We start from the raw sequence: 41,150 nt of genomic DNA, 5'->3' as shown, positions 1-41,150 counted from the left end.
CCACACGCATCAATATCAAAGAATGTAATTAATCCTTTTTCCAATTTCCCTCACCTATCCTTTTTTATCTAAAGTTTCAACCGCAATCTAACATCCGTAAATCTTTCTAATCATCCACCTACAAATGCCTAAACAACTAACAAATCAGCCTTAAGTTAAAGCCATTTGTCGTAGATATTTAAGACTATTAATTCTCAATTTTTATAAAAGTAACCTCAAACGCCTTTAATGTGCGTTGTTTTTGCAAACGAGTAGCGAGACTTAATGCATCGTTTACATCATATTGCTGATAGATATCAAGTCCTCGATCTAAAGATATTTTCCATCCTGTATCAGTAACAATATGCCTCGCGTGCTGAGAGGTCGAGTTTTCAAATGAATACTCAAACTTAATACCGACTGCGAACATTGAACTTTGGATTTTTTCAAGAAATTCACGTTGTTGCTCACTTCTATTCTCATCTTCTACGGTCACCAAGCTAACGATTACCTCATCCTCTTCAGCTTTTTGCTTAATGATAGTTTCTAACAACTCCATCAAGTTTTTGGCTTGATAGAATAAACGAATATAAGGGTCCGTAATCGTTACTTGTTTAGCGCCATCAAGATATGGACCAAAAAGATTGTCATAACTTATCCCACGCTGATTTTCTGCAAACGTTAAGTGTTGTTCTTTCAACTCCGGCTCTCTAGAAGGAGCAGGTTCAGACTTTTTATGCTCAGGCGCTACCGACAATGGGCTTGGCTCAGGTAAGCCAATATCAGTAACTTCACCCACTGTTTGATTGAAATAGTTAGGGTACTGTAACTCTTCAAGTGTATTAACAGGGACGTCTTTACCAGCTTTGTCTTTATAAGCAAAGTTTACTTCTGCATATGTATTATCAATTCTAAATAGTTGGTCCTTGACTCGCTTACGACCTTCCATAGCAAATTTCAGAATCTCTTCTATTTCAGCTTCTGTCGCGCCGCCCTGCGGAAATAAGATTTTCATCAACCCGCTAAACGTTTTATGAATCGCATCGCGGTCACGAGTCGATATTTGAGGGGAAAGCTGAAAATAGTCTTGGTAACGGTCTGAGTAATCTTGGTTTCTTAAATGACGAAGGACTTCAGCTAAATAATCGACCACGAAACCATAGCCCTCTGAAAACATTTCCCCTCTAATAATGTCCACTTCCCAACCGGGTATATAAAAATGAAGACGATCTAAGAAAGCCGAATCATAAAATTTCTCAGGTAAAGCATCGAATAAATCACAATGCTTTAGCATATAAGGCAAACTATGTTCGGTGTTGCCAATAAATGCCATTGATGCATCAGCACCTAATGTCTCAACACCTCTCGAAAATGACTTGTTAGCCATGTAGTTTTTCATTATATCAACGAGTGCTTTATCAACACGTTTTTGCTTACCAGCAAACTCATCGAATGCTACTGTATCCCAATAACCCACCAACCCTAACTTACCGCTAGAATTGTTAACAAATAATTTCGGTACAGTCACCTCACCACCCGAAATTAAAATCCCATGGGGTGAAAATTCAGAATAGATGTGCGATTTACCTGTACCTTTTGGTCCAAGCTCTATCAAGTTAAAATTTCGCTCGCAAAAAGGGATCAGGCGCATTAGCTGCATCAGCTTGCTTCTGCGGCCAAAAAACTCAGGATTGAAACCAATACTTTGTACCAGCACATCAATCCACTCATCAAGGCTAAACTGCTTACGAGCACTAATGTAGCCTTCATAGTCAAAATGAGACATTTGAATAGGTTTAATCGTGCTTAAGATCCAAGGACTGGCATCTTTATCTTCTGTATGATCATATTCGATATCAGCAATTACCCAAACGCCACCAACAAGAAGCTTTGGATGCTGCTTAACTGTGCCTGAATCTATTAGGACTTTTTTAATGCCGAGGTTTGAAAATTCAGTTTCGTATACATCTTTCTTATCGTTGAGTGCAACACTCACTTTATCAATAACTTTATGACGACCTTTTTCACGAATAGTTGAACGGATCAACCCTGCTTCATTTCGATGAACATAATGCTTTGCTAGAATTTCTTTAACCGTTTGGATGCCAGATTCAATACTTGCTTCATCACTCGTTGCGCAGTATTGGCCAAGAAGGTACTCCAGCACGTAAGACGGCACTATCGCGTTGCCTTTGACTGTTTTTACCAAATCTTTTCTAACAACAAGGCCCGCAAATTCTTCACAAATTTTCTGATTAAGTTCACTCATTCTTTTGTCCTAATACTCTGTTTGTTAAAGTCCGTTTTAACTTTTATTGTTCTGCACTTACTATCTGAATCCACGTTATGTTAAAAATCAAAATCAGACGTGAAAGACCGCTTAATGGTATAACGTAGTTGTTTATATTCTTTGAACTGATTAGTCCCGGTAACAGGCTCTTCCAGCTTCAAAATCACTTCTGTATTGTTTGCAGCGTCGGCCTCCTGATTTAACAAGAAACGCAGTTTCATTTCTCGCTCTCGTGGGCTGTCAGAAGTCAGATCCATTTCTACTGTGTGGCTATCTGAAATTAATTTGCCTGATTCAGTGTATATACCTAATCGCAATATTCTACCTTGTGTTTTATCAGTGACCGCTTCAGCTTGATATAAGGTGACTGATATCTGCCCACTAGTAATCACACTAGAGCCACTTCTGAGTAGCTCTACGGTAACTAAGCGAGTATCACTGGCACGTTTTTTATTAATACTGATAATAGGAATAATAACTTCTTGTAGTGACGCGCCACCATGCACAAAACGGCTACCCGACCCACTCAGTCTTAAACGCTGAATTCCCTTTGGAATGACCGCATGGACGTCGCCCGCTAATCCAAGTTCTTCACTACTGAAAAGTTTTAGTGACTTGCCGCAATTTAGTTTTTTTCCTAAGACAAACCTTCTGTCGTTATAAAGGATGTCACCGCTAACATCTTTCTCTAAATAGTCGCTTTCATCAAGCTTACTATTTTGATAAATAAAACCGTGATCTGCTGTTATTAAGACATTGCTTACATTCGCGCTTGCTAGTTTTTTAACCAGTTTAATTAAATCATCAAAGGTGTGCTCGGTAGCTTCAAAAGCCTCGCCCTCAGACTGCATTTTATCGCCAGTATGGTCTATGCGGTTGTGATAAATATAAAGCACATCATTATCTTTAAGTAACTCTCGGCTATTAACCTGCGTCATTTCTAATATATTTTTCGCTTGAACTGCACTCGCTCGCTCACCGTGAATAGTTTTTAAAATTTTATCTCTATTCTCAGTCCCTTGGGTTGATAAATTTCCCATTAATACCGTACCAGTTTTAGCATCAGATAACTGTAAAGGATATTCTGTAGACTGGGGTAACAACGAGGCCATACCTAACTGAGTATAACTAGGCATTGCTGATAGGGCGTGATTGAGTTTTGCATCATAGCGGTCTTCCTGCCGAATACGGCTCACCATATCCTCACCCGCTTCATAACGGAATGCATCAGAAATAATTACGCAGACTTTTTTATTCTTGGACAGATACTTAGCTTCTACATACTTTTTAAAAAAACAATTTTGGGGGTCTACACTCGGCACTTGCCATTTACCCATCGCATCAACATACTGTTGCCAAGCATTCGTTAATGGCTGCACATAATTGTTAATGTATAAGTTTTCTATTTGCTCAGTTAATGCGCTAAGCAATGAGTGTTGTGATGATACCTTAAGTGCATAAACGTACTTACGATAAAGTTGGTCGAGTTTAAACCATTGATTGGTATATCGTTCGACTGCTTGTTGGGCACTAGACATGTCAAATTGTAAAGTATCTAACAGTGCAAAAAATTGACTCGCAACATCCACGGCATCGTAAAGTAACTCAAATTCGCTATACCAATGTCCTTGTCGTCGCTGACGACACCATAGTGCCACCTCTCCTTGGGATAAGGTTCTTTTAGCAACACCATTAACCAGATCATGAATAACTTTGAGGTCTATCACTCTAAAATAATCTAACTCCAACACGTCATTAAGTGATCTATGCTGTAGGTCACTCTCAATATTCAAGACCGAAGCACATTGCTCTGACAACCTTTCAAATATTTTTTGGTGCTTTCTACTGTCTTTCCAACGTTTAAAGAACACTAAAGCGTTGTTATTCATCTTTTCTTTGTTAGCAGCTCCAGAAACATGACTTGTCCCTTGCAAGCTCGTTGGCAACTCAGCTAAATAACTAAACTTAAATAACTCATACACAAAATCCATTAATGACGGACTGTCACATCGATAACCATAATGGTTTGTTACTTGTTGCCACAAAAATTGATTGAGCTTACTGCGTTCAATGAGCTTATACGCTTTACCTTCTGCATTCTCTGCCATCAGCAACTCTAAAATGACATCTAAGCGAGCATCGCCTTTTTGTTTTGTACCAGCAGATACGGCTAACATTTTTAAGCGGATGCGACTGTGGGTATCATCTGGTTCTAGTAAACTTTTTAAAGTTGCTTTTCTGTTGTCGCTATCAGATGTTGCTTGAGATTTTGAACCTTTATTATTGCTATCAACTTCAAAAAAGGCAGTATGTTTCTCAACTATTTCGTTAAATTCACTTGTTAATTCAAGCTCACTTAACCAAATAGCGGCTTGGTCAGTTTTAAATATGGCATTAGAAAGTTCAACATCGTACAACCAATTTTTTACTGGCTCTGGCTGCTTACCTTGTTTGTAAACAAGAAAATTAGTTTTTGGCTCTTCACGCAGCAATTTGTGCTTCAAAGTGAATTCGTTATTGTTAAGTTCAACCTTGGTGACATTATCAAGCTCTAAGCCATCAAAATCTTCACGAAGTTCTTGTTTGTTGTCATACCAAAAAACAACGCGATGTTTCGCAAACAATCGCTCTAAGGCTGTTGAGATTCTTGAAGTCATATTAGCCCTAAGATAATCCTGTTACTTTTTTAAGTGCATTACCAAATAAAGGGTAATTGTGTTTTACACCATCATCTAAATCGATTTCGATTTTTTCACCTGCTAATGGATACAGCACGTCATGTTCGTAGTCGTTAATCTCTTCAAGCACCTTATTGATTTTGGCAATCGCTTTAATCGCTTGGGTCTTATCTTTTTGACTGGCAGATGCGCTAATTTCAACTTGCTCATAACTTTGCTTGCGTGCTTCTAACTTAGTTCTAAACTCACGTAAGTAATCATTAAGGACAATACTTGCTGTGTCGGGCTGGTAACGGTGCATATAAATCAAGGCGTTAAACGATCCTTTAGGGCTAGAGAACATCCAGTAAATAGGTCTTTTTTTATAACGCCGGACATGATCTGTGTAAAAATGTCTAGCAAAATAACTTTTTATTTTTTTACCAATTGCCTTTTCAATAAAATCTAAATTAGTAGCAAGATGTTTCTCACCCAGACTAACTTGCAGAAATTCTATAAAGCGCTCGGTAATATCGTCTTCAAACCAGTATTCATCTTTATCCTTCTCAAGTTCAAAATCGATTATTGGAATGACATTATCTTCGTCTGGCATAAATTCTGGTAACACAACTTCTTTCATACAGTTCTTGATAGTATCGTTTTGATTGGCTAAAACTAACCCTTCCTTATCAAGGGAGTATCTTCCAAAGATACAACCACATGCATAAGAAATAAAATCACGAGCAGTATCTGCTAAAAGCTCTCCCTCAGCTTCATTAGTATTCGAGCTGTTTTTATATCTAAAACTTGGATTACAAAATAGAGAAATTTTACTAATCATTACATCTGGCTTTAAGTCATTTTCTAATCCATATACATTTATGAATATTTGATTTGACCTCTCTTCCAATTCTTTCATGTTTTGCGTTCTGGTGCGCCAGATTTCTCGCAATCTATTATAAGAATCGGATAAAGGAATATGTGAAAAATTGAGTAAGGGTGACGATTTGAAAGACCAAGATGTCTCATGCTCATCCCAATCTTCAGTAGAAAGTACTACTAGTTGTTCGGCTATGGCAATTAGATTAGATTGGCGATCATTTATTATAAATGGAAGCTTTTTGATTTCAGCGATACCAAAGTTGAGTGTAGGACTAAGAAATGACAAGAACAATTTCCCTACCTCAGAATTAATGAATAACAATAACACCTTAGGATCAATTTCTAATTTTGGGAATGCGGTCATGGAGGCACTTGTGAACGCAAACCCTTTTTCATGGTATCTAGCTGAAAACGAAGATGATGAAATTGCACTCCAATTGATACCTTCCTTAAAAAATAACTTTGTACTAATTATATATCTTGACCAATGATCACCAGTTTTTTCTGTAATTGCAGACTTTGGTTCAAACCCGTTTGCGATCCAATTAACCACAAACTCTTTGTTGCTGCTCCACTTGCGAAATGCTCCACCATGAAGGCACGGATACCATTTTTTTATTTTAGTATCTTCTTCGTCTTGAGCATTGAATTCAATATCTTTGTTTTCCACTTCAGACCATAACCTTAAAAATCTATTATTATCACCTATGGCCATGCCTTTTTTGGCTAAAAAATTATCTTCAACCACTTCTGATTCAAATGCAGTTATTACTTTGTCACTTGCCCAATAAACAACTGGACTACCCGGAATCCTATTGAAATCTTTAGTTGAAGCTCGATAATTCGAGCCACAATCTATTTTTCTTATGGCCTCGGAAAATGCACGGTTTTTTTCAGCTTCTGATTTGCCGTCAACTAGTCTAAAGTAATCGCCTTTTCTATCTACCTTAACGGTATTCTGAAGTATGTAGGCTGTTGTTGATACAACCTCACCACCAATACTATCGAACGCCTTTGATCCTAAATGAACCATAGATACAATGGTCGATTGAGCAAACATTTTCACTCGAAGTTTTTCAAATGATGACAAAAACATCCAACTTTGCATATTTATCATTCCGGAGTAACCAGATTCTAAAATGAGGTTCAAATTTCGCTCTATAAACATCGCGAATAAATCTGACTTGCTCTTAGGATAATTATCCTTTGCCCAATTTGAAAGCCTTGAATTCATTCCGTTTCTTCCCATATATGGAGGATTTGCCGAAACTACATGATAAATAGGGCTTAGGTATTTTGTTTGCTGTAAGATTTTAATAACCGATTCGTGCGTATTTTTTAAGAACAGATCCACTTGAGCATTCTTAGCTTCAAATATTTCTAATATTTCTGTTGGGTTTTTTAATGTTGGTTGGATTAATGAGCCAAAGTTATCAGCCTCTTCAAATTCGGATAATGTTTTTCTTAAATCCTGCGTGAATAAATCACGTCCAATAAAGTCCATATATTCATCTAGTGCATCTGCATCAATTTTAACTTTTTCTAAACGGCAGATATTCGGCTTAATTGGATTTCGGAAAAAACGTCTTCGGTTATTGCTATCATCGGCCGAGTTGCCCTTCATCGCTTTCATGCTCAAAGCAAATGCTGCAAGTTCAGCGGCTCGCTCATCAATTTCAATACCGAATAGATTCTTAGTTAAAATTAACTCAGGGATATCAGTTGCATCGTAGTTAGCTTCTAAATAAATAGCATAAAGCAAATCATAGGCATACGTGAGCATGTGGCCAGAGCCAACAGCGGGATCACATAATTTAATTTCTTCAGGATTGCTGATACGGAGGAAGTCCGTTTCTTTCTCTAACGGTTTTATGTAGTACTCCATTTGGTCGATAACTTTTGAATTAGGGTTATTGAGCATCCATAAGCGGCCTAATGAATTTTCTACCAGATACTTCACTATCCAGTGTGGGGTAAACAGTTGAGTCGCAGCAGGAATGTTTTCTGGTGTAATTTTTTTATTTTTCTTTAATTCTTCAAATACCAGATCTTTTTTCTCTGAAACATAAAACTGATAAAGCCAACCGATAGATTCAACCGATTCACAATTCTCAGGTGTCATTGCTTCACGGGTATAGGCAAGTATTGAATTACCAGATAACAAGTCATCAGGCATAAGTAACTCAGTATAATCTTCGATACGCTGGAACAAATATGGCATTAAGCGGTGATAATCATTACAAATAGCAACAATCATCATTCGATAGCCTTCAGCTTGACCATCGCGACTCGGTACTGAGCCACTCAGCAGCCCTTGTATTCTCTCACGGATTTTACCATTAAAAACTACATCATCTAAATGACCAGCTTTAGCTTCTGCTAATAATTCTGGCTGAAACTGACCTGATATTGGCGAGAGCACCATAATTCGGTTGTATCGATTTACATCCATAAACCTAAGGGCACAAAAACGGTTAAACCATGTGTAAGCCACTTGCTCGATAAGTTGCTTTTCATCTTCTTTGTTATTTATATGTTGATTTAGTTTTTGTTCTAACTCTTTGATTGCTTTTGGGTGCTCACGTCTAGCCGCACTATCTGCTGCAAGTACAAGTTTCAATTTGCTTTGAACTTGCTCAATCAAGCTTCTACGAGCAAATTGAGCAAATTTCTTTAATTTTGATGTATCCATTATTCAGTACCTTCACTGATCCTGCGAACAGAAGTTTCGCCAAATCTAGTCTTATATTGTTCTAGGTTTAAAATGACGCAACTTCTTGCTGAAGAATTTGACCAAGAATTATGAATAATTGGGATTTCTCTGTGAAGAATGTCAATTTTATTGAGTAACATAGCAGGATCCAATGATGACATTGATAGAAGCACTATGTAGTCTACTGGTTTATTATTTTTACCCTCAAGCTGTCTAAACAGTAAACTATCTCTATATTTTCCAGCAAAGCTATTAACTAGCTTTCCCGAACTTAAGTTTTGCAAAAAGTTAAATTTGTCTTCAGCTGTAGCATCGGGTATGTCTGGATCTTTTACTTCAATAAAAACATAACAATCGTTATGCTCCGCAATAAAATCGACTCTCTTCATTGAAGAGTTTCCATGGACAGCAGTATCATCAAATAGAGTTGCAGTAATGGCATTACTAAAATCAAACTCTAAATCTTTTTCTATTAAGATCATGATGAATGGTCGCCTAAAGCCCTAGTAATTTCAGCATCGTATAAATCACTGAAGGTTTGAGCGATCGCATTCTTCGATAACATTCTGTAATCACTAGTTGTTTCTTTTGCTACATTGCCATCATCGCATTTAAACAAAGCATTATATTGAATATGATCACCTTTCTTTTCTTTACTAAGTAGGTCAAACCATTTCAATAGTACGTAGTCATGTGTGGCAATAATAATTTGCTGACCGTTTCGTGCTAATTCCAATAAGCACTGCACCAACATTTTCATCAGAATGGGATTCATATTTGATTCAGGCTCATCCCAAAGTAATACATTTGTTTTTCCTTTAACTAAAGCTCCAGTATCAATAAGGCGTTGTATTAAACCTATTTTACGAAAACCTTCTGCTGTCATTGTTACTGATGTTTCAGATAATTTTTCTTTTACAAATATCAGCTCTTTATAGTCGGCATAAGCTTTTGCACTTTGTCCTTTGGATATATCTGAATTGGGCCTTTCTACAAAGGCGCCTTTAACAAAAGCATGCTCAGTACATTCGATTTCGAACTTACCACCAATGGCCTTTACTAACATTGGCATTATTTCACCCAAGCGTGGGTCGCTATTAATAGCCTCAGTCAAATCGCCATCCGAGTCTGATAAAAGAGTGCGACACAAATCTATTATTGAGTCGTCAAATAAAGCACTAAGAGATTCTTCTGATACAGTTACGGATTGAATTGCGGGTAATAAAGACAATACCTCTTTGGTTGGTATTAATACTGGTTGTCCGATATTAACTATTGAAGACGCTTTGGTTGCCTTTTGAGTCCTTGAGCTAAATTCAACTGAGGTGGATTTCCCAGATGAATCCTCAATAGCAAGTTTTGCCTTACCTTCACCACCCCGATGATACAAACCAGATAATTTACCATTATGAGGTTTAAATAAGCCTAATAACTTATCTGTAATGTTTTGTGGTGACGATAGCGCATATATTGATTTCAATATTTGTGTTTTACCACAGCTATTCTCACCAATAATAATGTTGATACCCGACGTGAACTCCAGCTCTATATGTTTAAATGCTGCAAAGTTCTCTAATGATATGCCCTTTATCATAACTGTATATGCTTCCCTTGCTTGATGGCCGACAACAGTGCCTTTTTGTATTCTTCTACATATTCTTCAACATCGTTTTCTGTTGAAAGCCATGGTTTGTTATAGTCCACTCTGATCTGCTTAGCAGATATACTTTGAATTTCTGCTTTAACAGGCTCATTCACTGATGATGAAGGCTGTGATTTCCCGCCAAACAAGCCATCTTCTGGCTGATTGTTAGTTTTATTATCAGTGACTGGTGTAGTAATAGGAGTTGGCGCAGGCTGCGACCATTCCATTAACTTTTGTACCAATTTAGAGTAGGTCACATCTTCAAAACGCCTAGCTTCGTCTCTAAGCATTGCAATTAAAGCTTGTTGCTCTAATTTTTGTTTAACAACGGTAAATTCTGTTATTAGCTGCTGCTGTTTTTCTTTATCTAACGTTTGGAAATCATCAAACGTTTCTAATTTATCTTTTAATAAATTTATTGTTTCAATTGCATGGGCTCGCTCAACTTTCACTTGCTCGGCTATTTTATTTTCTAGCGACTCGGTGTCAGTTTTCAGCTGCTGAATAGCACTACCTTTATAAATAGTTGCATTCACCAAGGCATCTTTGATGTTTTGGTATTCATCGCTAGTAACATATTCAATATTTGCTAATTGTTCGGTTGTTACCCGCCTAGCTTTATCAAAAGTTGATTTTTGTGCTCCCTTCATAAACTTTATAATGGGATCGATTGTTTTTTCTTTGTGATCAAACCAAATTTCTTCTTGCTGGGTTAACTCGGTCATAAACCATGTATACGGCTTAGATTTAAACTCGCCAAGCTTAGTTACAATGTCAGCTAATGCTCTTAAGAACGGGTATTGCTCTGATTGAGCAAGCAATTTATCTAGTAGTGTGGCTTGTTCCAAAAATGATTCTTGTAATTCTTTTGCAATAGCTTTTGCTTCATTAGCATGTGGCATTTTTTCAAAGTAGTCACTGTAGAAGTCTTTGACAGCTCTAATTTGAGAGGGGGTAAATTCCACCTGAGGATCAAGTATTAAATTACCATGTGTGGCAATGTTTCTTAATGCACGAACTAGGTCGGTATCATCCAATAAGTTTGTAGCCTCTCGTACCTCAATTTTACCTCTGGCACATAAATGCGCTAAGTTGCATAAAATTGCTGCAAAAGACCAACCGTTAGGTTTGCTTTCAAATTTGGTTAATAGCGATTTTACGGTTGTTCGGATACCACCACGGCTATTGCTTTGAATAAACGAGAACATCTCTTGCTGAGCTTCTGGTAGTTGTGCATCGTCACCTAATAATCCTTGGCCAGCGTTCTTAATAATGTCATTAATATCATTCTCGCTATAGGTGATATCCCGAAGCATTTTCAAGTTGGGGTATGTGTGCTTAATCAATTCACCAAACGCACGAACCATTTTGTTTTGACCATCATCACCTGATAACTCAATCTCTGCTCCTGCCACAAAATATTTAGCGGAGCCAACAAGTTTAGATGTTAACGTTTTTAGTTGATTGTATCGCTCATGGTTTTGAATGCCTTTCTCAGTCAAAATACGTTTTATAGTATCTTGCTGCGTGGCTTTTGTTTCATGGGCAACATACTTCTCTGTTTGCTTGTAAAGTACTAAATCACTTACTAGCCTTGCGCTTTCAGGTAAAACAATTCTCAATTCATCATTAAATAAAGTATCGGATTTATGTTTTTCAAAAGCATCACGATGATCATGAAAAGAGGTGATAACGTTAATAGCCAATTCATTTTCGCGGCCTGATATTTTGTCATCTAGTTTACGGCTAAATGGATAATCTTGATTATTTTCTTGCCAACGAATTTTGCGATTTTTCAATACTCCATCGTAAATGAGCTTTTCTAATTCTGAAGCGACAACATCTGAGTCGACTTCAGTATTTTTAATTTCTTTTTCAATATCTTGCTCTTCATCCGTTAAGTATTCGAATAGATCACCACTACGCTGAATGTATGTTTCCTTCTCAAGCAGGTTCAACGCTTCTTCTACTTCAAGCTTAAGGGAGGAGATATCTCGTGAAAAACTATCATGCATCAACACACATAAATTTCTTATCGTTGGCTTAAATTCTTTTACATATTTAACTAAGAACAATACCTTCAGTAATCGAACTGCAAATGTATTATCTAGATTTAGCTCGGCCTTCAATATCGACTGTTGATTTGCAGTTTTTAACGCTGTTCGAATACCCTCAAACATAAGGTCAAATGTAGCTAAGTCACCAAGATTATGGTCTTTAATCGCAATCGCTACCTCTTGAAAAACACCCAGCATTGAACGTTCACCCACAGAGCTATGTTTACCTTCAAACGCGCTATGAGTTGACAAGTTTTGAATAGCTGACTGGAACAAGCCAAATTGATATGGGATAAAAGGGTAACTTTGTAAAAAATGCTCTTTGTCTTTGAAGTTTCTATACGATTGGGAGCCATCTGCAAAATCAAATAATGTTTTAAAATTATTCTCTTGCTCATGGTACAAGTCAGACAACGTCGGAAGGAACTCTTCTTTCTTTTCGAGCAATCTACGTTGGATAACTTCTGCGACATCTTGACTGGTGAGCTTCATTCTATTTTTAAAACGAGCTTGAATTTTGGTAAAATCACTTTCACTATTCTGGTCAGATTCACCAATAACTTTCGACATATCTTCTTGTGCAGTAACGATAACCCAAGCTTGCCCTTTAGATTTTGTCGCTAGACTTTCAGCTACTGTTTGAAGGTTAGTCATAAGTTTGGTGTTGCCAGCAATATATTGCCCAACCTCGTCCACAAAGAAGTTTAGTCTAAAGCCGTCTTCTTGCTTTTCAATATAGCTTTGTACCTGCTCGGCAAAATCTTCAATTGATAATCTGTAATCATCACGATACTTATCTAAAATTCCTATGACCGACTGACCAGAAACTTGGTTATAAGCACTATCAACAGCATCTGCCATGCGCTTCGCTCTTGCACGACCTTTTTCCCACTCCATGCCGCTGACTGACTCGAATATTTTGGTAAAGTTTTCTAAAAGCCCGTCATCTTTCAGTTCTCTCTCGAATTGAGCGATATAAGCTTGCTTGCCGTAAAATCCGCAGTGCTCGTCAAATACTTTTACAAATACCGCTATTAATGCATCAAGTTCAGTTTTACTAATAACATCAGCTTTCTGATCGATATTAAATAGAATGCTTTCTGATGGGATGTCAACAGCACGTTTAAGATCATTGGCAAAAATCCCACCTTCATTCAGTGGGCGTTTTTCTAAGAATATATCTAATGGTGTAACATCATCGATGGGCGCATTCTCTAAGAGTAATGCTAGCATTTTTAATAAGTGAGATTTACCTGACCCGAAAAACCCTGATACCCAGACACCGTTTGCACCACAATAATTTAGGTAAGCATCTAAGAATATATCGAGCCTCTTAGCCACCTCATTAGTAATAACGTACTCGTCTAGTTCGAGATATAAAGCAACATCGTCATCAGCTTTGATAACACCTTCAATGGGTCTGTCTACTTTTTTGGCAAATAATTGAGATAACTTCATAATATGCAGCTTAATCCTTATATAGCTCGATCTAAAATGTTGAACGCTCGGTAATATTTATCATCTTCTAAAGTCCCAAATAAAACGAGAGAAGTCCCTTTTTCAGCTGAGTGCTTATATTGTCCGGGGTAAAACATTAATGTAGGTTTTTCTTTGGCTTTGATTTGAAGGTTTTCAAGAAGGTTACTTGATCTAATATATGGATAAACTTCACCAACCCCGGTTATTATTAAAATATCGAATTTGTTTTCTGACATTTTATTAACAATGGCCGGAATCAGGATAGCTTTAGTATCAATAATTCCTTGAATTTCTTCTTTAAACTCTTGTTTACTCATTGTGGCTTCGTTTTCTAACAGCCAATCCCAATCATCTTCTTCTTTACATAATTCTATTACTAAGTCGTATAAATTAATTTCTAATACGCTAACTTGTGCATCAATCAGATAATTTTTTATCTGCTTAACGAGTAAATTAACGTCATTTTGGAGTGATGGCTCAAATGGGCAGATGTGGAAAGGAATATCACCGTTCAACCCTTCCATTTTACGGAAAGGATCACTTGCAAGCACGTCCGTCAAATGTGCATATGCATCGCGAAGATTAGCTTTAGTTAAAACACTATTAAACTTTCCAGCCATGTTAACTAAAAACCCTCGGAAATATTCTCAAATCATCAGCATTGGTCTGCATAATAAGCCCTTGAAGTTTTGGAGAAAGGTGCTGATGTAATATCTCTTTACTTTTAGTTATTAAACCGCACTCGACCAGCGTTTTAAACATGGTTTGTTGTGACTTATATCTAGAGTTTGTAGTGATACTATCTAAATTTTTGTGCCACTCAGCTTTCGCATTCAAAAAAGCATCGTAATCTTCTGAGTAGAGCTGAAATCGACTTTTATCAAAGTATTCAGATAAAATCTCAACAGCAAATTGATAAGTAAATAAATATTGACGACAAATTGCTAGCCAGACCAAATGCTTAACATCTGCGTCAGATTCAGTCATTAAAGCTAATTCATCATCAGTCAAATTTTTGAGTCGTTTAGATACTTCACCGTAAAACGTTTTTAAGGTACTTTCTGTTCTGGCTTGTAAAAGATTGTTACCTAAAACTTCATCACGAACCAAGGTCCAATCTTTAAATTTATTGTATTCTTCCGCAATAATTAGGTTTTCATGAATCATCGCTGGCCTTAGTGTAAGAGACAGTTTTTGTTTGATATCACTCATATGCTACCCCCTTGCGATGAATCGGAAGCACTTCCATTTATCACTCAATCATCTACTTCTTTTGCTTTGAATTTCCAAAGTCGACCGATCCTATGAGCAGGCAGCCCTTTTTTCTCTCTCCACGCATAGATAGTGTCTTTACTCACACCGAGATGAATTGCTATTTCTTCAACGGAAAGCCATCTTTCGCTCATTTAAATGCCATATTTAACGTAGTTTTATTGCTGCAAGTAATATGACATATAGCAATACTTATGTATACTTTCTAGTAGGATTAAGACCGATTAAAGCAGATTAGAATAGGATCCTAGCCGCAAAATGTAACACTACTTGTCTTGGCTCATTATTCTTTATCGCCTTAGAGCTTTTAACAAATATTAGAAGGGCAGTCACCAATAAATAAACTCGTTGTGAGGAACTATCAATTTATAGAGAAAGTAATGTCATATTTCAGTTTGAAACGAAATACACTTGATCGCTCATATTAGAAGCTCCGAGATACCAATAAAAAAGGGCCTTCCGGCCCTTTTCACAAACTTCATTTAATTCACAAACTTTATTTAACGTTCACAAACTTCATTCGAAACTGACAATTACTCAGCAAACTCCCTATAACTATCCAAATCCGGACAACTACAAATCAAGTTCCTATCACCAAACACATCATCAATCCTATTCACAGTAGGCCAAAACTTATCAGCTGCCACCGCAGGCACAGGATACGCACCGACTTGGCGAGAATAGCTTCTATCCCACTTCTCATCAATCATATCAGCAAGCGTATGCGGCGCGTTATGCAGTGGATTGTCAATAGCATCCCACTCGCCACTTTCCACTTTCGCTATTTCTTGACGAATACACACCATCGCCTCTATAAATCTGTCTAGCTCGGCTTTCGCTTCCGACTCGGTCGGCTCTATCATAAGCGTACCCGCCACTGGGAAGCTCATAGTAGGCGCATGAAAACCGTAGTCATTTAAGCGCTTGGCAATATCAACTTCAGTCACACCACTGGCTTCTTTTAACGGGCGCAGGTCAATAATACACTCGTGCGCTATGCGGTCATTTCGGCCGGTATACAATATTGGATAGTGCCCTTCTAGCTTCTTAGCAATGTAGTTGGCACTTAGAATAGCCACTTCGGTTGCTTTTTTAAGGCCGTCGCTGCCCATCATTTTTATGTACATGTAGCTAATAGGCAGTATAGAGGCACTGCCCCACGGCGCGGCTGAAACAGCGCTGTTCGTGCCTAAGTCGTCATTCGTACCGGCAGCTTTTAAGGTGAACAAGCTATGGCTTGGCAAGAATGGGGCAAGGTGTGATTTCACGCCTATTGGACCCATTCCTGGGCCACCGCCGCCGTGCGGAATGCAGAAAGTTTTGTGTAAGTTTAAGTGCGACACATCGCTGCCAATAAGGCCCGGTGAGGTAATGCCCACTTGTGCATTCATATTAGCGCCGTCCATATAAACCTGGCCGCCGTTTTCGTGCACTATGTCGCATATTTCGCGCACGGCTTCTTCATACACACCGTGTGTAGAGGGGTAAGTAATCATGGCACAAGCCAAGTTATCTTTCACTTCTTCGGCTTTTGCGCGCAAATCAGCTAAATCAACGTTGCCTTTTGAATCGCAGTTTACCACTACCACTTTCAAGCTAACCATTTGAGCAGACGCTGGATTAGTGCCGTGTGCCGACTGCGGGATTAAACAAATATTTCTATGACTTTCGCCACGGCTAGCATGGTAGCGCTGAATCGCTAACAAGCCTGCATATTCACCTTGTGCGCCAGAGTTTGGCTGCATAGAAAGTGCATCGTAGCCAGTAATGTCAATTAACCACTCGCTTAATTGGTCAAGCATTTGGGTGTAGCCTTTGGCTTGATCAAGGGGCGCAAAAGGATGTATTTGACCAAATTCTGGCCACGTTACTGGTATCATCTCTGCGGTTGCGTTTAGCTTCATTGTGCATGAGCCTAGTGAAATCATAGAGTGATTAAGAGCTAAATCTTTATTCTCTAAACTTTTTATATAACGCAGCATTTCGGTTTCAGAATGATAGCGGTTAAATACAGGGTGCGTCATAAAGTCGGTGGTACGCGCTAATGTTGCAGGAATGGACTCGCTGCCGTTGGCTATAATGTGTGCATCTAGTTGTGCAACGTTCAAGCCATGGCCTTCACCTAAGAGCACGTCAAACAAATCGGCTATGTCTTTACGCGTGGTGGTTTCATCAACTGAAATGCCTACTTGACCCGCTAAATCAGTGCGCAGGTTCATTTCTTTTTTAAGTGCAGCCGCAACTACCGCGTCTTTGTTTGAAACGTTTACACACAAGGTGTCAAAGTAAGTTGTGTGTGCAAGCTTAAGGCCTTTTTGCGTTAAACCTGCGGCTAAAATATCAGCTAAACGGTGAATACGACCAGCAATGGACTTTAAGCCTTCAGGGCCATGATACACAGCGTAAAAGCTTGCCATATTGGCCAATAACACCTGTGCAGTACAAATATTTGAATTAGCTTTTTCACGGCGAATATGCTGCTCACGTGTTTGCAAGGCCATACGCAAGGCTACTTTACCGCGCGAATCTTTCGACACGCCAATAATACGGCCTGGCAATGAACGCTTATATGCATCGCGCGTGGCGAAAAATGCGGCGTGTGGACCACCATAGCCCATTGGCACACCAAAGCGTTGGGCGCTGCCTAACGCTACATCGGCGCCTAGCTCACCCGGGGGTGTAATTAAAGTTAACGACAGCAGGTCGGTTGCTACTGCCACAATACCTTTATTAGCCTGGACGCCCGCTATCACTTCACGAATATCGACTAGTTCGCCAGTGCTGGTGGGGTATTGTAGCAATGCGCCAAACACGTTTGCTTGGGTGGCTTCGCTAACATCGCCATATATCAGTTCAAAACCAAACATATCGGCGCGGGTTTTAAGCACGTCTTTAGTCTGTGGATGCACGTCGTTGGCAATAAAAAACGCGTTTGCGCCTTTGTTCTTCGACACGCGTTTGGCAAGTGCCATTGCTTCGGCTGCCGCAGTTGCTTCGTCAAGTAACGAGGCCGACGCTAAGGGCAAGCCGGTTAAATCTATCGTCGTTTGCTGAAAATTTAAGATAGCCTGCAAACGGCCTTGTGCAATTTCTGGCTGATAAGGAGTGTATGCGGTATACCAACCTGGATTTTCTAGCACGTTGCGTAATATTACGTTGGGCGTAAAAGTGTTTGAATAACCCATACCAATGTAGCTGCGAAAAATTTTGTTTTGTTTGGCAATGGTTTTAAGTTCAGCTAGGGCAACATCTTCTCGCTGTGCTTCACCCACATTTAGGGCTTTTGAGCGAATACCCGCTGGCACGGTTTGCTGCATTAAATCGTCTAGTGAATCGGCACCTACTGCGTCTAGCATGTCGTCAATTTCTTGCTGGCCGGGGCCTATGTGACGGCGCACAAATTCATTTTGATTTTCAAGTTCCGACAGGGTGGCCGGCGCGACTACTTTAGTACCAATATTCATATATCATTAACCTTTTTTTAAAGAAAACAAATTCGGCTGCTCGCATATCAGTAGGCAGCAGAATCTACTATCGTTAGTGTCGAATAAGGCCTAATGAGGCTTTTATTAGCCTTTTAGACATACCTTATTCAGGTATTATTTACTCGTCTTCAATAATGCCAGCGTAAGCTTCGGCATCAAGCAAGCCTTCAACTTCTTCTGGATCTTCCGCTTTCATCTTAAATAACCAGCCTTCGCCAAAAGGGTCTGAGTTGACCAGTTCAGGCGAGTTCTCTAGTTCTTCATTTACTTCTATAATTTCGCCAGTAAGCGGGGCATAAACATCAGATGCGGCTTTAACCGACTCTGCAACCGCACAGTCTTCGCCAGTAGTAACACCGTCGCCTACGTCGGGTAAATCTAAAAATACCATGTCGCCAAGCAGGTCTTGTGCGTGTTCAGTAATGCCTACAGTGAATACGCCATTGCCGTCGGTACGGACCCATTCATGGGTGCTTGCATAACGTAAATTGTTTGGTACATTGCTCATAATCTTTCCTAAAAGTTGTGGTTATTGTTGACTATGTTTGTAATATTAACTTATCAATAGTTAATAATTAATACGGAATTTTACAGTACGCTTTTTCCATTGCGCACAAAACTGGGTTTGACTATTTCTACATCTACCCATTTTTTACGCATTTCAACTTGCACTATACTGCCAACGGCCGCGCCGTCGCCTGTAGGAATTCTGGCCAATGCAATGCTGTGGCCTAAGGTAGGTGAAAATGTGCCCGAGGTTATTTTGCCTTCACCGTCGGCTGTTTTTACGGTTAGGCCAGCGCGCAGTACACCTTTGTCTCTAAATACTAAACCAACGGCTTTTTGGGTGCCTTCGGCTTTTTGATTTTCTAGCGCCAAACGGCCCATAAAGTCGCGTTCTTTGGGTTCCCATGAAATGGTCCAGCCCATATTGGCAGCCAAGGGGGACACGGTTTCATCCATGTCTTGGCCGTATAAGTTCATGCCGGCTTCTAAACGCAAAGTGTCGCGCGCGCCCAGTCCACAAGGTACAACGCCTGCGGCTAATAAACCATTCCAAAACTCTATTGCGCGTGCTTTTGGCACCATTATTTCATAGCCGGTTTCACCCGTGTAGCCTGTGGTGGCAATGAATAAGTCTTCAGCCTGCACACCAAAGAACGGCTTCATGCCGGCTACCGCTTCTTTTTGCGCTTCGGTGAATAAGGTCGCTGATTTTTCTTTCGCATGTGGGCCCTGTACAGCTATCATTGCAAATGCGGTTTGTTCTTTTACGTTTACGTCGAAAGGAGCGGCTACTTTGTTTAACCAGTTTATGTCTTTTTCTTTGGTGGCTGAATTTACCACTAGACGATAGTTGGTTTCATCAAAATAATACACAATGAGATCGTCTACTACGCCGCCGCTTTCGTTGATCATACCACTGTAAAGGGCTTTGCCTTTTTCGGTAAGTTTGGCAACGTCGTTCGCCAGCAAATAGCGTAAATAATCTTTTGCCTGTGGGCCTGTTACATCTACTATGGTCATGTGCGACACGTCAAACATACCGGCGTCTTTGCGCACGCCATGGTGCTCTTCAATTTGTGAGCCGTAGTTTATTGGCATATCCCAACCAAAAAAGTCGACCATTTTTGCGCCAGCCGCAATGTGTGCGCTATGCAGTACAGTGGTATTCATATTACGTCATCCATGTTATTTGTATGTTAATAGTATAAGTATCTTGGCAAAAGGTAACAAATTAAAAAATTTAATACTTACATTAGCATTTCTTATATATTAACCTTTAGGGATTAGCTTAACTAATACCTATGTAGTGGCGTGTTTACTGGCTGCTGTCGAGATGGCGCAGCTTTCATTATGCACAAAAGCGGGGAAAACGCAGGTCTATTCATGAAACAACTTTCATTAACCGTACTACGCACCTTGGTCACCATTGTTGAAGTTGGCAGCTTCTATAAGGCAGGCGAACTCCTTGGACGCTCGCAACCTGCTATTAGCTTACAAATCAAAAAGCTAGAAGAACAAATAAACCGCAAGCTCTTTACCAAGGTAGGTCAAAGCTATCAACTAAACAAAGATGGTAAATGGTTATATAGCAAAGCAAAGCAGCTTCTTGCCATTAACGACGATGTGTTTCGTGAGCTTAGCCGTGAAACACTGCGCGGGCGAATGCGTTTGGGTATTCCAAGTGAATTTGCCTCAGCTTTATTGCCCAGTATTGTGGGTGAGTTTTCTCAGCGCTATCCCGATGTATCCCTAGATGTAACCTCTGCGTTAAGTAAAACCTTGTTAAGCGCCAACCAGTCAGCGCAGTTTGATCTTATTTTAGCCCTTATGCAGCCAGATGATCCGTCTCTCAGGCGCAGCGGAAATTCCTCAAACAATAGTACCGAAATGCCCAACGAAAACAACAATATTGAAATTGTTCGCGAAGACGATCTAGTGTGGGTAGGCGACCCTAACCGAAGCTTACCAAACGATTCCTTATCACTGGTACTAGCCCCCGACGGCTGCGTATATAGAAGCCGCGTAATAGCAGAGTTAAAGCAGCAAACGCAGCCTTGGAAAATCACCTACACCAACCCCGACTTTTACGGCCTTATGGCTGCCATTAAACAAGGCCTAGGCATTACCGCCCTAGCCCGCTCAATTGTACCTGATGAACTTGAAATTATTCGCGATAAACGCCTGCCTAGTTTAGGCCGCATAAACATTTGCTTAATCAACCAAGACACCCAGCACCCGCAAGTTAGCCAAACCTTGTCGAGTTATATAAAAGCGCGGATTGCGTATGATCGTATTAATGTTTGAAACTTGGTATTAAAGATTGGAACTAAATAAATGGTTGTTAACCTAATGTAGGCTGACGACATAGCCCGCATAGAGTCATATTACCGAGATTTCATACTCGTTTGTGAGGCAGGTTTAAGCTCATTGCTGCCATCAACATTAAAACGCCTTACCAAATTGCTGAATTATCACTATCCTTTCAATAAAAAATAATACCAAAGCGCTAGAAAAAAGCTTTACTATCTGTAAATTAACACTTTGATTTATACAATGAAATTTTTCGTTCCTTAGGTTTATTTAAGAGCTTTCCGCTTTGCAAAGCAATTACCAATTAGCAATCTCTTTAGCGATAGTACTCATGCCTACTGCGGTACGAAGAAATACAGGGAAGTCAATAGGTTTTATGTTCGCTATCTTAGTAGTAAAATTATTTCCAACTAAATTAATTTGTTATTTCCACTGCGTGCGTGGCTACGAATCCCATATCTAATTGGCTATAGTCTTTGCTGTTTTATTGAATATAGCAATATGCTATCCTTTACTAATCAAAGAAAAGTAAAGGCGTGATAAACATGAAAGTGAGTGCCAAAAGACAAATTACTTTACCCATCAAATTGTGTGCCGTGGCGGATATCGATAAAGGTGACGAAGTTGACAGCTTTGTAGATAGACAAGGTATTATCTCTATTGTAAAAAAATCAATGGGTGCAGCTAGTGGTATTTTAAAAAATACTAAAGCCAATCGAAGTATTAGCGAAGATGCATCACTGCAAAGTGCCATTGATTGATGATTGCTATTGATACAAATGTACTTCTTCGTTATTTGCTTGACGATGATGACAAACAAAGCCCAAAAGCGAAGATTTTGATCAACGGCGAGCACAAAGTATTAGTCACTGATGTTGTTTTAACTGAGACTGTTTGGGTACTCAAAGGCAAGCGATATCAAGTTTCTAAAGAAACTATTGTTGATATTATTCATGCATTATTTGCTGAACCCAACATTCAGTTTGAAGATGCGCAAGCTGTTTGGTGCGCATTGAAAGACTATGTAAACGCGGCCCCAATTAAAGTAAAGGGTAAAATAAAACAGGCAGACTTTCCTGATGCCCTTATTATCAATAAAGCGAAGCGGTATGGAGAATTAAACAATATTGACATCACTACGCTCTATATCTTTGATAAGGCTGCACTTGAAATAAACGGTAGTAGCGAACCATAAAACCATGATAGCTGACCGTTCAAGTTTCTGTGAATGTCTTTCATACTGCATAACATAATAACTACCGCCTCCTGTTTATTTAAATATTTTTTGTACGGCAACTAATCTGCCACAAGGGTTTACTTATACTTACGACTCAGTTTCAGTTTCAGACTTTACAATATTCAGAATAGGTTTACGTGTGTAATCTCGTGGGTTTAGAGGCCCTTTGAGTTTTAAACATTAATTCAAACATACAGATTGGGCTTTAATATAAACACAACTTAGGTACAGGTGAAAATATTCACATAACGCACTACTATTTGTCTAGCGAGCTGTTCTACAACTTTATGGAAACTCGCTACGCACTATTGTTAAATACAAAGTGCATAATGGTCAATAACTTAAAATATCAAACACAAGGAAATACAAAGTGAATGCGTTAAACGTAAACGAACTTGCCAACGTGAATGGTGGTCTAGTGCCATTTTTTGTAGCTTTCGCACTTTATGGCGAAATAGCGGTTTTTACCGCAACATTTAGCGGTATTGCAACTTATAACGCGATTAGATAACAACCAGTAAAGGATTACAAAAATGAAAGAATTAACGTTAATTGAAACACATGAAACAAGTGGTGGCTTAATTTGGTTCGCCCCCTTAGCTGTTACCTTATTTGCACCCACTTCTATGTCGGCTAGCGGTATTGCCGCCGCTTTTGGAATAGGAGCAGGTGCAGGTATGTTAATTGGTTCTGGTTTGGCTATATTTATTGACTAACAAAACACCTTAGGAGTATGGGCGAAAATAACGCCCATTTTTTAAACACCATGAAACTTTCAGTTATTGCTAGTTTAGTTTGTTTATCTGTTTGTCTGGTTTTGGGTTCAGCGTATTTACTTGTAAATCAGATTATCGCGCTTAGTGACACTGATAGTAGATTAGCGATGAACCTTATTCTATGCCTAACTGCTTTTGCTTTTTCCACTACGTGTCTATTAGGTATATTTCTCAACAGAAAATGGGGCCTGTACGTTTTTTTATCTTTCATTTTTTTATTTACAGGGATTTATATACAGGCAAGAATAGACATAAATGGTAGCTTAATTTCAGTCGACCTATTTGTTATTTCTGGTGCGCTGATCATCTTCGCGCTAGTATTACCGGTTATATATCAGCTAAAAACAAACTGCATATTTACCCGCAACCAAGATAACAGCTTGCACTAAATAGATTAATAAAAATAAAGTGTAATCGACTGTGGTTCAACTCATAGAAATAAACCGTTGCCAAACCCTGTCGAGTTATTTAAAAGCGCGGATTGGGCGTTAAACAAAGTCATCTACTTCGTTTAACGCACATTTACACGCTCACGACATTATTCATAGCTTGCGCTTTATAACGTTCAAACAAAGCGTTGATGTCTGGGTTAGGCTGAGATAAGTTTTTTTCATTTAAGAAGTCTGGGTTGTAAAGCTTTGAATAAGAACGTTCTCCTGCGTCACAAGCAAAGGTAACTATGGTCTTACCGGGACCTGATGCCGCTGCCGCTCGTAGTGCTCCAGCAACGTTAAGTGCAGAACTGCTGCCAAGCACAATAGCATCGTTTTTTGCCAAATAATGTGCAACAGTAATTAAATCAACATCGGGTAAATTGACCGCATAATCTATTTTGGCCTGACGGAAATTATCGACGGTGCGCATAATACCGATGCCCTCGGTAAATGAACTGCCCTGCGACTTATATTCTTTATTTTTTAAAAAGTTGTATATGCCAGAGCCATCGGGATCAATAAGCCATGCTTTCACCTTAACATTTTGCTGTTTGAGATAGCCTGAATTTCCAGCAATGGTTCCACCCGTGCCGCAAACGGATACGATGGCGTCAATTTTCCCTTCAGTTTGTTCCCAAATCTCTGGTCCTGTATTGATGTAGTGAGCACGATAATTACTTAAGTTTTCAAATTGATTTGCCCACCAGTGATCTGCATTTTCTTCACCAATCCTTTTAGCGGTATGATAAAAATGAGCAGGATTTTTAAATGGGCAAGGGTCAACTAACATCAGTTGTGCACCGTGCAGGCGAATTAAGCGTTCCTTTTCGATAATTTGGCCTTTGGGCATAACCACTTTGAGTTTATAACCAAGCGTTTTAGCCACAATGGCAAGTCCAATACCGGTGTTACCGGCAGTGCCTTCAATTATCGTCATGCCTGACTTTAATTGGCCTTTTTCTTGCGCATCTAGAACCATCTGCAGAGCAGCTCGGTCTTTGATTGAGCCGCCTGGATTCTGATACTCGCATTTTACGTAAATATTGCAGCCGGTGAGCGCTGATAATGACTCTATTTTGAGCAGATCGGTATTGCCCACCATTTCATTTAAGTTATTCGCACGCATACCAATTGCTACCTCTGTTTACATATCTACTACCAAGTTAACATATTGGGACAAGGATCAAATCATATAGAAAAAATAAACATTAACCCGCCAAATGACTTGGGCTGATGCAAGAATGAAAACACAGATATTAAGTAACTTCATCATTAATCAAACGCTAACTAAATTAAGTGGGCTCAAAGAGACACGACAGGGGTAACGATTCTTCGGGGCGTAAGACAAGCAGGGGAAACGACGTTACTTCAAAAATTAGCCGATAGCTTGCTCTATATTTCATTCACTAACAATTAGGTTCTCCAACACCGATATGTTTCTCAGCAGCGCAACTTGTCCTTGCAAATAATAGTTACGCGCTAATTGCGCAAGCTGCCGCCAAAGTTTTGAATCATTTGGAGAGTTGTCTAGCACCTGATTTATAAGATGCATTGCCTGCTCGTTTGCCAGTGAATTGATAAACGCAAACAATAATCCTATTCATCTTATACGACATCGAATGGTGGCAAAACGCTGAACTTCTAGATAAGGGCAGTGACATTTTAACAGCAACTCTCTCTCCACAAATACGTCACTCTCAATTAAGGATCGCAACGCCATTAATTTAAATACATCCTATACTTTAGCCTAATAACTTTAGTGATTTTTATCTCTTCATGTGCTAGTTTGACCCTCTAGCACCCGTGGCATGGGCGGTGTAAAACACACGCTTAAAGACGCCATTGTGTTCGACGCAAAAGCATTGCTTAAAGATGTTCGTGTAATGGTTGAAACCGCTAAGCAAAATGATGATTAAAATAATGTAATCGAATTGGCTCGCTGTTTAGCCTAATAAAGTGATCACTTTACGTTACTAAAGTGTTACAACTAGCAATTGTAAGCGTAATAGCACCGGTTTGTATAACGGTTAATAATATGGAAGTAGCATGTCTACAACACGTTTTTTGTCACCTTTATTTGGCACTATTTTAGCCTTAGCGTTTTTTCTTTTGTCACCCCAAGCATCAGCACAATGGGGCGCTGGCGGGGATCGTCCCAAACTTGTGGTGGTAGAACGCTTAAGCTTTGAATACGAAACAACCAATATTGAGGCAGTTGGAACCGCGCAGGCAAAGCGCTCAGTAATTATTTTCCCCAGCGTGTCTGACGCGGTCACTAGCGTAAACTTTGTGCCTGGCCAATCGGTGAAAAAAGGTGATGTATTAATATCCATAGACAGCCGTCTGCAAGAGATAGACATGAAACGCACGCTGATTCAATTACAAAGCGCCCAGCGTAACTTTAGCCGCGTTCAGCAAAGTGTCGAGAAAGGCGCCGTTACCCAGCTTGAACTAGACGACGCCAAAACAACACTGAAATTAGCAGAGGTAGCCTATGAGGAAGCCAAGGAAAATAAAGAAGACCGTTTAGTGCGCGCTCCTTTTAGCGGTGTTGTTGGCTTTACCGACGTTGAGGTGGGCGATCGTATTTCACAGCAAACGCAAATAACCACCATAGACGATCGTGAATCCTTGTTAGTTAACTTTGCCGCACCTGAACTTGCCGTTGCTTATCTAATGGAAAAACCCGACGTAAGCCTGCAGCCATGGACCGACAGAAATACCAATCTTAAGGCGAAAATATCCGAATTAGATTCGCGCGTAAACACCCAAGACAGAACCATAAGAGTACGCGCCTTGCTCGAAAATGAATTTGACCAATACCGACCCGGTATGAGTTTCAGAGTCACTTTAAGCGTGCGCGGCCAGCGCTATGTCGCTATTCCTGAAGCAGCCTTGTCGTGGGGCGCAAACGGCGCATTTGTGTGGCTAGCGCACGAAAATAAATCCAAACGGGTGCAGGTGTCGGTGCAGCAGCGCCTGCGCGGTCGAATACTCGTATCAGGTGATTTAAGTGACGGTGAGATACTCATAGTTGAAGGCATTCAAAGCCTGCGCGATGGCCAAATGTTAAACATACAAAACCCTCGTGACATAGGCCTACCAGACGCGAATGTCAGCAACGCTTCAGCTGAACAAGAGGCTGCAGGCTGATGTTTAAAAACTCGCTGTTTAAGGATGATTTACCCTCGCTTTCGATCCGCCGCCCAGTACTAATACTGGTATTGAATTTACTCATTGTCATTGCTGGCATCGCCGCACTTTATGGCTTAGAAGTGCGCGAACTGCCCGACGTTGACCGACCTATTATTACGGTGTCGGCCAATTACCCGGGCGCAGCGCCAGAAACAGTCGACTCAGAAGTCACTAGTCGCCTAGAAGGCGCGGTAGCAAGAGTCAGCGGCGTAAAATCGATTAATGCAAGCAGTGAAGAAGGCAACAGCCGAATTAGGGTGGAGTTTCGCCCCGGTGTCAATATTGAAGATGCCGCTAATGAAACGCGTGAGTCGGTTGCCAGGATTGAACGCAGACTGCCTGATGAAGTAGAACAAGTGGCTATTATCAAGGCCGACAACGACGCTCAAGGCGTCGTTAACATCGCTATTTCAAGCGAAAAATACGATTTAGAAACCCTCACAGACATTGTTGAGACCGACGTAGCGCCGCTTTTTTTGAACATACCCGGCGTAGCAGATGTGAACTTAGACGGTGACCGCCAGCGAGTGCTGCGAGTAAGCGTAGACAATCTTCGCTTAACCAGCTTTCAACTGTCTATGTCTGATGTAGCAGCCGCGCTTGCCACTGCTCCCTTTGACGTGCCCGCAGGCAGTATTCGCTCTACCGATCAACAGCTTATCGTGCGCGCTGACGCCACCTCAATCAGCGAGCAAGACGTGCGCGAAATTGTCGTTGACGGCGACATCCGCATTGGCGACGTTGCCAACGTATATTTTGGACCTGCTGATTTGCGCAGTATCGTGCGCTTAAATGGCACCCCTGTTATAGGCCTTGGCATTATTCGGCAAGCACGTTCAAATACCATCGAAATTTCTGATGAAGTATTGCGCATGGTAGAAAGTTTGCGCGAACGCTTTCCCGACCTAGAAATGACCATAACCTCAGACGACGCCGAATTTATTCGCGATTCGGTAGACGAGGTATTACAGTCATTGCTGTTCACAATTGTGTTGGTCATTTTGACACTTTGGGTATTCATAGGGAAGTTTAGGGCGACACTTATTCCCGCTCTAGCTATTCCTGTTTCACTTATAGGGTCATTGGCGCTGCTGTGGGCTTTCGGCTTTTCTATTAATATTTTGACCTTACTAGCGCTAGTGCTTGCAACAGGCCTTATAGTGGATGACGCCATAGTGGTGTCAGAAAACATTCAGCGCCGCCGCGCCGCTGGCATGGGTGCTCGTGCAGCAGCTGTTATTGGCACACGCGAGGTCTTTTTTGCAGTAGTAGCTACCACAGCAGTATTAGTCGCCGTATTTGTGCCTATTGCCTTTTTACCCTCTACAGCGGGGCGCTTGTTCAGGGAGTTTGGCGGTGTACTAGCTGGCAGTGTTATTATATCGTCTTTTGTTGCCTTATCGTTAGTGCCGGCCCTTACGGCAAAAATACCCGCTATTGATATGGAAAAGCAAAAGAAACCAAGCATACTGAGTCGTTTTGGCACTGCCTGCGTCAATGGCTACGAACGTGCCCTGCATTTTGTACTGAAATTTTCAGTGCCCGTTGTGGTGGTGTGCTTCATAATAGGCACAGGTTCGTATTTTGTCTTCAACACATTAGAAAATGAGCTTTTACCTACCGAAGATAGGGGCGTAGTGCGTATATTTGCGCGCGGACCCGACGGCACCGGCGTGAACTTTATGGATCGTCAAGCACTAAAAACAGAAGAACTGCTGCTGCCAAATATTAATCAAGGCGAGATTGCCTCAATTTACACCGTAGTGGGCAGGTGGGACCCAAACATTTTATTTATTACTGTGCCTTTAGTGAATTGGGAAGACCGAGAACGCTCGCAGCAAGAAATTATTGACGAGCTTAGACCCATGCTGTCGCAGGTAGCTGGGGCGCCAGGTCGCGCCTTTGGTGGCAATAGTTTGAACTTGCGTGGCTTTGGCGGAGGCTTTGAAATGGCACTCACCGGCGACAGCTACACAGAAATCTACGAAGCTGCACTCGCTTTTGCTAAAAACATTGAAGATAAAATGCCGCAGTTAGGCCGCGTAGAGATAGAGTATGAGCCCAACCAGCCGCAGCTTCGCGTTAATATAGACAGACGCAGAGCAGAAGAACTAGGTGTTGCCTTTAGTGATATATCGCGCGTGCTTCGCGCCGCTATTAACGGCGACGATATAGTCGACTTAAACGTGGGCGACCAGGCTGTTCCCATCATATTACAGACCAACAATCGCAATATGCTTGACCCCTCCAGCCTACTTAACTTGTATGTAGGCTCCAATACCGACTCTCTTGTACCGCTGTCTTCTGTTGCTTATGTAACAGAAGAAGGCGTTGCCGCAGAGCTTGAACGCCATGCTCAGCGTCGTGCCATTGAACTTGAAATGGACTTGTCCGCACAAGTGAGTATTGAAGAAGCCGTAAACGGTATAAGGCAAATAGCGAACGACACACTTCCCGCGGGGATTGGCGTGGTGTTTTTAGGTGAGGCACAAACCTTCCAAGAAACCAACCAAGAGGTTATGCTTACCTACGTACTCGCATTTTTAATCGTACTGCTAGTATTAGCGGCGCAGTTTGAAAGCTTCAACAGTGCCTTTGTGGTTATGCTGACCGTACCCTTTGGCATAGCCGCTGCTATATACGCGCTATATTTCACGGGCACTTCGGTTAATATATACTCGCAAATTGGCTTGGTCATGCTAATTGGCCTGTTAGCGAAAAACTCAATACTGCTGGTAGAATTTGCTAACCAGCTGCGCGATAAAGGCATGGACATTAAAGAGGCAATAATAGAAGCTGGTAAAGTCAGGCTTCGGCCAATTATGATGACCTTGGTGTCTACTATATTAGGTGGCCTACCGTTAATATTGTCAACCGGCGCGGGCGCTGAAGCGCGTAATGCTATTGGCTGGGTTGTGTTTGGTGGCTTGGGTTTGGCCGTCGTGTTCACACTGTTCTTAACGCCGGTGCTGTATTATGCCTTTGCCCGCTTTAGTAAGCCAAAGGCCGATGAAGCCAATCGCCTAAACAACGAGCTTGAAGCGGCGCAGCGGCATATTTAGTGAGATATGGGAGTGGCGCTTAAAAAAGAGTCACTTATTCTCACAAAAACCGCTTAAATGCTGTATATTGCGCATTCATTTTTGAGTGTAGTAGCCGTTAACTTAGCTTTTATACCATCAAAAACCTAAATTACTGCCACATTGTTGCAACACTGCTACACAGGACACCCATGAAATTTTCAACTTTAGATTTAGCCGAGCCTCTTCAAAAAGCCATTAACGCCTGCGCATACGTAGACATGACGCCGGTACAAGAACAAACTATACCACCTGCCAGACGCGGCCAAGATTTGCTTGTACACGCGCAAACTGGCACCGGAAAAACAGCCGCGTTCGCCCTGCCTATACTGCAGCAAATACTCGACACCCCTAAAGACACTATTTCATGTAGCCCACGCGCGCTCATTTTAACGCCCACGCGAGAATTAGCTGAGCAACTTGCAGGCGCATTTCTGCGCTATGCACAGTTTACCGATATAAGCGTGACGGCCATGTACGGCGGTGTAAAAATGGGCGGGCAAACCAGCAAACTTAAAGTAGGCACCGACATTCTAATTGCTACGCCAGGTCGCTTGCTAGAACATATGTCGCTAAACAATGTCACTTTAGCCAACGCTGAATTCATTGTGCTAGATGAAGCCGATCGTATGTTAGATATGGGCTTTATTAGCGACGTAAACAATATTATGAGCCACGCTGCCAAAAAGCGGCAAACCTTGCTGTATTCAGCCACAAGCTCTGCGGCAGTGAATGAGCTATGCCATAAAATACTCACCAACCATAAAGAAGTGAGGGTGAGTAAACTCAACTCCACAGCGTACACCGTTAATCACATTATGTATCCGGTTGAAGAGTCGAAAAAAGTCAACTTGTTCAAAACCTTGCTAAGAGAAGAAAACTGGTTTCAGGTGCTAGTGTTTACCAGCACCAAAGAACAGGCGGACCGATTAATGGCCGCCCTTAAGCAAAGTAAAATTGACGCCGCGGTGTGCCACGGTGACAAGAGCCAAGGCTCTCGCCGACGCGCGCTAGCTGATTTCAAGTCAGCTAAACTTCAAGTACTCATTGCCACCGAAGTAGCCGCACGCGGAATCGATATTCAAGGCCTAGACTATGTAGTGAACTACAACCTGCCCTATTTGCCAGAAGACTACGTGCATCGAATTGGCCGCACCGGTCGCGCGGGCAGTTCAGGCAATGCCATCTCTTTTGTGAGCAGAGAAGAAGAGCGCACCGTTAATCGGATTGAATCGCTTATTGGCGCGCCTATTAAACGCGTTATTAAGAAAGGCTTTGAAGTGAGCGACAGAGTAAGCTTACTAAAGAGTATTTCTAAAAACCGCCGCCCCAGTAAAACAAACAAAGCAAGCAACACTGACATAGGCGCTGACAGCCCAAAAACTCGCAAGCCTTCTAAACCGAGTAAAGCAAAAACCAAACCCAGTACAAAAGCTAAGCGCAATAAAACCTGAAAAGTGCCTAGTCTAACTTAGTCGTTACTATGTAAGCTGTCGTTCAAACCGCCCCATTTTGATGCGTCAGTCACAATAGCTTCCACCACACCGGTTTGGCTGTTTCTACGAAATAGCAAACCCGACATACCCGACAGTGCTCTTGCTGCAACTACTTCACCGTCAGGTGTTTTGACTTTAGTACCGGCAGTTACATATAAGCCTGCCTCAACAATGCACTCATCGCCCAGCGATATCCCAATACCCGCGTTAGCGCCCACGAGGCTTCTTTCGCCAATTGAATTGATTTGTTTTCCACCGCCTGAAAGCGTACCCATAATGGATGCTCCGGCGCCAATATCAGAGTTTTTTCCTACCACTACGCCCGGAGTAACTCTGCCTTCCACCATAGACTCGCCTAGAGTACCCGCGTTGAAGTTAACAAAGCCCTCATGCATCACCGTTGTGCCCGAAGACAAGTGCGCGCCTAACCTAACGCGATCGGCATCGCCAATTCTTACGCCCGGCGGAATAACATAGTCGGTCATGCGCGGAAATTTATCGATAGATGTTACGGCAAGCTGGTGGTGTTCGTCGGCAATTAGGCTACGAAGTTCGTCAACTCGGGTAGGCAATACAGGGCCAGCTGAGGTCCATGCGACGTTGTTAAGCAAACCAAAAATACCCTCTAAGTTCTGCTCATTGGGCTTTACTTGGCATTCCGAGAGCAAGTGCAAGCGCAAGTAAGCCTCTTCTGCACTTTTCGCAGGCTGGTCTAAGGACTCGATTTCTACCGTGACAAAGTCACTTTTAACTATACCTACCTTGTGTGCAAGACAGCTTCTTAAGTGGCGTTTGTTGTCACGGGCAAACCAAACGTCTATGGTTTTGCCACTTAGCGAGTCTGAATAACGGTGTCCTATGCGACTAATTTTCATTTTTTACCTTTCTAATACTGAATTTAAATGTCGGGATTCATATGGTGAATAAATAAAGGGTAATACACTTAACGCCCCAAGGGCACAGAAAAATCATCCCATCGCTTGGGCGATGAAAAATGCTTTTACGCCGGGCAGTTTATTAGCGCCTAACAAACCTACGTTTCTAATTAGTTTTTTAAATGCCTGTTCTCCATCAAAGAGGCGTTTAAAACCTTCCATAGTGGCAATGACTTTCATCGCTTCAGCTTTACGACAGCGTTCGTATTTGCGCAGCATGCCTACCTCGCCTAAACTGTCTTTGTGCTTTGCCACAATGTCTAAGAGGGTAAGCACATCGCTTATGCCCAAATTAGCGCCTTGTCCTGCCAATGGATGAATGGTGTGAGCAGCATCGCCTATTATGGCCACGTGCTTGCATGTCCATTTATTGGCGTAGCGCATGCGCAATGGGAAATCAACCCGCGGTGTATTTAAAGTAACGCTGCCGTAGTGATTATTGATCGCAACTTGTAGCGCCTTTTCAAATTCCGCGTCGTTTAAATCCATCAACTTTGCCGCCTGATTGCTTTGCTGCGAAAATACTATAGACGACTGATGCGGATCGCTCAGCGGTAAAAAAGCTAAGGGGCCAAAAGGCGTAAAGGCTTGGCGCGCTGTATTTCCATGAGCGTACTGCGTGCTTACGTTCGCCACAATACCGTGGTGATCATAATCCCAAAAGGTATGCGTAAAACCAAAGCTTGAGCGCACCTTACTGTTGGCCCCATCGGCGCCGACTAACAATTTGGCCGATGCGTGAAAAGCCTCTGCTTTATTTGGCTCTATGAGCAGCGACGCACCCGATTCGTTTGTATGTAAGTCACTTGCTTTAGCATTAAAATAGCAGTCAGCGTTGGCGTAATGGGTAAGCTGCTCAAACAAAGCCGCGTTTATGACCTCATTTTCAATAATATGTCCTAGCGCTAGCTTGGGTGTACCCATGGTGGGCACTGAGTGAGTATCAAATGCAATCTCACCAAAGCCATCTGTGTCCCATACATGCATGTGGGTGTATGGCTGCATTCGCGCAATCTTATCCCATACGTCTAGATCTTTTAATAGTGCTTCGCTGGCACTACTAATCGCGCTTACTCTGGCGTTAAATACAGGTGCTTTATCGCCTTTAATAGGTTTTGGCTGTTTTGGCTGTTTGCCAGCGTCTACCAGCACAACTTTTAGCGACTGCTTGGCCAAGCCAATAGCCAAGGTTAGCCCAACAATGCCTGCCCCAATAATGATAACATCGTATTGTATAGCGCCTTTTAAGGGGGCTAAATAGGCTTGTGAAACCACTTTTTTACTCAAACTCTTGTGTCCTGTCATTAGATTTAGTGAGGATTAATACGGTTTAGCGTGATTTAACACTATTTTGCGCCATATGCGCTTCAATATCTTCAATGCGTTTAGGCACATTGCGTGTTAACACTTCATTCCCACTGCGGGTAATCACAATATTGTCTTCTATTCTTACCCCAATGCCTTTGTACTTTTCTGGCACATTTGCTTTTTTGCTAACATAAATACCCGGCTCTACGGTCATTACCATGCCAGCTTCGAGTAGTCTGTCATGCCCATTTTCTTTGTAATTCCCCACATCATGTACATCTAGGCCTAAGTAGTGCCCTAAACCGTGCATAAAGTAGGCTTTGTAAGCCTCCTCTTCGATACAGGTGTTTAGTTCACCCTTGAGTATACCTAAGTCGAGCAAACCTTGCGTGATCATAATTACTGCGCTTTTCATCACCTCAGCAATAGTGCGACCCGGTACAAGCTGGCTTATGCTGCTTAACTGGGTTGACAGCACAATGTTGTAAAGCTCTTTTTGGGCCTCGCTAAATCGCCCATTCACGGGAAAAGTACGGGTTATATCGGCGGCATATCCTTGAAATTCACTGCCTGCATCAATTAACACAAGATCACCGTCGGCCAAGGCATCTTTGTTTTCAACATAGTGCAAAATACACGCATTTTCACCGCCGCCCACTATGCTGTTATAGGCAGCATGGCGAGCGCCATGCATGGCAAAAGTGTATAATATGGTCGCCTCTAGCTGATACTCAAATACCCCAGGCTTGCATAAGGTCATGGCGGCCTTGTGAGCGGCGCATGATATGTCGGCGCTTTGCTGCATTAGGGCAATTTCTTGCGGAGACTTTATGACGCGCATTGCATGAATAAAACGACTCACATCGACTATTGATGCAGGCGCTTGCTTTGACTGTTTAGGCGCGTGCTTGCATACGCTCATGGCGCATTGCACAATGTCATCTGAGGGTAAGTTGTCACCTAGTGCGTAATATAAATAGTCGTGTCCGTCTAGCATGTCGGGTAATATTTCGTCTATGTCGTCAACGCAGTATGCGGCGTCAAGTAAAAGCGCCCGAGGGGCATCGCTTATGCCGAGTCTGCGCCCGTGCCATATCTCGGCGAAGTCATCTTTTGGACGCAAAAACAAGGCCGTGTGGGGCGTTGAGGCGTGAGTCGAACTATTCGATAGGACTAAAAAACAGTCTGGTTCATTAAACCCCGTTAAGTAATAAAAATCACTATTTTGCCTAAATGAATATTCAGTATCATTGCTGCGAACGGTCTCTTGTGCACTCGGTATTATGACAATAGCGTTTGTCTTTAAGTTACGTAAAAGGCGCAAACGTCTTGCTTCATATTGCGCCGTGTCTATGACTACATTCATGCGTATTCTCTTTTGGGCAACGTTTGTACGATACATACGCTGCTTGTTATATCTTAGCTTATAAAGTCTTTACTATCAGTAATCTTGGGTGAAAAAGACTTACTTAATGCACCGATGGTGACTCGTGTTTAGAATCAATTATCGACTTGCCGAGTTCATTAAAGCACAGCATGGCACCTATTCGCACATATTCAAGGACTTCAAAAAGTGCCCGCTCTGACTCCTCGCTAGCTTCCATCTCTTCATCAAGTTTGACTATGTCGCTGAAATCTTCTAGCGCTTCTTTGGTCTCGGGCGAACAAGCGGTAAGATCGTTTTGATGAAGGGCGAAGCCGAGTAAAAATCCTTGCACCCAATTAACAAAAGCACTGCCGCGCTCATTTATAGGGGTACTATCGTGGGGCAGACATAGGGTTAAGGCAAAGTCTGCTTCAATCAACTCTTGGCATATTCTATCAAACATTTTTTCAATTAAAGACTGCGCTTCAGGCGGTATTACCTCACCTTGATGAATAACATCGGCAAGCGCTTCAATCCATTCTTGGTCGTCAATGTTCATACCGCCTGCCAGCATGCCGCATAAAATGCCGTGGACTTCTGCTGCATCCACAATGATATTGTGCTTTTTAAGCACCTCAGTTACGGTATCGTAGTGTAACGTGGCCGTTAATTCTTGATTGGTCAAAAGTGACTACCTCGCTGTGAAAATGCTTAATTCGTTGATGTGCATCGTAGCAAAGGGCGGGCAATTTTGAAACTAAAGTTAACGCGATAATGCCACAGCACTGGCAAGCTTTTTGCTAAGGACCGCTTTGTGAGTGAATATCACTTCACACCGCTTTTAACTCAGCTTAGTTTGTTGTAATATTCACACCAGTGGAAGCAACAAGCAGCAAGTAACGCTGATTGTACTGCCATTAACATCCTATGCTTCCTGGAATGTTTGCATGTGCGTTTCATGTTCCTGGCCGATGCTATAACCTAAGGAAGTTGACTCTATTGCTATTGCGCAAGCTCGACATGTATCGAGAAGCCTACGGCAGTGATGATACATCCGCCGTGTCCTATTCGGCACACGGACGAAAAACGTAAAGCGGCATTTTGGGAAGCACCACTTTTTGAAACTGATTGAGTGAATTAATCATCACAATACTCATGCTCAACGGTTACCACACAACATTGTTATCCGTATTTAGGAGTTGTCATGGCGGTTATTAACTTTGGCTCAATTAATATTGACCATATTTATACAGTTCCTCATTTTGTAAGCCCTGGCGAAACCTTATCTTCTTCACATTATCACAGCGTGCTTGGCGGCAAAGGCGCTAATCAATCTATTGCCTGTGCTCTTGCCAACTGCGAGGTAAAGCACGTTGGCGCGGTGCATAAGAACGATGCACCTTTTGTTGATATTTTACACACCGCTGGTGTAAACACCGACTTTATCGATCAACAAAGCAATACCGCTACAGGGCACGCTATTATTCAGGTAAACAGCGAAGGCGAAAATGCCATTGTCCTTTTTGCTGGCGCCAATCATCAGCTTAGCTCAGTGCGAATAGACAGCATACTTAACAACGCTGGCAAAAACGACTGGGTCTTATTGCAAAACGAAACCAACGCCATTGGCGACATTATCGACAAAGCCGCTGCGCGTGGTTTACTTATTGCCTTTAACCCTGCACCCATGACACCAAATATTGCTGCCTTAGCGCTTGATAAAATAAGTCTGTTGTTTGTTAATGAAGTGGAAGCAATGCAGCTGACGCAAACCACCACGATTGATGATGCTTGCGTTGCCTTGCACAATAAATACCCCAACACAAAAGTTATTTTAACACTTGGCAAAGCCGGCGTTAAATACATGCACAAGGGCCATGAACGCGTCGTTTCAGGTTTTAACGTTAATGCGCTTGATACCACCGCCGCAGGCGATACTTTTACCGGCTATTTTTTAGCGACCTACATTAAAAATGAAGCCGCTGGCATAAGCGACCCAGAACTTGCACTAAAAACAGCTTGCGCAGCGGCGGCGCTTTGCGTGACCAAGTCTGGCGCGGCTCCGTCCATTCCAAGTGCCAGTGAAGTTGCTCAATTTTTAGCTGAATAAGCCAAAAATTACCCACAAAACCTTTTTGGATATATAAATGACACACAAAATAATACTTGATACCGACCCCGGTATAGACGACGCGATGGCGATATTTTTTGCCTTTCAAGCCAAAGAAATTGAGGTATTAGGGTTAACCACTGTCTATGGCAACGTACCCGCCGATATGGCTGCTCAAAATGGTCTTGCTTTGGTAGAACTGGCCGGTGTAGATATTCCTGTGTGTAAAGGCGTTACTCGGCCATGGGTGGGCGCTGAATCTACCTATGCACACTTTGTGCACGGCGAAGACGGCTTTGGCAATATTGATCATCCGCCTACCACGCGTACGCTTGACCCGCGCCCCTCTGCCCAATTTATTATCGATATGGCGCGCAAATATCCAGGGGAAGTTACCATTGTAGCGGTTGGCCCCTTAGGTAATTTAGCCCTTGCTCTACGCTTAGAGCCAGCCCTACCTTCGTTAATTAAAGCGGTGAATATAATGGGCGGTGCCGCTTTTGTGCCGGGCAACGTAACACCGGTGGCCGAAGCGAATATTTGGAACGACGCCTACGCCGCAGAAATTGTATTTGCAGCAGACTGGGAAGTTAACATGTTTGGCTTAGACGTTACCTACGACGTGCCGTTTCCGCCAGAGTTTATTGCGTCTTTAGAAACCGTTAATCCCGTGTTGGGCGGATTTGTGGCAAAGTCATCTAAATTTTATTCGGATTTTTATTCACAAGGTAAGCCTCAGCGCGTGTGTTTTTTTCACGACGCGTTTCCGCTAGCGTATATGCTACAGCCTGATTTATTTGAAATGACATCAGGGCACATGCGCATTGGCACTGACAAACTACACCAAGGGCAAACTAGCTTTGCACCAAAAAACTCAACGATAAGTCCGCATTGGCTAGACACACACATGGTGAATGTTGCCACTCACGTTGATCACAGCGCCTTATCTTCCCTATTTGTTAGCACCTACGCGCTAAAATAGACCACTGAGGTTTTGCCATGAACCTTAACAGCAGTGCTACGAAAAACGGTTCGCGCGCACAGTTAAGACAGCTTTATAAAAATAAACGAAGCGAACTTAGCGCATTCGAGCAAAAAAAAGCAGCGCGTAATATTGTGACGCGCGCTGTTGAAAATGCGCTATTCGTTAAGGTTAAACGAGTAGCGCTTTATGCCAGCGTTAACGGCGAACTAAATACCCAGTATTTAATTGCATATTTGTGGGCGCAGGCAATAGAGGTATACTTGCCTGTCGTACATCCCTTTAGTGCAGGCCACCTTATATTTTTACGCTACACTGGCGACACTATTATGCGGCCCAATCGCTTTGGTATACTTGAGCCTGAATTGGACGTGAATACCTTGTGCCCGCTTAATGAGCTCGACCTTATCTTTACGCCCTTAGTGGCCTTTGATACTAACGGCAACAGACTGGGTATGGGCGGCGGCTTTTACGATAGAACTTTGCAAAGTATGCGTGCTAACGAGCGCTTGCCAAACGCCAATTTATCAGCAAAACAGGCAAAGATCATAGGCTTAGCGCATGATGTACAGCGCGCCTCATTGTTGCCTGCACAAGATTGGGATATTCCGTTATCGGCCGTGTTAAGTCCTACTACGTTCTACCTATTTAAAGGAAGCAGCATGAACCAAGACCAGAAAAAAAAGGCCGCAGCAATAGCCGCTATAGAGTATGTTACCACCGGCTCTATAGTAGGAGTTGGTACAGGCTCAACCGTTAACTTTTTTATTGATGCGTTGGCCAAACTCAAACACGACATTGTGGGCGTCGTTTCAAGCTCTGACGCTTCTACTGCGCGGCTAAAAAAGCACGGCATTACCGTATTTGATTTAAACGAAGTAAACGCCTTGGATATTTATGTAGACGGAGCGGATGAAATTACCGAATATAAACACATGATAAAAGGCGGCGGCGCAGCCCTTACTCGCGAAAAAATTGTGGCGGCGGTCGCTAACACCTTTATTTGTATAATTGACGACACCAAGCTTGTGTCAATGTTAGGTAAATTCCCACTGCCTGTTGAGGTGATACCGCTTGCACGCTCATATGTGGCGCGTGAAATTGTAAAACTAGGCGGCGATCCTATGTATCGTCAAGGCATCGTAACCGACAATGGCAATCATATTTTAGATGTATATAATCTTGAAATACTTGATCCGCCTGGACTTGAAGCAACATTAAATCAAATTGTAGGCGTCGTCACAAACGGTCTATTTGCACACAGAGGCGCGGACATTGTGCTTACGGGCACACACGATGGCGTAAAAAAAGCTTAAGTAAAATGGCAACAACAGCACTTTTCAAAGGATAGGGTAAGCAGTAATGAGTAAGAAATCGCTAGCTAAAAACAAAATAAGAGTGTTGTTACTAGAAGGGCTGCATTCAAGCGCGCTTGAAACCTTCAAAGCAAATGGCTATACCAACGTAGAGTCTATCAAAACATCTTTAGTTGATGACGAACTCATCGCTAAAATTAAGAATGCACATTTTATTGGCATACGTTCACGCACGCAGTTAAACGAAAAAGTGTTAAAAGCTGCCAAGAAGTTGATCGGCATTGGCTGTTTTTGTATTGGCACTAACCAAGTTGATTTAAAAGCGGCAGAAAAGCGCGGTGTAGTGGTGTTTAATGCGCCTTTTTCTAATACTCGCTCAGTGGCTGAACTAGTACTTGGCCAAATTATCGTTTTGCTACGCGGCATTCCTGAAAAAAATGCCTTGGCGCATAAAGGCCTGTGGCAAAAAAGCGCCATTAACAGCTATGAGGCGCGCGGCAAAACCTTGGGCATTATTGGCTACGGTCATATTGGCACCCAGTTAAGCATTCTAGCTGAGCATTTAGGTATGCGCGTGCAGTTTTTTGATATTGAAGATAAGCTTGTATTGGGTAATTCTACTCAAGTTAAGTCGCTTAAACAGCTGCTTAACACCTCAGATGTGGTGAGCCTACACGTACCTGAAACCTTACACACCAAAAACATGATTGGCAAACAAGAGATTGCGCAAATGAAAGACGGCGCCATTTTAATTAACGCGGCGCGTGGTTCGGTCATTGACATTGATGCACTTTGCCAGGCCCTTGAAGACAAGAAATTAATCGGCGCGGCTATTGACGTTTTCCCGGTTGAGCCTAAGTCAAATTCAGAAGCGTTTAGCTCGCCTTTACGTAAATTTGACAACGTAATATTGACCCCGCACGTGGGAGGATCAACCCAAGAAGCGCAGCAAAATATTGGGGTTGAAGTGGCCGGCAAACTGGTAAAGTATAGTGACAATGGCTCAACGCTATCGGCGGTTAATTTTCCTGAAGTGTCCTTGCCAGAGCATACCAAGAGGTCACGTTTGCTGCATATTCATGAAAACCGTCCGGGCGTACTAACTCAAATTAACCAAGCATTTGCAGATAAAGGCATTAATATTGCGGCTCAGTATTTACAAACCAGCGAGAGTATCGGTTATGTCGTGGTCGATATTGAATCTAAAAATGAAGCGGAAGGTCTAGAGCAACTCGCCAATATTCAAGGCACAATTAAAACTCGTTTGCTTCAGTAATCGTTCCTGTGCAGAAAAAAGTCAAAACGTTCGCTCGTTTTGACTTTTTTATTAAGATTACAAGACGACAAGATATTGAGGCTTAGCACCTTTAGAAAAAAGTATACACCAAGGTAACTGCAGTTTCGGTGTCTAGTTTGTCAACGTTTTCTCCAACATCGCTGTTATGGTCAAGTTTTAAGGAAAGCTTCATGGATAAGCCACCCGCAATTTGCGCCGTTACCGCCGTTTCTGAGCGAGACTTGGTATTGTCTGAGCCAATTTCAGTACTCAGGTTTTGTGTAAAGCGTGCTGTCTCAGACAAACTCAGGCCATAGTTGAGCGCACCACGAACAATAATGCCGTTTTGGCTTTTTCCTGACT

At 41.9% G+C, this 41,150-nt stretch carries 31 protein-coding genes, 1 other RNA gene and 1 pseudogene (1 of these 33 cut by a window edge); 14 read left to right on the top strand and 19 right to left on the bottom strand.

Annotated features, from left to right (window positions below):
- Positions 1-187: 187 nt before the first annotated feature.
- From brxL to gcvT, 12 genes are all read right to left on the bottom strand, one after another.
- Positions 188-2,248 carry a BREX system Lon protease-like protein BrxL gene (brxL, locus tag GPUN_RS10825; protein ID WP_006006600.1) on the bottom strand — a complete coding sequence of 687 codons (2,061 nt, stop codon included), beginning with the start codon at positions 2,246-2,248 and terminating at the stop codon, positions 188-190.
- A gap of 80 nt (positions 2,249-2,328) precedes the next feature.
- Positions 2,329-4,926: a BREX-1 system phosphatase PglZ type A gene (pglZ, locus tag GPUN_RS10820; RefSeq protein ID WP_006006597.1), complete on the bottom strand. Its 2,598-nt coding sequence runs from the start codon at positions 4,924-4,926 to the stop codon at positions 2,329-2,331.
- A 7-nt stretch (positions 4,927-4,933) separates the two neighbouring features.
- Entirely contained in the window at positions 4,934-8,500 is a 3,567-nt protein-coding gene (gene pglX / locus GPUN_RS10815) for a BREX-1 system adenine-specific DNA-methyltransferase PglX (RefSeq protein WP_006006595.1), read from the bottom strand.
- A complete protein-coding gene (locus GPUN_RS10810; protein ID WP_006006593.1) occupies positions 8,500-9,003 on the bottom strand; it encodes a hypothetical protein in 504 nt (167 codons plus the stop codon). The genes pglX and GPUN_RS10810 overlap by 1 nt, the downstream gene beginning before the upstream one ends.
- Positions 9,000-10,115, bottom strand: coding sequence for an AAA family ATPase (locus tag GPUN_RS10805; RefSeq protein ID WP_006006591.1), 1,116 nt, complete (start codon positions 10,113-10,115; stop codon positions 9,000-9,002). The genes GPUN_RS10810 and GPUN_RS10805 overlap by 4 nt, the downstream gene beginning before the upstream one ends.
- A complete protein-coding gene (gene brxC, locus GPUN_RS10800) occupies positions 10,112-13,681 on the bottom strand; it encodes a BREX system P-loop protein BrxC (RefSeq protein WP_006006589.1) in 3,570 nt (1,189 codons plus the stop codon). The genes GPUN_RS10805 and brxC overlap by 4 nt, the downstream gene beginning before the upstream one ends.
- Before the next feature lie 17 nt (positions 13,682-13,698).
- Positions 13,699-14,322 carry a DUF1788 domain-containing protein gene (locus GPUN_RS10795; protein ID WP_006006587.1) on the bottom strand — a complete coding sequence of 208 codons (624 nt, stop codon included), beginning with the start codon at positions 14,320-14,322 and terminating at the stop codon, positions 13,699-13,701.
- A 1-nt stretch (position 14,323) separates the two neighbouring features.
- Positions 14,324-14,914: a DUF1819 family protein gene (locus GPUN_RS10790; RefSeq protein WP_040520952.1), complete on the bottom strand. Its 591-nt coding sequence runs from the start codon at positions 14,912-14,914 to the stop codon at positions 14,324-14,326.
- Positions 14,915-14,958: 44 nt separating this feature from the next.
- Positions 14,959-15,108, bottom strand: coding sequence for a helix-turn-helix domain-containing protein (locus GPUN_RS10785; RefSeq protein WP_006006582.1), 150 nt, complete (start codon positions 15,106-15,108; stop codon positions 14,959-14,961).
- Between the two features lie 399 nt (positions 15,109-15,507).
- Complete coding sequence (gene gcvP / locus GPUN_RS10780) at positions 15,508-18,438, bottom strand: aminomethyl-transferring glycine dehydrogenase (protein ID WP_006006580.1); 2,931 nt, start codon at positions 18,436-18,438, stop codon at positions 15,508-15,510.
- Between the two features lie 139 nt (positions 18,439-18,577).
- Positions 18,578-18,967, bottom strand: coding sequence for a glycine cleavage system protein GcvH (gcvH, locus tag GPUN_RS10775; RefSeq protein ID WP_006006578.1), 390 nt, complete (start codon positions 18,965-18,967; stop codon positions 18,578-18,580).
- Between the two features lie 80 nt (positions 18,968-19,047).
- On the bottom strand, positions 19,048-20,136 hold the full coding sequence (gene gcvT, locus GPUN_RS10770) for a glycine cleavage system aminomethyltransferase GcvT (protein ID WP_006006577.1): 1,089 nt from the start codon (positions 20,134-20,136) through the stop codon (positions 19,048-19,050).
- 213 nt (positions 20,137-20,349) lie between these two features.
- Here gcvT and GPUN_RS10765 point away from each other — a divergent pair, with 213 nt between their 5' ends.
- From GPUN_RS10765 to GPUN_RS10750, 5 genes are all read left to right on the top strand, one after another.
- Positions 20,350-21,270, top strand: a complete 921-nt coding sequence (locus GPUN_RS10765) for a LysR family transcriptional regulator (protein WP_040520989.1) — start codon at positions 20,350-20,352, stop codon at positions 21,268-21,270.
- A gap of 551 nt (positions 21,271-21,821) precedes the next feature.
- The gene (locus GPUN_RS10760) at positions 21,822-22,037 is read left to right on the top strand and encodes an AbrB/MazE/SpoVT family DNA-binding domain-containing protein (protein ID WP_006006573.1); all 216 of its coding nucleotides are present in this window, start codon (positions 21,822-21,824) and stop codon (positions 22,035-22,037) included.
- Positions 22,037-22,471 carry a type II toxin-antitoxin system VapC family toxin gene (locus GPUN_RS10755; protein ID WP_006006571.1) on the top strand — a complete coding sequence of 145 codons (435 nt, stop codon included), beginning with the start codon at positions 22,037-22,039 and terminating at the stop codon, positions 22,469-22,471. Before GPUN_RS10760 ends, GPUN_RS10755 begins: the two co-directional genes overlap by 1 nt.
- A gap of 412 nt (positions 22,472-22,883) precedes the next feature.
- On the top strand, positions 22,884-23,024 hold the full coding sequence (locus GPUN_RS14015) for a class IIb bacteriocin, lactobin A/cerein 7B family (protein WP_006006569.1): 141 nt from the start codon (positions 22,884-22,886) through the stop codon (positions 23,022-23,024).
- A 22-nt stretch (positions 23,025-23,046) separates the two neighbouring features.
- Positions 23,047-23,229, top strand: coding sequence for a hypothetical protein (locus GPUN_RS10750; RefSeq protein ID WP_006006567.1), 183 nt, complete (start codon positions 23,047-23,049; stop codon positions 23,227-23,229).
- Positions 23,230-23,811: 582 nt separating this feature from the next.
- On the opposite strand, the gene GPUN_RS10740 is transcribed toward GPUN_RS10750, so the two are convergent.
- Both GPUN_RS10740 and GPUN_RS14385 read right to left on the bottom strand, forming a co-directional pair.
- The gene (locus tag GPUN_RS10740; protein ID WP_006006563.1) at positions 23,812-24,849 is read right to left on the bottom strand and encodes a cysteine synthase A; all 1,038 of its coding nucleotides are present in this window, start codon (positions 24,847-24,849) and stop codon (positions 23,812-23,814) included.
- Positions 24,850-25,122: 273 nt separating this feature from the next.
- Positions 25,123-25,275 (bottom strand): hypothetical protein, encoded by a 153-nt coding sequence (locus GPUN_RS14385; protein WP_158309274.1) that lies wholly within the window; start codon positions 25,273-25,275, stop codon positions 25,123-25,125.
- A 494-nt stretch (positions 25,276-25,769) separates the two neighbouring features.
- Here GPUN_RS14385 and GPUN_RS10730 point away from each other — a divergent pair, with 494 nt between their 5' ends.
- The 3 genes from GPUN_RS10730 to GPUN_RS10720 all read left to right on the top strand — a co-directional run bounded on the left by GPUN_RS10730 (position 25,770) and on the right by GPUN_RS10720 (position 31,452).
- Entirely contained in the window at positions 25,770-26,876 is a 1,107-nt protein-coding gene (locus GPUN_RS10730; protein ID WP_006006558.1) for an efflux RND transporter periplasmic adaptor subunit, read from the top strand.
- Positions 26,876-29,980 carry an efflux RND transporter permease subunit gene (locus tag GPUN_RS10725; RefSeq protein ID WP_006006556.1) on the top strand — a complete coding sequence of 1,035 codons (3,105 nt, stop codon included), beginning with the start codon at positions 26,876-26,878 and terminating at the stop codon, positions 29,978-29,980. Before GPUN_RS10730 ends, GPUN_RS10725 begins: the two co-directional genes overlap by 1 nt.
- 170 nt (positions 29,981-30,150) lie before the next feature.
- Positions 30,151-31,452, top strand: coding sequence for a DEAD/DEAH box helicase (locus GPUN_RS10720; protein WP_006006555.1), 1,302 nt, complete (start codon positions 30,151-30,153; stop codon positions 31,450-31,452).
- 17 nt (positions 31,453-31,469) lie between these two features.
- Here the strand turns inward: GPUN_RS10720 and GPUN_RS10715 are convergent, their stop codons facing one another.
- The 4 genes from GPUN_RS10715 to GPUN_RS10700 all read right to left on the bottom strand — a co-directional run bounded on the left by GPUN_RS10715 (position 31,470) and on the right by GPUN_RS10700 (position 35,788).
- A complete protein-coding gene (locus tag GPUN_RS10715; RefSeq protein ID WP_006006554.1) occupies positions 31,470-32,369 on the bottom strand; it encodes a DapH/DapD/GlmU-related protein in 900 nt (299 codons plus the stop codon).
- Between the two features lie 93 nt (positions 32,370-32,462).
- On the bottom strand, positions 32,463-33,716 hold the full coding sequence (locus GPUN_RS10710; protein ID WP_006006553.1) for a UbiH/UbiF/VisC/COQ6 family ubiquinone biosynthesis hydroxylase: 1,254 nt from the start codon (positions 33,714-33,716) through the stop codon (positions 32,463-32,465).
- Between the two features lie 43 nt (positions 33,717-33,759).
- Positions 33,760-35,103 carry a Xaa-Pro aminopeptidase gene (gene pepP / locus GPUN_RS10705; RefSeq protein ID WP_006006552.1) on the bottom strand — a complete coding sequence of 448 codons (1,344 nt, stop codon included), beginning with the start codon at positions 35,101-35,103 and terminating at the stop codon, positions 33,760-33,762.
- 103 nt (positions 35,104-35,206) lie between these two features.
- Positions 35,207-35,788: a UPF0149 family protein gene (locus GPUN_RS10700; protein ID WP_006006551.1), complete on the bottom strand. Its 582-nt coding sequence runs from the start codon at positions 35,786-35,788 to the stop codon at positions 35,207-35,209.
- Between the two features lie 243 nt (positions 35,789-36,031).
- Here GPUN_RS10700 and ssrS point away from each other — a divergent pair.
- The 6 genes and pseudogenes from ssrS to serA all read left to right on the top strand — a co-directional run bounded on the left by ssrS (position 36,032) and on the right by serA (position 40,787).
- Positions 36,032-36,215, top strand: a non-coding RNA gene (gene ssrS / locus GPUN_RS14010) — 6S RNA.
- 92 nt (positions 36,216-36,307) lie between these two features.
- The gene (locus tag GPUN_RS10695; RefSeq protein WP_006006550.1) at positions 36,308-37,213 is read left to right on the top strand and encodes a ribokinase; all 906 of its coding nucleotides are present in this window, start codon (positions 36,308-36,310) and stop codon (positions 37,211-37,213) included.
- 37 nt (positions 37,214-37,250) lie between these two features.
- Positions 37,251-38,195, top strand: coding sequence for a nucleoside hydrolase (locus GPUN_RS10690; RefSeq protein ID WP_006006549.1), 945 nt, complete (start codon positions 37,251-37,253; stop codon positions 38,193-38,195).
- Between the two features lie 17 nt (positions 38,196-38,212).
- Positions 38,213-38,812 (top strand): annotated as a pseudogene (locus GPUN_RS14665) (5-formyltetrahydrofolate cyclo-ligase); the annotation flags it as partial.
- Positions 38,813-38,857: 45 nt separating this feature from the next.
- Entirely contained in the window at positions 38,858-39,511 is a 654-nt protein-coding gene (gene rpiA / locus GPUN_RS14660) for a ribose-5-phosphate isomerase RpiA (RefSeq protein ID WP_040520986.1), read from the top strand.
- Between the two features lie 46 nt (positions 39,512-39,557).
- Positions 39,558-40,787: a phosphoglycerate dehydrogenase gene (serA, locus tag GPUN_RS10680; RefSeq protein WP_006006547.1), complete on the top strand. Its 1,230-nt coding sequence runs from the start codon at positions 39,558-39,560 to the stop codon at positions 40,785-40,787.
- A gap of 91 nt (positions 40,788-40,878) precedes the next feature.
- On the opposite strand, the gene GPUN_RS10675 is transcribed toward serA, so the two are convergent.
- Positions 40,879-41,150, bottom strand: the 3' portion of a protein-coding gene (locus GPUN_RS10675; protein WP_006006546.1) for a DUF481 domain-containing protein. It continues 481 nt past the right edge of the window; the window shows 272 of its 753 coding nt (coding positions 482-753); its start codon lies beyond the right edge, outside the window; its stop codon occupies positions 40,879-40,881.

The organism is Glaciecola punicea ACAM 611, from assembly GCF_000252165.1.
Classification (GTDB): domain Bacteria; phylum Pseudomonadota; class Gammaproteobacteria; order Enterobacterales; family Alteromonadaceae; genus Glaciecola; species Glaciecola punicea.
Note: the sequence above shows the minus strand (reverse complement) of the source record. Positions and strands in the feature narration are given on the sequence as shown.

Excerpts from the sequence above, each read along its gene's own strand:
- brxL (WP_006006600.1), bottom strand. The coding sequence starts at position 2,248 with ATGAGTGAACTTAATCAGAAAATTTGTGAAGAATTTGCGGGCCTTGTT.
- pglZ (WP_006006597.1), bottom strand. The coding sequence starts at position 4,926 with ATGACTTCAAGAATCTCAACAGCCTTAGAGCGATTGTTTGCGAAACAT.
- pglX (WP_006006595.1), bottom strand. The coding sequence starts at position 8,500 with ATGGATACATCAAAATTAAAGAAATTTGCTCAATTTGCTCGTAGAAGC.
- GPUN_RS10810 (WP_006006593.1), bottom strand. The coding sequence starts at position 9,003 with ATGATCTTAATAGAAAAAGATTTAGAGTTTGATTTTAGTAATGCCATT.
- GPUN_RS10805 (WP_006006591.1), bottom strand. The coding sequence starts at position 10,115 with ATGATAAAGGGCATATCATTAGAGAACTTTGCAGCATTTAAACATATA.
- brxC (WP_006006589.1), bottom strand. The coding sequence starts at position 13,681 with ATGAAGTTATCTCAATTATTTGCCAAAAAAGTAGACAGACCCATTGAA.
- GPUN_RS10795 (WP_006006587.1), bottom strand. The coding sequence starts at position 14,322 with ATGGCTGGAAAGTTTAATAGTGTTTTAACTAAAGCTAATCTTCGCGAT.
- GPUN_RS10790 (WP_040520952.1), bottom strand. The coding sequence starts at position 14,914 with ATGAGTGATATCAAACAAAAACTGTCTCTTACACTAAGGCCAGCGATG.
- GPUN_RS10785 (WP_006006582.1), bottom strand. The coding sequence starts at position 15,108 with ATGAGCGAAAGATGGCTTTCCGTTGAAGAAATAGCAATTCATCTCGGT.
- gcvP (WP_006006580.1), bottom strand. The coding sequence starts at position 18,438 with ATGAATATTGGTACTAAAGTAGTCGCGCCGGCCACCCTGTCGGAACTT.
- gcvH (WP_006006578.1), bottom strand. The coding sequence starts at position 18,967 with ATGAGCAATGTACCAAACAATTTACGTTATGCAAGCACCCATGAATGG.
- gcvT (WP_006006577.1), bottom strand. The coding sequence starts at position 20,136 with ATGAATACCACTGTACTGCATAGCGCACACATTGCGGCTGGCGCAAAA.
- GPUN_RS10765 (WP_040520989.1), top strand. The coding sequence starts at position 20,350 with ATGAAACAACTTTCATTAACCGTACTACGCACCTTGGTCACCATTGTT.
- GPUN_RS10760 (WP_006006573.1), top strand. The coding sequence starts at position 21,822 with ATGAAAGTGAGTGCCAAAAGACAAATTACTTTACCCATCAAATTGTGT.
- GPUN_RS10755 (WP_006006571.1), top strand. The coding sequence starts at position 22,037 with ATGATTGCTATTGATACAAATGTACTTCTTCGTTATTTGCTTGACGAT.
- GPUN_RS10750 (WP_006006567.1), top strand. The coding sequence starts at position 23,047 with ATGAAAGAATTAACGTTAATTGAAACACATGAAACAAGTGGTGGCTTA.
- GPUN_RS10740 (WP_006006563.1), bottom strand. The coding sequence starts at position 24,849 with ATGCGTGCGAATAACTTAAATGAAATGGTGGGCAATACCGATCTGCTC.
- GPUN_RS14385 (WP_158309274.1), bottom strand. The coding sequence starts at position 25,275 with ATGCATCTTATAAATCAGGTGCTAGACAACTCTCCAAATGATTCAAAA.
- GPUN_RS10730 (WP_006006558.1), top strand. The coding sequence starts at position 25,770 with ATGTCTACAACACGTTTTTTGTCACCTTTATTTGGCACTATTTTAGCC.
- GPUN_RS10725 (WP_006006556.1), top strand. The coding sequence starts at position 26,876 with ATGTTTAAAAACTCGCTGTTTAAGGATGATTTACCCTCGCTTTCGATC.
- GPUN_RS10720 (WP_006006555.1), top strand. The coding sequence starts at position 30,151 with ATGAAATTTTCAACTTTAGATTTAGCCGAGCCTCTTCAAAAAGCCATT.
- GPUN_RS10715 (WP_006006554.1), bottom strand. The coding sequence starts at position 32,369 with ATGAAAATTAGTCGCATAGGACACCGTTATTCAGACTCGCTAAGTGGC.
- pepP (WP_006006552.1), bottom strand. The coding sequence starts at position 35,103 with ATGAATGTAGTCATAGACACGGCGCAATATGAAGCAAGACGTTTGCGC.
- GPUN_RS10695 (WP_006006550.1), top strand. The coding sequence starts at position 36,308 with ATGGCGGTTATTAACTTTGGCTCAATTAATATTGACCATATTTATACA.
- GPUN_RS10690 (WP_006006549.1), top strand. The coding sequence starts at position 37,251 with ATGACACACAAAATAATACTTGATACCGACCCCGGTATAGACGACGCG.
- rpiA (WP_040520986.1), top strand. The coding sequence starts at position 38,858 with ATGAACCAAGACCAGAAAAAAAAGGCCGCAGCAATAGCCGCTATAGAG.
- serA (WP_006006547.1), top strand. The coding sequence starts at position 39,558 with ATGAGTAAGAAATCGCTAGCTAAAAACAAAATAAGAGTGTTGTTACTA.